This is a genomic window from Pseudoxanthomonas sp. P4_B2 (genome assembly GCF_056402315.1).
Genome location: NZ_JBFUHQ010000001.1, coordinates 229760 through 287430, shown reverse-complemented (window position 1 = coordinate 287430; position 57671 = coordinate 229760). Strand labels below are relative to the sequence as shown.

Below are 57671 nucleotides of genomic sequence, written 5' to 3'. Positions count from 1 at the left end.
GCGTCCACAAGGCTGATTTCGGTCCGTATTTGAACCCGGACGCCAGCTGAACAAAGCCGTTTCAGCGCAATAGCCTGTCCTATAACGCCGACTGAACCCGTTATGATGCGCCCGCCGATGCGTTTGTATGGGCTAGGGGGAGCCAGAGCGAAACGACAATAATCCTATTGTCGTTGTTGTGCGCGCGGCTTAGGAGAATCCCCCGTGCAGCACCTGACTTCCGCATCAACCCGGGCCTTGCACCCGGCAGTCCGCCGCAAGCGCCTGATCGCCGCTTCCCTTGTCGGCAGCGCCTTCCTCATCACCGTCACCGCTTCCAGTGCAGCCGGCCTGCTCGGTGATCGCTGGGAGAAGCGATCGCAGGACGCCTGGCAGGAATCCGTCGCAGTCACCCATCGCGTGCAGACTTTCGCCCGCGCTTATTCTGAAACGTTGCTGCCGGTCCGGCTGATGGCCCTCTTCCGCGCACGCGCGCGGACCGGCTCCTCAACGCCGAACCAACCCGTCGCGTCCATACCCACGACGACGACTGCACCGGCAACTCCCGTCATGAGTGGCGGAAGCACTGGTCCGCAGATGGCCAACTCTTCGCTGCCCCGCCTGATTCAGCTGCCCTCCGTGCGCCGCTATGTGAATCTCAATTCCGCTGCGTATACGCGCTTCAAAGGCTGGGTGGACTCAGCCGTGAACGGCAGCCCCGGATACGCCTTCGCCGCGAGCGAAGCGGCGATGATGTATCAGCTTTCGCCTGAGACTAAATACTGCACATTGGCCGTGAACATGGTCGAGAGGCAGGTTGCCGATGCCGAGGCCGCCATCGCGGCCGGCAGCAATCCGGAAGTCGCCGGAGATTCCTATCTCGAAGTCGGCCCGATGATCTCGGACCTGTCGATGACGCTGGTTACCTGTTCGGCGTTCATCACCGGCGCGCAGCGGACGCGCTGGTCGGCGTATGCGGAGCAGTCGGTATGGAATATCTGGAACTACGGCAGCGCGCGCTGGGGTAGCCGTTCGGCGCCTTGGACGGGCTGGTCGGTGGACAACCCCGGCAACAATTACCACTACAGTTTCCTCGAGGCGACCATGTACTGGGCGCTTGCGACCAGCAATCCCACCTGGATGGCCGAACTGCGCAATCGCCGCCTGCCTGCGCTGCAGGCGTATTTCGCCAGGCTGCCGGGTGGCGGCAGCAGCGAAGGCACCGGTTACGGGACCGCGCAGATGCGCCTGTTCTCGCTGTACCACCTGTGGCGCGACGCCACCGGCTCGGACCTGGCCAACACCAGCACGCATGCGACCGACAGCATCTACTACTGGATCAACGCCACTGTGCCGACCATGGACCGGTTCGCGCCCATCGGCGACCAGTCGCGCAATTCCATCCCCGAGCTGTACGACTACCATCGCCGGCTGGTTTTGGAAGCGAGACAGACCGCCAACGGCGATGCCGCGCAGCGCGCCGCCACGTGGTGGTTGAGCAACATCATGATGAAGAACAGCAGCGGCGTGGTGCTGCCAGGCACCCAGATGAATTCGGGCTTCAACTTCCGCTACGACCTGCTGCCGGCCGGCACCGTCGCCACCCCTCCCTCCAATCTGGTCTATCACGCCACGGGCGTCGGGCATCTGTTCGCCCGCACGGGTTGGGACACCAACGCGATGTGGGTAGCGATCGTGGCCGGTCCGTATAACGAGAGCCATGCGCACCAGGACCAAGGGTCGTTTACTCTGTTCTCGCGCGACTGGCTGGCCGTCACCGCCAACATCTGGAGCCACAGCGGCATCAATCAGGGAACCGATGTGCACAACTTGGTGCGCTTCGTTCGCAACGGCGCCGTGGCGCGCCAGTGCGAATCGACCACCAAGATCTCCACCATGACGGTAACTCCGGGTGCGAGCGGCGGCGACTTCACCGCCAACGCCAACCTGACGCCTGCCTTCTGCGACAACACGGCGGTGACTTCGTGGGGACGCCAGTTCACTTTCGCCGCCCGCAAGCTGACTGTACGCGACACCTTCGCGATAACCGCTGGCACCACGGCCACGTTCCAGGTCAATACGCCGGTGCTGCCGACCCTGGTCAATAGCCGCGAGGCAACCGCGGGACGCCTGCGGGTGCGCGTGCTGGAACCAGCCAACGCCACCATCAACAGCAACTTCAGCACGGGCAAATATGTCGAGGACGGCGCGCGCTACCGTATCGACGTGACCGGCGGCACCGCCGGTTATCTGGTGGAACTTTCCGAGATCTGAGCCTGCCGCGCGACGGGAAGCTCGCTAGCCAGTCTCTATTGAAAGAAACAAGGATGCCGCCTGCTCACTACAGTCGGCATTTTCGTTTCGAGGCTAGGCAAATCGGGACCGGTCAAACCGCCGCCAGACCGCGCTTCGAAAGCGCGTGCTTGACGTAGTGGAACATGTACCAGGCTGCCTGCCAGAGAGTGAGATGCTCGGACTCGCGATAGACCCGCCACTGCCACCGCGCGGCCCGCAGTTTGTTGGAAGAAACCGAACCGTTGCGCACTAGGTAATAGGCTAGCGGACCTTCATGACGCACGCGCACGGCATGGCCCGCACGGCGAACGCGATCCAGCCAGAATACGTAGTCTTCGTGGCCCATGCGCACGAAAGGCACATCGCCCAGACGGCGATCGTAGACTCCTGTGAGGTTGCCGATGTGGTTGCTCTTCAGCATGTCGCCATAAGCGATCTCAGCAGGAGGCTCTACGCAAGACAGCAGATGGCCGTCTTCGGCGACGCGCTGGTAACCGGCGTAGGAAACCAGCGCGCCGCTTTCCTGCATTTGCGCCAGCTGTAATTCGAGTTTGCGCGGGTCCCACCAATCGTCGCTATCCAGAAAGGCCACATGGCTGCCCGATGCCGCACGCAATCCCGCGTTGCGGGCTTCGGCCACGCCCGCGTTCGCCGGTTGGCTGACGATTTTCACGCGCCGATCCTTGCCGGCGTATTCGCGCATGATCCGCTCCGATCCATCGCGCGAACAATCATCGACCAAGACGAGTTCGAGGTTGGTCAGCGTCTGTCGCAGCACCGACTCCACCGATTTCCGCAACGTCGGTTCCGCATTGAATACGGGCATGATCACGCTCACCAGCAGTTCTGCGGGGCGGTCGGCGCCGTCGGCGGATTGCAGGGAGGTGGCCGTGGTCATGCGGCGACTCGCGCGGAGTTTTGTTCGGAGTTTCGTGCGGAGCCCGCCCACGAGGACTTCGGAGGCGGCAGAATGAAGTCGCGATAGGCGTTCGGGTCGCCCTCTTTGCCAGCCTCGGCCGCCTTTATGATGTTGTAGACCTCGCGCGCGCTGACGTAATGCAGCACGTAGCGCTCGCCATCGTTGTACGCGCGCTCCAGATGCGCATGCATGGCATCGGTCGCAGGCCCCAGCAACGTGTCCATGTCGGTTTCCTGGGTGCCGTGGGTATGCACTTTCACGAATACCCATTCCGGCTTGCCTTCGACATGCACGCCGGTGCGCACCCAGTCGTCGACGCGCTGCGGGGTCGGCGGACAGCCGCGGCGTACGTCGGCGTTCTCTATGCGCGGGATCACACCGGCCTTGCGTTCTCGCCAGTTCAAACCGAGAGGTCCCTGTACGATCATAAGATCGCCGGTCGCGCTGCCGCCCACATGCACCGCCACGCCGTCGTCATGCGATTTCGGATGCTGCGGATCATCGGTGGCGTAATAGATGGAATTGATGGTGCGGGTCTGGGTATCGCTGGGAGCGGATGGCAATGTGAAGTCCGCGTAGCACCCCAGCTCCCGCAGCAGGATGAGTTCGTTGTTGAGGCCGCACCAGCGTCCATCGCCGCGCGAGTTGTCCAGGCACCAGTTGCCATGGATGAAGCCGAAGCTCAGCTCGCCGGTCGCCGGATCGCGCGACAACGCGCCGTGGCGCTCGTGCAGCGTCTTGCAGAAGCGGCTGATGCTTTCGCGGAAGTTCGCTTCGGTATCGTTGTCGTGATGCAGGTGGATTTCCAGCTCGCCGTAACCGTCGGCGCAAAGCGCGGCGATCTTGTCGAGGTGTTCCTCGGCGTATTCCTCCTCCGGATAGAAGAAGCTGTGCTGCGGAGGGCGGCCATCGGCGTCGCGATGCGCCGAGGCGAGCGTCCGGTAATCCCGGCACCAGCGATCCACGCGCGCGCGCTGGGTTTCGAGATCCGCGCCATGCCACATCGGCTCGAAGTGATCGACGAAACAGAACATCACATGCACCGGCCGGTCGGCCACTCGCGGGATAGGACGACGCAGATAGCTGCCGATCCAGATTTCCATGTTGCGCGCGCGCAGCAGACGCCAGACCACGAAAGCCGCGGTGACGCCGGCCAAGACGGCCGCTATCGCCACCCATTGCAGAATGCCCAAGATTCCCCCTTACCTGTCGCAGTGCGGCTACTGTCGTTACATGACAATCCAACGGCATAAGCGCTCCGCGCAGGCCAGTCCCGAGTCTCAAACCGGTTTTCGGTAATCGGCGGGTCAGACTTCCGCGGGCAACGCTTCCAGGGCAAAACCTTGCGCCTTCCACTCCGGAATCAGGAGGGTAAGCATCTCCAGCGAAAGCGTGCTGTCGTCGTGCATCAGCAGGATATCCCCCGGCCGTACCGGATGCCGACGGATGATCTCGATCAGCTCGACCGCCGGGCGGCGACTGTAATCCAGGCTGTCATAAGACCAGTAAGTCGCACGGCGGCGTCGACGGAAGAAGTTGGCCAGCATGCGCGGCGGCATCACCCCGCGCGGCGGCCGGAAACTGTGTCGCGGCTGACCGTCGATACCGCTCAGCAGCGCATCGGTGCGGGTGACTTCATCGAGTTGCGCGGACAACGATAACTTGTCGAAATGGGGATGGGTGAACGAATGGTTGCCCAGCGTGTGTCCTTCCCCGGCGATGCGGCGCGCCAGTTCCGGGTTCGCTTCGATCTGGCGGCCGATCAGGAAAAAACTGGCTTTTGCTTCATGCCTCGCCAGCAGATCGAGCAGCGGAGCGGTGTGCTCGGGATGCGGACCATCGTCGAAGGTCAGATACAGGCTGCGACGCGCACGCGAACCCGTCGTGGTCACCAGCGAGCTGGGCAACCAGCGGAGGATCCTGAGTTTTCTGGGCCGGGGCGTCATGTGGTTGGTAATGGCAAAGGTTGCAGTGGGAGCGTGCAGGGTCCGAGCAGAGGATATGGACTACACGGAAGAAGACGCGGGCGGGCGGGCGATTTACGGTTCATACCTCGCTCCCTGGGCGCCAAGCCTGATCGCGATAGAGCGCCTCGTAGCGGGCGGCCATCGTCCGGAACGAACCTTCGTGGGTGACCCATTCGCGCCCTGCCCGACCCATGGCCTTCGCACGATCAGGCGACAACAGCATCTCGACCACGGCCGCGGCGAGCGCATCCGCATCCCGGGCCGGTACCAGCAGACCGTTGACTCGATCACGCACGATTTCGCCGTTGCCGCCCACGTCGGTGGCCACTATGGGCAGTTCGGCGGCGCAGGCTTCAAGCAGCGCAATGGAATACCCCTCGCTGATCGAGGACAAAGCGAATACGTCCAGTCCCTGCAGCAGCTGCGGCACATCCCCGCGATCGCCCAGAAACCGGGTCGCTTCGGCGACTCCTTCGGCCGCGGCGATCGCCTCCAATTCCAACCGCAGCCCGCCATCGCCGACCAGCACCAGCGCCGCGTTGGGCACGCTGAGACGTACTTGCCGGAAAGCGCGGATCAGATTGGCCTGGTCCTTCACCGGCTCAAGCCGGCCCACCGTTCCGACGAGCTGGCTTTCCGGCGGAAGCGCCAACTCGCTCCTTAACCATGCGCGTACCGCATGATCCGCGGCCCGGAATCCTTCGGTGCGTATGCCGTTTGGAATGGCCAGCAACGCCGAACGAGGCGAAACCCCGCTGTTCTGCAGGTGCCGGCGCGCGGTTTCGCACACCGCTACCGCATAATCCGTCCTCGACATGGAACGGCGATAAAGCCATTCGCGCCGGCTACGCGGATTGCTTTCGCCCATGCCGTGTCGGGTATTGATCACCCGCTGCAGCGGCAATCCCAACGACGCCAGCACCGCGTGATAATGGGCCGCGGCATTATGGGTATGCAATACACCGCCGCCCCGCAACAAATCCCGCGCGCGTCGCAGCGCCCGGAAGTCGGCGCCTTTGCGTTTGTTGCAGGTTTCGACGCTGACGCCACTGGCGGACAGTTCGTCGGCCAGCGGGCCGCGGTCGAACAGGCAGACCAATCGGCACTCGTGGCCCGCTTCGCGCTGTGCGCCGATCAGGTCGATCACCGCCCGTTCCAGGCCACCGCGCTCCATGTTTTCGACGAAGTGGGTGATGCTCAGGCGCGCCGTTCCGTTCATGACAGCTCCGAGATGGTGACCCGCAGCTTGCCGGTCTGCGTCAATGGAATTTCATCGACGAACTCGAAGTTGAGAGCGACGCTATCGCCCACCACCTTGAGCAGTTCGCGACGCACCAAGTCGATGGCGGAGGGTTCGAAATCGCGGTCCCGCACGATGCGGATCTCGAACGTGTCCAGCTGCTTCTGTACCACTTGATAACGCTTGATGCCCGTCGCGTACAGGAAAGCGTAGACGATGTACTCGCCGGGGACGAAACGTCCGTCACGGGTACGCAGCGCATCCAGCTTGCGCCCGTCCACACTGGCAAGCAGCGGCAGGCCGCGCCCGCAAGCGCAGGCCTGTGCGCCTGCGGTAGCGAGATCGCCATTGGCATAACGCAAGAGCGGCATACCGTAGTTGTGCAGATCGGTAACGATGATGTCGCGCGGACCCGAATCGTCCTGGCTCTCGCCGTTGACGGCACCCAGCTCTACCTTCAGGTGGTCGGCGTTGACGTGTAGACCGCCGCGATGCTCGCATTCGGCGGCGATCAGCATGAATTCGCGGCAGCCGTAGGTGTTATAGGCAGGACAACTGAACGCCTGCTCGATGATCCGGCGCTGGCTTTCATGCAGGGTTTCCGCCGCGCCCAGGATCCGTTGCGGCCGATGAATGCGCCTGCCGTTGGCGATCAGCCATTCGGCCATCTTCACGATCGGTGCCACATAGGACACGATGGTTTCGGGACGGAAGCGATCCATGGCGTCGGCATACTCGGCCATGCGCGCTTCGCTCATCTCGAAAGCGTTGAGCATGTATCGGTTGAAACCCGCATGGTAGAGGCGATCCTTCCGCTTCTGCGCGCCGATCGACGTACCCCACAGATATAGCGTGCGCTGCCCAAGACGCGCGCCGGCCCAGCCGTAGCCCCGCCACATGATGGAAAGGCGCCGTTCGTAACTCTCGCGGGTGTAGCCGAAACGCAAAGGCTCGCCGGTGGACCCGCCGGTGGTCTTGTAGAGCATTCCGTCGCGATAGGCAGGGGCGATGAGCTTGTCGAAATTCGCACGGATTTCCGGCTTGTTGAGCACAGGCAGGCGCGCATAATCGGCGGGGCTGGCGATGTCCGCCGGCGCGGCGATACCCAGCGTTTGCCATTGCTCACGGTAGTAAGGCACCTGCTCCCAGCAATGCCGGATCAGATCCTGCAGCTTGCGCCATTGCAGCGCTTCGGTTTCCTCGAGCGTACGCCACTGGCCGCGCTCGTATTCGCGCAGGTAATCCAGCGTCTTGCGGCGACGCAACCCCGATTCGTATATCGGGAACAGCACGCGTCGGAACAGGGGTTCGTAGAAGCCGCTCATGGCATGCTTTCCCCCGGCGCCCGGTCGTGGGCCCTCTCCAGCAGCCATGTCCCCATGCGCCGTTTCCCCGGAACGAAACGTTGATACAGCTGCTGCAGATGCTCTATGTCGCCGCGGCTCCAGCAGCCGAGCAGCATTGTCGACGCCAGATATGCCGCCCCCAATAGCAGCCCTCCAAACACGACCTGGGCCCAAGGCAGCAGTTGTCCACGCAGCGGCAACGCGACCAGGGCCGCGATCGCGGCCGCCAACGCGATACGCGACATGCGTCCCCAATCCGGCGTGGCGTGGCTGACACGGATCGCCAAGGCCATCATCGCCGCGGCGTTGATCAACGCCACCAAACCATAGGCGGCGACCGCCCCGGTCAGCCCGAAGTGCATGATCAGCACCGCATCGAGCAACACCTTGAGCAGGGCGCAGCCGATCACCAGCATGAGGATGCTGCGTTGGCGGTCGGCGCTGACCAGCAGACTGGATCCGCCCTGGGTCATGGTGGTGATGGCCGCGCCCGCAAGGCATACCGCGAACACCGGGCCTGCCGCCAGATAGGCGTTGCCGTAGAGCAGATGGATCACCGCGCCGGAAAATACTGCGCCGAAGGCGATCAACGGCATCGCCAGCAATGCCAAGTAACCGGTGCTTGCGACGAACCGTCGACCCGCGACCTCGCGCCCATGACTCAGCGCATTGGCCATCATCGGCAGCAGCAACGCTCCGAACACGCCGGGCACTAGCGCAGCCGCGCCGATCGCGAGCTGGTAGGCGACCTTGAACTGGCCCGCGTCGTGGCTGTCGGCGTACAGGGTGAGGAACAACACCTCCACTTCGCTGGCGGCCAAAAAACCGACCGACACCGTGAGCGCTGTCCATCCCATGTGCCGGCGTATCCTGGACATCAGGACGTCGGGAATCTTGATGCCGGGGACCCGGTCCGGCACCAGCGGTTTGATCTGGCGAAAAGAAACGCCGTAGAACACCAGACCCGAAATCACGAACACCGCCAGCAGCCATTCCACGCTGGCGTCGAAGAACATGGCCGCGATCACCAGGCCCAGATTAATCGGCGTCGATACCAACGAGACGATGGCGGTGGCGCGGAAATTCTCGAAACCCTTGGCCACGCCGATGTTGAACATGTAGGACGCGCGCAGCGCCACCGATACCACCAGGAATCCCAACAGCATCAAGTGGTTCATGCCCGGCGCGACGTGATCGCCGGCGAACAGGAACACCGCCGCGCCTGCCAGCAGAACGAACAGCAGAAAAATGCGTTGCGCGCGACGCAGGTAATCCAACAGGGTCGGAATCATCTCGGCCTGGCCGGAACCGCGCAGTTCGGCCACGAACTTGATCGCCGCGCTGGCGGTGCCCGAATTGGTCGTGGCCACGCCCAGCGCCACCAGCCAGATGACCAGGCTGTAGGCGCCGTACTCGTCCGGACCCAGATGGCGGGCGATGATGATCGACGTAAGCATGCCGAGCACGTACTCGGTGTACAGGCCCACCGAGGAGAAGAACGTGTTGCGAAGGGTGTGGGCGCGCGTGTTCATACCGTAGCCAGCAGCACCTTCACCATGATGTAGAGTCCGATTACCCATAGCACCGCGTAGACGGGCCAGCGCACCAGGTCCTTGTCCAGGCTGAACACCGGAAGGCTGGAATAGGTTTCGCGCAGGCGCACGTAGTTGGCCACGATCAACGCCACCAGCAGATAAAGGATGATCACGTAACTGCGGCTCAGGAAGAATGCCGAGACGAAGTAACCGACCAATGACAGCAACAGGGTCAGGGTCAACGCCCGGTCGTCGCGCCAGCCGGCCACCACGACGTCGTCGGGCACTTCGGCCGGCACGTCGTCCATCACCTCGTCGCCGCGCTTGAGCACCGACAGCGTCATCCGGAAGCTGTAGCCGGCGATGGCCAGCCAGATGGTGAAGCCGATGATCCCCATCTCAGCCAGCACCAGCACGAAGGAATTGTGCGCCGTCAGCGGGTTGACGTCCGTGTAGCCGCCAGCGCCCACGCCGAACAACGGGTCGCTGATGAACATCTGGATGCCTTCGTACCAGGAATCGATGCGCCCCGCCGCGGACGCCTCGGAAGAATCGAGTTCCTGCATGCGCGAAGGCATGGCCATCATCCCGCTCAGTGCGCCGACGGCCAGCACGCCCGCAGTCACTAGCCCGCGCTTCTGCCAGACGTACACCCCCAGAATCGCCACCATTGCCAGCAGCGTTCCGCGCGAATTGGTGAGGAAGATGCCGTAGATCAGCAGCCCCGCGCCAGTCCACCAGAACAGCCGGCGCAATCCTAGCAAGCCGCCTCGGCTGCCCAGATAAAAGGCCATCGGCAGGCACATCACGAACAGCATGCCCAGATCGTTAGGGTCGTTGAAGATGCCCACATACTGGATGCGGGTCTCCTGCGACATCTCGACGCCGGTCCAGCCGATGCCGGTCACCGACTGTTCGATGCCATGCACGGCCAGCACCGCGCCGCAGGCGGCGAATACGGCCATGGTGATGCGCAGACGGTTGCGCGTATCGGCTGCGTTGGACAGCAGCACGAACGCCAGGATCACCGGTGCGAACAGCGCGAACACGAATAGCGCCCCTCCGGTCCAGCCATTGACCACCTTGGAAATCATCGCCACCAGCAAAAACACCGGCAACAGCAAGTATTGCGGCGCCGCGAACGACTTGCGCGCGGAGAACAGCCAGAACACTGCGGCCAGGATCAGCGCGATCGGCTGCCAGGGCGGACCCGGCGAGTCGACTACCGCCGGATAATCCTGGGGCCGGATAATCACCAGGACCAGGTACACCATCATGAAGAAGAACATTTTCCCCTGTAGCTCCGATCAACCTGTTCGCAAACGCGACGAATAACTGAACACCTCGGGCAAAGCGACCATGGCGCTGAACCACGCGCCATCCATTTCGCTTTCCACCGGTAGCCTGCGCATGCAGTACCGCGAACCCGGCTCGACAGCGCTGGTGCCCGCCATGTAGCTGCAGGCCATGCGGAAACCCGCGGAGCGCACGACTTCGACCGTTTCGGTGTCGAAGGCATCCGGTCCTCCTACCGGATAGGAAAGCACATGCACCGGAGCCCCAAGTTCGCGCTCGAGCGTGCGCTTGGACCCGTTCACCTCGTCGTTCATTTGATCCTTGGGCAGTTTGGCCAGCATGCGGTGACCCACGCCATGCGAACCGATCTCCATGCCGCCTTCGTGCATTTCCCGCAACTGCTCCCAGCTCATGGGCCGGCAGTCCGGATGACCGGCATCGCGCGGGATGGCCCACTCCCGCTCCAACCGCGAGATGAGCGCTTCCTGGCCGGCATCGTTCAAGCCTTTCAACTGATCCAGCAACTGGGCGGCCAGCGCACGCCGCTCGGCGAGCGTATCGGGTATGTCCCAATCGACGCCCAGCTCGGGTGCGAGCAACTTCGGCGCCGTCGTGGTGCAGGTCATGTGCACCAGCCAATCGTAGGCATAAGGCATGCCCGAATCGATGTGGCCAGTGGAAACGAAGAACATGGCCGACATACCGAGCTCGCGGAGAATGGGGTACGCGATCCGATAATTGTCGTCGTAACCGTCATCGAAGGTCACCAGGATCGCACCCTTGGGTAAACGGCGATTGGCGTCGATACAGGACAGCACCTGGTCGAAGCGCATCGGGTGGAAATCGCGCTTGATCGACCGCATTTGTTCGCGGAATTGTTCGCCCGTGGCGCTTATCAGCTCGGTGTCGAAACTGAACCCGTCCGGGTCCGCCGACTCCAACACGCGATGATAGGCCAGTATGCGCAGATCGTGCCGCAACGCCGACCGCAGCTGCCGCAACATGGGTAACAGGCCCGCCGCATGGCTTCGACGGGCCAGTATCTGGCGCCTTCCGGCGCGCGACGATAAGGTCATAGAGCTCCCCTGTTCTGCGTCACCGGAATGGACAACCCGGTTTGTGTGTGAGCGATCGACTTATCCCCGAGCCCTGGACCGCCCCGCGCACCCCTGCGCGCTCAACCTCATTTGCCCCAGATTGCACCTGCGCCCACAACCCTGTCCACTGTAGGATAACCGTGGGGAACATGGACAAAGGTTCGCATGTATGGCGGAAGATACCGACTTCGTTGCGCTTTACGATGAGTTGGGGCTGGATGCCGAGTGCAGTATGGCCGACTTCAAACGCGCCTATCGTCGACGCGTTGCCCAGTTGCATCCCGATCATCCTGACAATTCCTCCGATATTTCCCGGTTACAACGCTTGAACCGTCTGTATGCGGCCGCGATCGAATTCCAGCGCGCCCACGGACGTCTGCCCGGCGCGGTCCGGGTTACTCCCATCGAAATGCCCGACCGCGCGTCGTTCGCGTCCAACGACGCACCGATGCACGATTCCCCTCCATTGTCCGGATCGCCTTCCTATTGGCGTTATGTCTTGTTGGTAGCGTTGCTAGGACTGGTGCTCTATGGACTTTCCATCCAAGAACCCGCCACCACCCTGTCCGCTGCCGTGGAGCCGACCGATGCGCCAAAGCAGGATCTGCAACGGCCGGTGTTGGAAAAGCTGCTGGCCCTCGGCATGGACGGCAAACAGGTAAGGCGGATACAGGGCGAGCCATTCAACTCCCATGAGCAACGTTGGGAATACGGCCCTTCCTGGATCCTGTTCGATTGCGGAAAGGTGGTGGATTGGTACAGCTCGCCCTTGCATCCATTGCGGGTGCGGAGCGCCAGCCCCACCGACAGTGCGCAACCCCCGTCCGGGACGCTGCGCAAATGTTGAAATACAGGGGAAAAAACGATGTTCGCTGGCACCGCCAGACTGCTGAAAAAAGCGCAGAGACGTCTGTGGATGAAGTACGCCCTGCGTGGTGTCGGCGGCAGCGACAACCACTCCCGGCTGGACCTCGCCTATAACGTCGAGGATCCCTGGAATATGGACTCGGAACTGGAGCAGTCCCGCTTCCAGGCCACCAACCGCATCATCGAAAAGAATTTCGGCCATGTCGGCTCGTTGCTCGAAATCGGCTGCGGCGAAGGCCACCAGACCGAATACCTCGTGCACCTGAGCGACGAACAATATGGCATCGACGTCAGCGCGCACGCGATCGAGCGCGCGCGCCTGCGCCTTCCCTCCGCGCATTTCGCCGCGACCGACCTATTCAATTTGCCTTGGGAAAACCAGCCACAACGGTTCGATCTGGTCACCGCCTGCGAGGTGCTCTACTACCTCAGCGATCCAGCCGCGACCCTGCAACGCATGCGCCAGTTGGGGCGCTGCGGCCTAGTGACGTTCTTCGCGCCTGCCAGCGGCCGCATCGGTCCGCATCTGGACGCCATACCGGGCCTACACAAAGACTGGATTTACCACGGCGGCACGTCCTGGCTGGTGGGCTGGTGGTGCGATGAGTGAACGCGATGAGTGGATGCGATGAGTGAACTGGGCACGCCGCTGCGGGGAGTGGGCATCGTCTACTTCGGCAACGACTGGAATGCCGAGAACCGCACCAGCAGCCATCACGTGGCCGAGCGGCTGGCACGGGTCTTACCCGTGCTGTACGTCGATTCGCCCGGCATGCGCGCGCCCAGCGCCAACGGACGCGACTTCAAGCGCGCACTGCGCAAGTTGCGCGCGGCGCTGCAAGTTCCGGAACTGATACGCGAAGGATTCTGGCGCTGCACCGTGCCGCAGCTGCCGTTCCGGCGCATCCCCGGGGTGGAAGCCTTCAACCGACGCTTCAGCCGCTGGGCCGTGCGGCGGGCGCTGCATCATGCGGGAATCACGCGTCGCATCTCCTGGTTTGTGGTGCCGCATCCCGGCTTTCTGGCCGGGCAGCTGGACGAAGAGCTGTGCGTGTTCTATTGCATCGACGATTACGCCGCGCACCCGGGCGTGGACATGGTCCTGATCGCGCAGCGCGACGAAGCCCTCAGCCGGTGCGCAGACTTACTGTTCGTGGCGCCGCCCGCGTTGCTGGAAAGCAAGCGCGCGCTGAATCCTTCCACCTTGTTCGCGCCGCATGGCGTGGACGCGGCGTTGTTCGGGCGCGCACAAGACGACGACACTGAAGTACCCGCCATCGCGCGCGACCTTCCCCATCCCGTGATCGGCTACATAGGCTCGATACACGAATGGATAGATCTGGAATTGATCGCTTGGTTGGCCACGCAGCGTCCGCAGTGGTCGTTCCTGCTGGTCGGGCACGCCGCGGTCGATGTGAGCGAACTCCGCGCCCTGCCCAACGTGCATTTCACCGGCGCGCAGCCGTACCAGGATTTGCCCGGTTGGGCCAAGGCATTCGACGCCGCCATCATTCCCTATCGCCTCAACCGGCAGGTCGCCAACGCCAATCCGCTGAAATTGCGCGAATACCTGGCTACCGGCAAACCCGTAGTCAGCGTGCGCAATGCGGAGATCGAAAAGTTCGCCGAGTGGGTCAGCATCGCCGACGACCGCGATGGCTTCCTGGCGGCGCTCGATAGCGCGCTGACCAACGACACTCCACAAGCGGCTGCACAGCGCATCGCATCGGTAGCCGACCAGACCTGGGACCACCGGGTCGAGGGGGTGCTGGATGCCGTCGCTCAAAAACTGGCCGCCAAACACTCGCTATCGAATAAATTTCCCCCTTCTAGTTTCAACCCGGTACTCCATGAGCATTGATCCTTCCCAAAAGCTGCGCGTCGCCCTCGTCGGCGCCGGCTACGTCGCTGGCCACCACCTCTCCGCACTGAAAGCCCTGGACTTCGTCGAGGTGGTGGGCATCTGCGACACCAACCTGGAGGCGGCAAGCGCGCTGGCGGCACGCCATGGCGTGCCGCTGGTGGCCGCTTCGCTGGCCGAGCTGGCGCCCGCCAAGCCGCAGGCGGTGCACGTACTCACGCCTCCGTCCTCGCACGCCTCCATCACCCTGGCGGCGCTGGCGATGGGCTGCCATGTGCTGGTCGAAAAGCCGATGGCCGATTCGGTCGCCGATTGCGAAACGATGATCGACAAAGCGCGCGAGAAGAACCTAGTACTCGGCGTGAATCATTCCGACCTCTACGACCCGGTTTTGCTGCAGGCGCTGGATGCCGCGCGCAAGGGTTCGATCGGCGAACTGGTGTCGGTGGATATCGTGCGCAATTCCGAATATCCCGCCTATGCCGGTGGCCCGTTGCCCGGCTCCGTCACCCAGGGCTCGTACCCGTTCCGCGATCTGGGCGTGCACGGGCTGTACACCATCGAAGCTTTCCTGGGTCCGGTCACCGACCTGCAAGTGCAATATCAAGCGCGCGGCACCGATCCCAACCTGCATTTCGACGAGTGGCAGGCGCAGGCGCGCACCAGCAAGGGCGTTGGACGATTGCTGCTGTCGTGGAATGCGCGCCCGATGGAAAACCGCGTTTTCGTACGCGGCACGCGCGGCACCATCGAGGTCGATCGCTTTCTGCAGACCTGCCGCATCCATCGAGTGCTGCCGGGCCCCAAGTTCATCGGCATCATGGTCAATGCCTGGATAAGCGCGATGAAGGACGTGTTCCGGATTCCCTGGAACGTGGTCCGCTTCGCCACCGGCATGCTCAAGCCTTCGCCCGGCATCCAACGCGGCGCGCAGGAATTCGCGAAAGCCGCGCGCGACCATGCGCCGCCGCCGTTCGGCGGTGAAGACGCCCTGCGTATCGCCAAACTGCTGGAACCGGTGTGCGCCGAACCGGACCGCTTGCGCCTACAAGGCCTGGAAGACCGATACACCGCCCTGGCCCCAGTGGACGCCTTGGTGACCGGCGCCGCGGGCTTCCTGGGACGCAAGCTGGTCGCGCGATTGCGCGAACAGGGACAGCGCGTGCGCGTGCTGGTTCGCCGGCCCATTGCGGCCTATGCCAGCGACGACGGTGTGCAGATGGTGGTGGGAGACTTGGGCGACCCGCGCATGGTGGCTCATGTCGTGGCCGGTGCGCCGATCGTGTACCACGTGGGCGCGGCGATGCGCGGCAGCGCGCGCGACTTCGAAGCCGGCACCACTTGGGGAACCCGCAATATCGTGGAGGCCTGCCTCGTCAGCCGTCCGCAGCGCTTGGTCTACGTGAGTTCGATGAGTGTGTTCGATCATGCCGGACGCGATCCGCAAGGGGTGATGACCGAAGCTTCCGCGCTCGAACCGCGTCCCGGGCTGCGAGGCGCTTACACCCAGACCAAGCTCGCGGCCGAGCGGCTCATGCAGAACGCGATTCGCGAGCACGGATTGCAGGCGGTGATCCTGCGCCCCGGCCAGATCTTCGGCCCCGGTGCGGAGCGGGTGACGCCGAACGGCGTGATCGCGCTGGCGGGGCGCTGGGTTGCGATTGGCAGCGGCGCGCAGACCATTCCGGTGGTTTATCTGGACGACGTGGTCGATGCCCTGCAGCAGGCGGCGGTCGCAGCCAAAGCGGTCGGTGGCGTATTCAACGTGGTCGACACGCAGCCGGTCACCCAGCAGGAATACCTGGACCATTGCCGCCGGAAATTGGGCAGCGAACTCAAGCTGGTGCGCGTGCCCACCTGGATCTTCATGGGGCTGGGTTTTGGCGTGGAACTGCTGGGCAAGCTGCTGCGCCGCGAGGTTCCGCTAACGCGGTACCGCGTGCGATCGCTGCGGCCACTGGCCAATTTCGATACCCATGCGGCGCGTGAGACGCTGGAATGGTCGCCCCGGATCGGGGCAAGGAGAGGAATGGATGCCACTTTCGGCTGACCCGTACGCGCCCTGACCATGCGCACGCAATCGCTTGCGGATTCCGTGAGCCCCTCTTACCAGGTTCGCCTGGAACCTTTGCCTCCTCTGGAAGAACTGGGCGCGCGCTGGCAGGAACTGGAACGGCGTTCGCGCTGTAGCTTCTTCATCAGCTGGCGCTGGATCGGCCCTTGGCTGGCGCTGATCTCTCCTTTGCGCTATGCCCGCCTGTTGAGCGTGTCGCAAGGCACGCGAACGATCGCTTTGGGAATTTTCACTCAGCGCAGACGCTTCTTTGGTCTGGGCCCGTTGCACCTGCGCCTGCACGAAGTGGGCGACAAGGTGCTGGACAGCCTGACCATCGAATACAACGGCCTGATCTGCGAAGACGGACACGAACGCGAAGCGCTTGCGGCCGTACTGGACCACCTGGCCCACAACGACAAACGTTGGTTGACGCTGTACCTGCCCGGCATGGCGGCTGACGACGTCCCCTTCGAAAGAGTCCGCTCTCTCGGCATGGCCATGCGCTCGCGCAAACGCGCCGCGCATTACATCGACCTGGCCGAACTGCGCGACGGCGGCAACGACTATCTGCCGACGGTACTCAGCAGCAAGGCGCGCGGCGCGGTTCGCAGGACCGCGCGCAAACTGCAGGCCGGCTTCGGCGAGCTGTGCGTCACCATCGCCGCCACCATTGAGGAGAAAATCGCTTTCTTCCAGGCGATGGTGCAGCTGCACGAGTCCCACTGGAGCGAGGAAGAACAGGATCGCGGCGCGTTCGGCAACCCGCGCATCTTACGCTTCCACGAACATCTTATCGCCCAATCCAGCGACGCCGAAGGCGCGCAACTGATCCGCGTAAACGCTGGCGACCATGTCGTGGGTTACGTCTACAACCTGGCTTGGCGCGACACCTTGTACTTCTACCAGGCCGGCATCGACTACAGGCGTTTCGGCGACTCCGGTAGTCCCGGGCTGTTGCTGCTGACCCGCACCGTGGAGCACGCGTTGGCCAGCGGCATGGCGCGTTTCGAATTGATGGCCGGCGACTCCGCGTACAAACGCACTCTGGGCATGGCCGAGAACAAGATGGTCTGGCTTTCCCTGGACCGCAACGGCTGGGCCTCATCGCTGCGGCGCGCGTGGTGGCGGTTGAAGGGCGAGGCGCAGGAATCATGACCATCGCCGTGCGCTGGCTGCCGTTGCAGGACATCGATGCGGCGACGCTTTCGGCATGGACCGAACTCGGCCAGACGATGCCGCGCGCCAATCCGTTCGCCATGCCGCAGTTCGTCCTGCCGGCGGCGCGCTGGCTGACCCCCCGCACGCCGCCCCAGGTGGCCTTGATAGAACGCCAGCAGCTGGGTTCCCGCAAGCTGATCGGTGTGGGCTGCTTTACTCGGGAGCGTCCCAATCTGTTCGTGCCTGTGTCGCACCTGACAAGTTATCGCACCCTGCATACCTTCCGCTCGGGCCTGTTGTACGCACCAGGCGAATCCGAGTCCGTGGCCCAGTCCCTACTGGCCGATCTGCATGGCAAGAGCAAACAGCTCCATGCGATCGGCTTCCACAATCTGCTGGCGGAGTGCCCGGTTTTAGCCTCCCTGCGCGGACTGCTGGACGACGGACGCGGTGGCTGGTTCGAACAGCACCGATTCCAGCGGCCGGTGCTGCGGCTGCATCCGCCAACACAGGAGCATGCGCTGGGCGTAATCGTGATGGACCGCGATCTGCGGCGGCGCAAGCGACGCCTGGAGGAACGCGGCACTGCCGCTTTCCGGATCACTCTGGCTGACACGAACGTGGCCGATGCCATGGAAACCCATCTGCAACTGGAACACGCGGGGTGGAAGGGAACCGCGGGCACTTCATTGCTGGCCTCTCCTTCGCAGGCCGGATTCTTCCGTGAAATGATCCAGCGCTTCGATCAGATCCAGGGCGCGGTATTCGCCGAAACCCTGTGCGATGGCAAGGTCATCGCCTCCACCAGCAATCTGCTGCTGGGCGATACCCTGAACGGCTTCAAGACCGGCTGGCATCCGAATTTCGCCGCCTGCAGTCCCGGCCGCTTGAACGAAGTCTTCCTGTCCGCAGCGGTTCCTTCTGCGTGGCCACAAGTCGCCGTCTTCGACAGCCAGGCGCAGGAAGACTCCTATCTTTCGGAGTTGCTGCCGCACCGCGACACCATGATCACCGGTACGCTGGCGGTGACCCGCCTGGGTCGACGTGCGATGCGCACTGCGCGCTTGATCCGCCCTGTGGCCTACCGGCTGGACAGAGATCGCTGAAACCAAACGATCTGTGAGCGCGGCGTAGTTCTGCTTCAAAAAAATTCCCCGTGAGGCGCGGCAAGCGGGGCGGGATAAACCCCGAAGGGGCGGCGCACAGGGATGTGCGCCGTTTCCGGAGGCGCAGGAAGCGCCTTACGGAAATTCCCGGTCTGCTTGCGGACCCGGCGGTTCCATCGCCGGGCGCGCCGTAGGGCGGCTTTCTTTTGGTTACTTTTCTTTGCCGTTCAAAGAAAAGTGACTCGCGCAAAGCGCGAAAGGTAAAGACCAAAGCAAGATCAAGGTCAAAAGCACCCCTCCTCAATCCTCCCCTGCGCTGCGCGCAAGGGAGGAGGCAGAAGCGGAGCAGCGCAAGATCGAGAGCAAGATCAAGATGGATCCCAGCTTTCGCTGGGATGACGGCGGTTCGGAGGTTTGCTAGGCGATATGCGCCCGGTGCCATTCCTGTTCTTCCGGGCTGAGCCACAACACCCGACGCTCGGGCCGGATCGCACCAGGTTTCGGTATGCACGCAGGCGGACGACTGCGGATCAGCAGGCGCTTGCCCAACGCAAGCGAACGCACCGTGGCCAATCGCTCGAAACCCAACGCCCTGTGCGCGCGCAACGATACCCAGTTCGATGCGCTGACGTCGGACAGGTAGCGCATGGGTCGCTCATCCAATGTGCCGGCCAGGTCCATCATCGCGGTCAGCAGCCGCCGGCCGCGGCGCTCGGGTGCCACGAACGCATCGCGTGCCCATACATGGGTCGCTTCGAGATCCACCCGCCAGCACATTTCGTCGAAGTAGCGCGGGCAGGCGTGCGCGACCCAGAACCAGGCCACCAGCCCCTGTTCTTCCTCCACCGCGAACAGCCGCAGGCCGTGACCGAAACGGGCGAGGATACGGTTCATGTCGCCGCGCCGACCGTAACGCCGGTCTTCCCGAGAAATGCGTTCGGCATCTTCCACGCGTAACTCGATGAAACGTTGGTCGGGCATCAGCGCCGCTTCGCGCACGAAACCGGGGTCGCGACCCAACAGAACGATGGCGTTGAACTCGATCATGCGTGCTCAATCATGCCTGCTCAATCATTGAGGGCCTTGGCGGGTTTGAAATTGGCCGATACCTGCTGCAGTTCCGACTTCCCCGACGCGCTCAGCAGGCGCAGCACATCCTGCAGCAGGCCGCGGCCGAATGCATACATATAAGCCACGTACACCGCGATACCCATCGCGATTTCGCACGCGAGCAGGACCATCTCCCTTCCTTGCAGATGCGGGGCAAGCTGCCAGCGCAGTGACAGCACGCCCACGACCATCGCCACACAAGCCGCCAGCACACGAAGCAGCGGTCCGCCCAGCCTCCGCAACGACAGTCCATGCCGGTGGCAGGCCGATGCCGAAAGCACGAACTGCACGATCAACGCGATTCCCACCGCGAACGAAGCCGCCACCACGCCCCAACGCGACAGAAACATCAGTGCCGCCACCAGCGTCGCGATCGAGATCGCTTCGATGCGCACCAGGGCGAAATTCCGCCCCAGCGCGGCGAGAAACGAGGCCAGCATGAAACTGCCCGCCCCCAGCACCGAAGTCACCGCCATCACGCTGAGCAAAGGCGCCACTTGCGCCCACGCTGGCGGCAGCAGCGCCTCGACCAGGGTCTGTGCGCAACTGGCCAGGCCGAACGCCATCGGACACAGCACCACGGCGGTGAGCGCAAGCGCACGTACGATCATGGGGGCGCGCTGCGCCGGCTGCGCACGCACGATGGCCGGCATCAATACGTTGCCCACATGCCCGCCCACGAACAACGCTGGCAGGTGCGCAAGGCTGAAAGCCAGGCTGTAGGTGCCGGCGGCCTCCGCGCCCAGCGCGCGCATCATCAGCGGCTTGTCCCAGTAGCGCGCGCCCTCGCTCAAGGTGATCTCGGCGGTCACCGGCGCGCCAAAACGGAAAATGTGCCTCAATCGTTGCGCGGTGACCGGCGCCGGACCCAACCAACTGCGCAGTCCGGTACCCGCAATCAGAATCGCGGTGATCACGCAGGATTGCACTATGAAAGCGACGATCATCGACTGCCCACCCAACGCCGTGGCACTGACCAGAACAATGGCGACCAGCGCGTAGACGATATCTCCCACTCCGGTAGCGATCGCGATGCGCCTGAAACGCAGTTCGCGGGCCAGCAGCTTGTCCGGAATGGCGCCCACCCGGCGGATCGCCATGCCCAGCAGCGCGCCCGGCAGGTAGTTGGCCAGTTGCGGAGCGGAAAGCAGGTGGGAAATGGCAGGTGTAGCCAACCACAGCCCCGCCAGGACCAGCACGCCGAACGACAGGTACACCAGCGAGGCGGCGAAGATCGCCGGCCGGCCCTGACCGCCGTGCACGATCACGTACTGACCGCAGCCCCAAGCCGATATCCAGTTTCCGGTCAGGGCGATGATGGTGGCCACCGCCACCTCGCCCACTATGTCGGGGCTCAGATGCCGCGCGACAATCAAGGTGGCCACCAGTCCCAACGCACGACCCAGCAAGCCGGCGCCGATGCTCCAGGCGGCAGAGGAAACGATCTGGTGATTGTCGCTCAACCACCTTCCCCGCGAAGGAGTGCGCATGTTTCCGATCGGGTCCCGCGCAGCGCGTGAATCATGCCGATTTCAGTTGCAGACCGTTCGTCCGCCACCACGAGCGGATCTTCCGCATCGCGGGCCGTTCCACGACGAAGGTCAACGCACTGGCCAGCGTCAGCACGATGGCCAGCGTCAGCAGGCACGCCAGGACACTCGGCACGCCCCGCCGCTCCAGATCGTGGATCAAGGCGAAACCTATCGCCTGGTGCAGCAAATACAACGAGTAGGAAATGCTGCCCAGGAAGACAAAAAACGCGCCGCGCAGCCATGAAAGCAGGTTGTTCACGAACAACAGGAAAATTCCGCAACAGGCGAGCCCCACCCACAGGAATACAAGGGGGTTGGCGACGGCTATCGCCACCAGGCACAAACCCATCATCGCGTAGTTCAACCGGTTTTCCTGCGGCCGCGTATGCAGACGGTAGAACAGGATGCCCAGTGCGAAGAACGGTATGTGCCGCAGGATCAGCAACTCGCGGGCCAGATAGGAGAAGTGCATGCGGTGCTGCACCACTTCGCCGTAGCCCATCGCCAGCCCCAGCCACAGCAGAATGATCACGTGGATGCGTTTGAGCTGGCCCAGCGCGAACCACAGCAGCATCTGCGCATAGAAGAACAGTTCCACCTGCAGGGTCCAATACGAGCCGTCCAGATGTTCGCCTCCGAGGATCTGCTGCACCATCGTCAGGTTGAGCAGAAGATCGCGCAACGACAGGCGCTGCTCCGGCATGCCCAGCAGGTAGACGAAGATGGCGGTGAGGGCCATCGCGGCCCAGTAGGCGGGATACAGACGGGAGAAACGCGAGACCACGAAATCCATCGCGGTGCGCGTGCGCTCCAGGGTCATGAAGATCACGAAACCGCTGATCAGGAAGAACAGGTTCACGCCATAGTTGCCCGGCGGAAAGCCGAACCCGAGCGGCGTCGTATGACCGTATTGCTGCCCATATTGCGTTGTGTAATGGAAGGCCACGACGGCCAGCGCTGCGATTCCCCGCAAGGCATCCAGCTCAACCACACGAGAGGACGGTGACGCTTCTTTATGCATCTTGGCCCTCCTACTAAGGATCACTGTATGGCAGTGAAAACGCAGTCTGGCGGATTTCTCGGCCAACGCCCGTCTCCGCTTCCCGCTGTGCGGACCGCTCGCCCATGCGTCTGCTGATCGTCACTTCGCAGTTCCCCATCGCCGGCGAACCGAACCGCGGCCGCCCTGTGTATCAGACCATTCGCGAACTCTCGCGTCTGGCCACGGTGCGCGTGGTCAGTCCAGTCGCCAGCTACCCGCGTTGGGCGCAACCGCGCAGCTACCTGTTCCGTACCTCCGACGATACGCACACGGTGGAAGGCTGCGATGTGCAATACGTGCGCTATCCGGCCCTGCCTGCATTGACGCGTCCGTTCAACGGCGGGTCTTGCGCGCGCGCCCTGCATGCTCCCCTCAAGGCTTTCGCTCCGGATCTGGTGCTGTCCTACTGGCTTTACCCCGACGCGTACGGCGCGATGCAGGCTGCGCGCAAAGCAGGCCTGCCGCTGGTGGCCGGCGCGCGTGGCTCCGACCTGCGCGTCCGCGATGCGATCAGCCGCGGACTGACGCGGCCCGTGGTACGCGCCGCGCAACGCCTGCTGGTGGTCAGCGAAGATCTGGGACGGGTGGCCGTCGAAAACTACGGTGCCGAGCCGGCGCGCATCCGCACCATTCCCAACGGCTGCGACGCTTCACTCTTCCACCCCGCCGATCGCGACGCCGCGCGTGCCCAGTTAGGTATCGCCGCGACCGATGCCGAAGTGGTGACCTATGTCGGCCGGTTGGTAGCCGAAAAAGGCCTGCGCGAATTATTGGAGGCCTATCGCACGCTTTCCGTCGTGCGCCCGCGCCTGCGTCTGGTGCTGGTTGGCGAAGGGCCGATGCGCGAAGAAATCGCATCGCGCCTGGCGGGCGATCCTTCGCTGCAAGTGACGCTGGCGGGAGCGCAACCGCCCGCGGAAGTCGCGCGCTGGATGGCCGCCTCCAACCTGGTGACCTTACCCAGCTATTCCGAAGGCCATCCCAATGTATTGGTGGAAGCCCTGGCCTGCGGCCGACCCGTAGTCGCCACGCCGGTGGGCGGCATTCCCGAGGTAGTCGATGCCGATTCCGGAATTCTGGTGCCGGCGCGCGATGCCGCTGCGCTGGCCGCCGGCCTGGCGCAGGCGCTGGATCGCCGCTGGGACGAAGCCGCATTGGCACGCAAGTTCTCGCGCAACTGGCGTCAGGTCGCCGAAGACACGCTTGAGGCTTGTGAGCAGGCCCTGCACGAATCGCGAACCAGCCTTCCCGTCAGTGCCGCGCACGCCCGCTGAGCGCGCCTACACTGTCGTCGACCAAGGAGCACCAGAACCGATGTGCGGAATTGCAGGTTTCAGCGGACCGGATGTCACGGCCGAGGCGGCACGCCCGGCGCTGGAACGCATGATCCATACCCTGGCCCATCGCGGGCCCGACGGCTATGGCTTTCACGCCGAACCGGGAATCGGCCTGGCGCACGCGCGCCTGTCCATCATCGACCTGGCAACGGGCGACCAGCCCATCCACAACCCGCGCCGCGATGTGTGGACGGTGTTCAACGGAGAGATCTTCAACTACATCGAACTGCGCCAGTCGCTGGAAGCCTCGGGGCACCGTTTCTACACGCAGTCCGATACCGAAGTGATCGTGCACCTGTACGACCGCTACGGCGACGATTTCGTGCAACACCTCAACGGCCAGTTCGCCATCGCCCTATGGGACGCGCAACGCCAGCGCCTGGTGTTGGCGCGCGACCGCGCTGGTATTCGGCCGCTGTTCCATGCACGCAGCGGCGGCCGGGTCTGGTTCGCTTCGGAAGTCAAAGCGCTGCTGGCCGTGCTGCCCGAATGCGCCACGCTGGATCCGCTGGGCCTGGCGCAGACCTTGACCTATTGGTCGGCGGTCGATCCCGGCACGCTCTACCAAGGCGTGCACAGCCTGCCGCCCGGCTGCCTGCTCAGCATCGAACGCGACGGGCGCGAGACGATGACGCAGTACTGGGACTGGACGTTCCCCAGCGCCGCCGAGACCTCGCCTTCGCGTTACCCGAAAAGCATTGAAGCGGCCACTGCCGAACTGCGCGAACTGCTGGTGGATGCGATACGCCTGCAACTACGCGCCGATGTGCCGGTGGGCGCGTACCTGAGCGGCGGGCTGGATTCGTCCGGCATCGTGGCCATGATCCGCGGCTTCACACAGACACCGGTGCGCACGTTCTCGGTCGCGTTCGAAGATGGCGAGTTCGACGAAAGCGAACACCAGATGGCCATGGTGCGGCACCTGGGCACCGACCACACCACGCTGCATTGCACGCGCCGCGATATCGGCGACGCTTTTCCGCGCCTGATCCGGCATACCGAAACGCCCGTGCTGCGCACTGCCCCGGTGCCGCTGATGCTGCTGGCCGGCAGCGTACGCGAGCAAGGCTACAAGGTGGTGCTGACCGGCGAAGGCGCGGACGAAGTATTCGGCGGCTACGATCTGTTCAAAGAAGCTAAGATCCGCCGCTTCTGGGCGCGCCAGCCGGATTCACGCCTGCGTCCGCTGCTGCTGCAGCGTCTTTACGGCTATCTGGAAAATTCGCCGGTGCGCAATCCGGCGTTCGCGCAATCGTTCTTCGGCCAGGGCATGGAACACCTGCAACGCCCGATCTTCGCGCATACGCCGCGCTGGGCCACCTCGCAGCGCGCGCTTTCGTTCCTTTCGCCGGAATTGCGCGCCGGCATCGGCGACTGGAATCCGCTGGACGCTTACGAGCGCACGCTGCCTGCGGAAATCTCGTCGTGGAGCGGCCTGGCGCGCGACCAGTACGTGGAAGCGAAATCGCTGCTGGCCGGTTATCTGCTGTCTTCGCAGGGCGACCGCGTGGCCATGGCCAGTTCCATCGAGGGGCGCGTGCCTTATCTGGATCATCGGGTCATCGAATTCGCCAATAGGCTTCCGCCCAGTTTCAAGATACGTGGCATGACGGAAAAATACATTCTGCGCCGCGCCTTGGCCGACCTGCTGCCAGAGGAAATCTTGCAACGGACCAAGCAGCCTTATCGTTCGCCCGACAGTCAGAGTTTCTTCTTCGACGGGCAGCCGCTGGATTATGTGGCCGAGCTAATGGGCACCGACAGCATTCGCGCCGCCGGCTATTTCGATCCGGTATCGGTAGGCAGGTTGGTGGAGAAGTGCCGGCAGGGACGCGCCACCGGTTTCGCCGACAACCAGGCTTTCGTGGGCATCCTGTCCACGATGCTGGTACATCGTCAGACCGCCGAGGCGCGCCAGCAGGCGGCAAGCGCGCGATCGACCTCCGTCGACGCCGCGCTCGCATGATCAAGAGGCGACCACGCAATATGCACCCGGCATTGGGGGACTGAGATGCACTGGCGAATCAAGGGGCTGATCCAGAAGGCGCTGGGCCCGCTGCCCGGCGGCGAGGCGCTGCACTACCGGCTGCAACGCCGTTTCGGCGGGCTGCAGAATTTCCACAGGGAACTGACGGTCAAGGTGGAGGACTGGCAGATCATGGTCCGGCATTTGCGCGATGCGGGCGTGGTCATTTCCAGCAGCCATTTCTTCGAGATCGGCACGGGCTGGTATCCGACGTTTCCGTTCGCTCTATATCTGGCCGGTGCGCGGCGCATCACCACCTACGATCTCAACCGGCATTTGCAGGGTGATCTGGTGCGGGCGGCGGTGAAGGAGCTGGGCGGTTTCCTCGATGTCATCGCTGAGGACAGCGGCAGCGACTTTTCCGAAGTGCAGACGCGCTATCAGATGCTGGCGACGGCTGTGGATGCGGGTGCGGATCTGAGCGAGGCCACCGGCGGCAGGATTCTGTATTCGGCGCCTGCCGATGCGACCGCCACGGCGCTGGCCGATGGCGAGGTGGACGTGGTGTTCTCCAACAGCGTGCTGGAACACGTGCCGCCGGAGGCGATCACGGCGATGTATCGCGAGTCGATGCGCATCCTGTCGCCGGGAGGAATCATGTTCCATTCGGTCAACTGCGGCGATCACTATTCGTACGTGGACGGCAAGATCCACCAGCTCAACTATCTGCGGTATTCGGATCGGGCGTGGAAGCTGTGGAACAATGCTTTCCTGTATCAGAACCGGATGCGGGCGCATGAGTTCGTGGAGGGCGCGGCTGCACTGGGATTCGCGATAGAGCTGGATACTTCGACTGCGCGTGCTAATCGCATGGAGCAATTGGCGGCAATGAAGGTGGATTCACGATTCGCACAGCTGACGCCGGAGAAGTTGTGCATTACCAGCGTGGATTTTATTGCTCGTAAACCAGCGTAAGGTGAGCCTTGGCCCACCACTGCCATGCATCAGATAGCGATAGCGTCGGAATGAAGAGCGATGGGCTGAAGCCCACCCTACGGCTCTTATTTGAGAATGAAGAACAAGGGAACGTCATGATCCCCTTGCTGCAGGCGGCCGCTGGGATTCTGGCGATAGCCTTCCCAGTCTTTGAAGGCTCTGAGGAATCCGATCAGGTCACTCACCCTGCCATCTGCCACCCGGACAGGCACATCGGGACGCCACTCGTCCGCAAAAAAAATGCAGTAACGGTCAACGCTGGGCAAACTCGAGTTCATGTCTAACAAGAACTGGAAGAACCTCGGCTCTGGTCCGCCTCGGATATATCCTGCAAGTTCTTCAGCCAACAGTGAGTCCGCTCTGTTTCCTTCGCCACGAATGAGCCCGACTTCCCAATCGAAGTCTTGAGCAATTTTCGCGATGCTCTCCTGAAGCTCTGCCCAGAATGCTCCTATGCCGAATTCGATCTCATAACCGTTTTGAGACGCAGCTTCATCAAGGACCAGACGGCTGTCGGATATCAATGCAGCAGGAATCCCGATACCTACTTGATAAGTCATCGCCCACCCCTCGTCCGTATGTGCGTGCCTGTTTGTGCTTCTCTCGCACGATACAACTCTTTGACGTCACGATTAGTGGGACTCCTGTCGCCGCCTCCCTTACCGGAACTTCCATAGCGCACTGCGCCATCAGGCGCAACGTTCCGCACATTTTGAGGGGTAACCGTCGCACCAGTTGCACCGTGGCCGCTTGCTCGATACCTGGCAATGTCTTGTCCTCCGCGCCCTACGGTTGGGTTACCACCTTTGACTGCTCCTCCAACATATCCTTGAAAGGTTCTCTCGCCGGCGGCTGCACGATAGCCACGAGACTCAAGTCCCCGAGCGCCCCGTGGCGAGACCAGCATCATCGCAGCATTGAGGCCATCCTCTGTAGTGACGTTTTGCCGCATGCCATCGATTGCAGTGTTTTGAAGCTCTTGGTTTCCTGTTGCGACACCAACGACATAGGCAGCATCTGCGGCGATCGCCTGGGCCGGCGTATTAAAACTGCCTTTAATGTCACTCCATGCGCGGTCAACAAATTCATCCACTGAGTGGACGGGCCCTTCGTTGTTTCCAAACGACTGACGCCCATCGGGATCAGTAAACCGATACGGGCTGTTGTTGGCATACCAATAGCGATTGAAGTTGCCACCAGTACCGCCATCGGCGGTGACCGGATCAACGCTGAGGAACCTTCCGATGCCGGGGTCGTAATAGCGCTGCTGCATATAAGTCAGCCCCGTGGCGCTATCCATCACGTGACCGGTATAACCGATGCCATCGTACGCCGGCTTGTTGATCGCCGCGCCATAGGGCTCCCATAGTGTCCGGTCGATAACCGTGGCGCTCTGATCCGTTACCGCCACGGGGCTACCCAGCGGATCTGTGTGCTGATATTTAGTGACAACAGCACCAGTCGACAGAGTTTTCTCCCTTACAGCCACCAGACTGCCCGCCAGATACAAGTTATAAAGAATCACACCCTTACGATAGTCCTCTTGGTAAGGGATCTGCCCCGACTGCGTGTACTGTGAAAAGATGCTGTTGGTGGCGGGCTCCCAAGCCATGACCCGCCGGCCCATTCCATCGTATCGGTAGTACTCCTTTCCGGAGACCTCCCTGAGACGGTTGCCGTAGTCGAAAGCGTAGTTCTGTCCATTCCGGTTTCGGACATTGCCTTGCTCATCGTAACCCAGCCCGACCACCGTTGCCGACGTGCTCGCATCTTTGATGTTCGCGAGTTGATTGCGAACGTCGTAAACGTACTGATGATTGACAGTGGTCGATCCGTTGAAATGCGATTTTGCAACAATGTTATCCAGTGCGTCGTAACCGAACGTATCCACCTGCTGCCAGTGCAAATGCGCCGACGTTAGGCGATCAAGTCCGTCGTACACCAGGTCTCTGTTGCCAGAATAGGCATTGGGCGGCGCATTGACGTCACGAATCGCGGTGGTGTTGCCGTTGGGGTCGTAAGAAAAAGTGAAGTCGATGATGCCACTGTCAGTCGCCCGAGCAGGAAGCTGCCGCGTGTTCTGCTGCATCGAGTGCTGGACTCCATTGCCATACGTGAACTGCTTTACTGCGCCATTCGGATAGTACTGAACGCCGGCAGCGTACACATTTCCCGCTATATCTGAAACAGAGGTGGCCTGCCCCAGGGCGTTAGGTGCATACAGGACCTTGGAAGCCCCATCAGGAAATGTTTGGGACTTAAGCGAACCGTTAGCGTCGTAGTCATATACAAGAGGCCAGGTATACCAATTGAGTTGACCGACAGTCTCGCCAGTCAACAGTCTGCGTTTGTTATAGGAATATGTATTTCCTACCTGTTCTCCGGTGTTAACACTCATGTTGTTATTGAAGGTAAGAATCGTGGCAGGAAAACCGTCAGGCGTGTAAGTCCATGTCTGGTTGCCCATCCCGTCAGGAAACAGCAGCTGCGTGAGGCGATTACGCGTATCGTAATAACGCGTGACTTTCCTACCCGAATCGCGACCGGCGATGGTGTCGCAGCCGCCCCTACTGGTCAGCCCTGTACCCGCAGCGCTCCATTGCAAATTTCCTGCACCGTCGTAATCCATGATGGTAGCGCCAGTTTCAGGTTCAACTGTCTTACACAGTTGTCTGTACTGGTCATACACGTAGAACCTAGATTGCATCAACGTGCCGTCGTTGCTTCTTTGTCTAAGCTCTTCTGGCGCACCCAGCTGCGGGTGCCGGTAGACTTCAATTACTTTTCCTTCGGGCTGCACACTCCAGCGCAGCAGGTCGTAACTGGGGATGTCGTAAGCCTGATATCCATTCGTCGTCTGTTGATTGCGTGGATTAGTAACTCGAGTTTGGAACCCGGGGAGATATTCCGTTGTGGTGGTCAGTTGTCCGAGTTCAGAATCCTGCTTGACGGCCGTTACCCGATCCAGAGCGTCGTAGTCGGTGCGTACGCCTTGGGCCGCGGTCTGAAAGTCGCTGACGTTGTTAGCCGGATAGGATTGAAATGCAAGGCGTCCACCAACGTCATAATGCTTGACACTTTGCGACAAAGTGGAAGCTACATCGCCTGCGTCATAGTGCTCCTCCATGACAGGACGCCACAACGCATCGTAATAAGTGAAACTCCAGTTATTCCCGGTCCGCTTCCAGCTGCGCCAATGTCCTGCTGGCAGGCCATAAGCGCCTATTGGCCGTTGTTCGAATGTGATCGTGGTGGTGTTCCAAACCGTGCTGTCATCCGTGGGATAAACGATGCTGGCCAGGCGGCCCATGGCATCGTAGCCATAGCCGGTGGAAAAAACGTTCTCGTCGGTGACGGCAGTAATCCAGCCACTGTCGTTGACTACGGCTGATTTAGTGGTGTTGTCGGCATACTGGATATTGCGTGGGACACCGCGGTACCAGTTGGTCAAGGTGGTGAGATTGTTGTTGCCGTCCTTGACCGTGACCACGGTGCCATCGGCGTTGTAGGCCAGGGTCTGCTGCAGCTTGCCAAAGCTATAGCTTTGCAAAGGCAAGGCAGTGTCGGTGTCGAAGACCGTGCGTGAAGTCTCGATGCCATTGGTAGTGCTGCGACTGATCTGCCCCAGTATCCACTTGCCCAAGTGGTCGTGGTATTCGGTGCCGTCGGTCTTACTGTAGTTGGATGCCATGCCGCCGGACCACTTCGCCACCGAAAGAGGACGAGCGAAACTGTCGAAGCTATTGGTCTGGCTATTGAACGTCGCTCCATCCTGAGTGATGGTCGTCGTTTTAATCGGCCGGATCTTGGACGTTGACCCATCGTCCGCCGCGAGGTTGTAGCCATAGACCTCCGGGAACGGCATCGACTGGGCTTCGGCTTGCGTGATGTAGACGTTCTGCTCACTGCGGACGATCGCTTCCGATCCGTTGCGCCTGTTAGTTCCGAGTAAAAGACCGTCATTACCCTCATAAAGGGTGCCGAACCGGTACTCCATGATTGCGCCGTCTGGACCCGTGACCCTGACCTTCTTGTCCGCCTGGCAGGTAGTGCAAGGCAGAGGCTGGCTCATGGCCATCTCGACCCGTCCCTCATTGGCGATTTCATAGGAGTACAACCAGGTCATACTCGGCACACCCGGGCCAGTGATCTGCTTCGAGGTCAGTGAGAGCACATCGAAGTAGTCAGGGGTAGCGAGTTCATAACGGCTGAACTCGATTCCTTCGGGATCGGAGTAGACGAGGTAACAGGAATGCGTCGGCACGCCGGTCCTGCGGTGCCGCATTGCCTGGAAATCGAACCGCCCTTGCGCGCCTGACGGATGGGTCATGGTGATCCAGCCTGAGGCGGCGCCCTCAGGCGGCTCCGTGCAGCCTGGATCGGACGCGTCAATGCCAGCCCAGAACGGCGAGGTGATCCGCCCCGGCGCGTTCAACGTGTCGTACGCCCAAGCGGATCCATCCGGCAGCCCCACGCGCGACAAGGTTCCCGCGTTGTACTCGTACGTCCAGGTGCGTCCATTTGCGGTCGCCGAGGCGATAACGCTGCCGCTCCAGGTCAGCGAGATTGAGCGGCCGTCGCTGCTGGTGATGGATTGCAGCTTCCCACCGCTCCAGTTGTAGTTGACGCTATTGCCATGTCTGTCGACAATGCTGCTGACCAACAGGTACACATCGGTGCGGTCCGCATCCGCGTAATTGCCGTAACTCACTGGCTTGCCGATGGTGCCGCCGTTGCGAGTGATGCCCACATCGAACGTCATCGTCGTACCGTCTGTCGTGACGACGATGAATCCTTCGCCCGGGAAGCCATTGGCCGTCGTCGCCTTGCAGCGAATGCGGTGAAAATCCTTAGTGCCGAGCCGATAGGTGTATCCATCGCTCGGCGCCTGCATTTTCGGGAACAGGCCGCCGTGGTTGTCGATTCGCAGGATGTCCTGGTCGCCCTGGCCCGGCAGATGGAGCTTGGCGCCAGACCAGTAATCCTTGGTCTTGATTTCGCCCCAATCGGGCGGCGGAGCGAACCAGGAACAGCGGCCGGAGGGCGCACTGAAGCTGCCCCAATTGTCGAGGTAGGATCCCTTGATGTAGGGCACGTCCAAATCCCAGCTGCCAAAGCCTCCGAACTTCTGCGTGAATTCGGCCAGAGATTCGATGCGTAGGCTTCGGCTCAATCCGACACCCAGCTTGTTGTTGCCGGGAATCTCGATATCGGTCGCGCTAAATTCCGTCGAGCCGTTGTAGAGACTGATCTGTTCACCGAACAGCTCCATCGTCAGGGGCGACACCGTCGACGCGCTGGTGATCCGCTTTGAGTATTCCTCAAATGGCAAGGTGCGCGACTGCACGCCGAACGATGAAACCATCAGGGACGCAAACAATGCGCCCATTACGATAGGTTTCCCGGCCGATATCCCCGCCGACCAAATTCTGGCGATTCCCCTGTGCCCCATTTTTCCCTTCCCTTTTCGGCCTGAGCCGGATTCCCTGATGAGGCCAACCCCAACGGCATAGCGCCGCAACTCTTTATATCTGCCCTGGCGATAACATTCGTCGAGGGGAACCCTACCCCTGTCTTCCCGTCCAGCGCATCCTGACTTGCCCAGGCAATAGGCTAGTCATCATCATGATGATGATGACTCCAAACCACCTGTCCTCAGCAGCCACATGCAGCGAACCCCAGCTGCTGTATAGCCCCAGCCGATGTCGAATTCAAGCGAATCGCAATATCGAGAGATTTATCACACTTGTGCGTGCGCGATCTCGACCATTCCCGTCAATAGCGATGTGCGCTAACGAACCGCCGGCGTAATCCGCAACAACTTGCCATCCGCCTCATCCGTCAGCACATAAAGCGCTCCCTCCGGCCCCTGCCGCACATCGCGAATGCGCTGCTTCAGCGTGTCGAGCAACCGCTCTTCATGCATCACTTTATCGCCGTCCAATTCCAGACGAATCAGTTCGCTTTGCGCCAGCGAACCTAGAAACAAATTGCCCTTCCATTGCGGAAACAGATCGCCCGTATAGAACGCCATGCCGCTGAGTCCCGGCGATACCGCCCACACATGATGCGGTTGCTCCATGCCCGGCGCCGATTTGCCGACCGATCCCGGCACCGGCTCGCCGCTGTAATCCTTCCCGTGGGTGATGACCGGCCAGCCATAGTTGCGTCCGGCTTGCGGAATGTTGAGTTCGTCGCCGCCCATTGGGCCATGTTCGCTGGTCCATATCTGCCGCGTCGCCGGATGCAGCGCGGCGCCTTGCATGTTGCGGTGACCGTACGACCAGATTTCCGGTCTTGCGCCGGCACGCTTGACGAAAGGATTGTCGTCGGGGATGCGCCCGTCCGGCCATATCCGCACCAGCTTGCCCTGTAGCTTGTCCAACTCCTGCGCTGCAGCGGCAGCTACACGGTTGTCGCCCTGAGTGACGAACAGATGCCCGGCATCGTCGAAGACCAAGCGCGAACCCACATGAGTGCCGTGCGAAAGTTTCGGTTCCTGGCGATAGACCACTTGCGTGTCCTGCAACGCGCCGCCTTGCAACCGGCCCCGCACCACCGCGGTGCCGGCCTTGTTGCCGCGCAGATTGGGTTCGGCATAGGACAGATAAACCAGATTGTCGCTGGCGAAAGTCGGCGAGACGGCCACGTCCAGCAGGCCGGCCTGACCATCGACGAAGAAGTCCGGCAGTCCCGTGATTGGTGCCGACACCTGCCCCGCCTGGGACATGCTGGTCAGAGAAATGCGGCGCAGGCGGCCCGGCCTTTCGGTGACCAGCATGTCGCCACTCGGCAGGAAGGCCAGCCCCCAGGGATGCTCGAGGCCGGCGACCAGTTCGGTCACCGCATAGCGGCCCTTTTCGGACTCGTACGCAGTAGGTGCGGCTTGCACCGTGCGCGGCTGCGCGGCGGGGGAAACGGGCTCCTTGTCGCCGCAAGCCGACAGGCCGAGCAGCAGGAGGACAGCCAGAATGCGCATGGCAACGACTCCGTGGAAACGCAGGTGATGTCCGGATGTTAGCACCGGCTCCCAACGGCGGGGCGGCGCCGGAATCCCGCGTTAGCGGCCCGCGCACTGGCCGGTAACAGGCCAAAGCCGCGTTCATGTTGATAGCACCAAGGGAGATTGGGGGATCCGCATGCAACAGAAACAACAGATCAAGAAATTCATACTGGAGAATTTCCTGTTCTCGGACGATGAATCGGCACTGGGCGATCAGGACTCGCTGATCCGCGGGGGCATCATCGATTCGACGGGCATCCACGAGCTGATCTTCTTCCTGGAAGACGAGTTCAAACTGACCATCGTGCCGGATGAAATGATCCCGGCGAATTTCGATTCGATCCAAACCGTCGACGAATTCGTCCGCCGCAAACTCGCCGTTTGACCGGCAGGCCCTGCGTGAACGGACTACCAGGCCGCGTCGCCCTCATTGCAGGCCAGACACCGCAGCGCATCGCTATGGTGGATGGCGCGCGCAGAATCGACTACGGCCAATTCTGGCGGCAGGCGCAGGCGTTCGCCGTGCATCTGCACGAGCAAGGACTGGCCAAGGGCCAACGCCTGGCGTTACTGTTGCCCAACCGGATTGAGGCCGCGGTGGCCTGCTACGGAGGCTGGCTGGCCGGCGCCATCGTGGTGCCATTGAACGTGCAAGCGCGCGCGCGCGACTTCGCGCCCTGGTTGCAGCATAGCGGCGCCAGTCATGTGGTCTATGAGCAAGGCCATCGCGATGCGGAATTGGCGCTGGAGGAGATCGGATACAGCGGGGGGCGCACGGCGCTTGCGGAGAGCGAGCCGTTATGTCCGCTGCCGACCGAGAACGACGCGCTCGAACCTCAGCATATCCACGACGGCGATACGGCGCTGATCCTCTACACCTCCGGCACCACCGGCGCACCGAAAGGCGTAATGCTCAGCCACGCCAATCTGGCTGCGAACGCGGAAGCGGTGGTGAACTATCTGGAGCTGGGACCGGAAGACCGCGTACTCAGCGTGCTCCCGTTCTATTACGCCTATGGCGCCTCGGTACTGCACACCCATCTCATTAGCGGCGCCTGCGTGGTGCTGGCGCCCAACCTGCTGTTCCCGCACCTGGTGCTGCAAGCGCTTGCGCAGGAACGCGCCACCGGTTTTTCCGGCGTGCCTTCGACCTATGCGCTCCTGCTCCAGCACACCGCTTTGGGCGACTACGATTTCTCTTCCCTGCGTTACCTGACCCAGGCGGGCGGAGCGATGTCGCCGCAGCTCACCCATCGTCTGCGCGCTGCACTGCCCACTCCGCGATTGTTCGTGATGTACGGGCAGACCGAGGCGACTTCGCGCATCAGCTGGCTGCCGCCGGAAAAGCTGGACGAAAAACTGGGCTCGGTGGGTATTCCCGTGCAAGGCCTGCACTGGAAGATCCTGCATGAAGACGGCAGCCCGGCCGACGCCGACGACAGCGGCGAAGTGTGGGTGCAAGGCCCCAACGTGATGCAGGGATACTGGGAAAATGCGGCCGCCACCGCCAGCGTGCTCGCCGAAGGCTGGCTGCGCACCGGCGACGTCGGTTACCTGGACGGGGACGGCTACCTGTTCCTACATGGCCGCCGCAGCGACATGATCAAGACCGGCGCGCACCGGGTGCACCCGACCGACGTGGAAGAAGTCATCGCCGAAATGCCGGGCGTAACCGAAGTGGCCGTGGTCGGTGTGGACGACGAAATCCTGGGCCAAGTCATCAAGGCTTTCGTCGTCGCCAGCGACCTGCCGCCGCGCGCCGAAGAACGGATCAAGGCGCATTGCCGCGCCCGGCTGGCTCCCTACAAGATCCCCAAACACGTCGCCTTCGTCGACGCCCTGCCGCGCACCGCTTCCGGCAAGGTCCGGCGCGTCCAACTGATGGAACTACAGAGCACAACATGACCACTCTCGACGCCACTACGCTCGATATCGACTACGAAGCCGAAGCCGACCGCATCGCTGCGAAACTGCGCGAAGTGACCGCGCGACAACTGCATCGCCGCGGTTTGGTCGTGGCCATCTCCGGCGGCATCGACAGTTCGGTCAGCGCCGCCCTAGCGGTACGCGCGCTGGGGTCTGAGCGCGTCTTCACCTTGATTCTGCCCGAACAGGACTCTTCCGACGACAGCGCCGCACGCGCCCATATCCTGGCCAAGCATCTTGGCGTGCGCACCGAGACGGTCGATATCGCGCCCGCCCTGGCCGCGATCGGCTGCTACACGGCGCGCGACGCGGCGGTGCGGCACGCATTGCCGGAATACGGGGAAGGCTGGAAGTTCAAGATCGTGATCGATGGCGGAACCGAAGGCCGCATCAACCGCTTCCGCCTGATCGCGCAGTCTCCCGAGGGCGCGATGGTCGAACGCGAGCTGCCGCTGCAGGACTACCTGACGATCGTGGCTGCCACCAATTTCAAGCAGCGCATCCGCAAGACCCTGGAATACTTCCACGCCGATCGCCTGAACTACGGCGTGGTGGGTACGCCCAACCGGGTGGAATACGACCAGGGTTTCTTCGTCAAGAACGGCGATGGTTCCGCTGACGTCAAGCCCATCGCGCACTTATACAAATCGCAGGTGTACGGCATGGCCCGCCACCTGGGTCTGCCCGAGCGCGTCTGCGCCGCCATTCCCACCACCGACACCTACAGCCTCAGTCAGGGTCAGGACGAGTTCTACTTCGCCCTGCCCTATCAGCAAATGGATGTCGCCCTGTGGGCGCTCAACCATGAGGTACCCGCAAGCGGTCTGGCCGCTGCGCTCAAGATCAGCGAAACGCAAGCGCAGGCGGTGTATGAGGACATTCGCAACAAACGCCGCACGACCCGTTACCTGCATCAGGCTCCGGTACTGATGAGTCCGGTCATCGAGCTCGACTAGGCGCGATGAATTCCCTGTCGCCGCCGCCGCAATATGTCACCCGCGATGGCGATGCCTTGCGCGATCGCGATACTGTTCTGTCGATCTGGCACGGCAACCTGGGACAGGAAGATCGCATCGCGGCGAAGTACGAATGGTTCTACCTGGGCTGCCCGTACGGACGGCCAGTGCTGCAGCTGTTGCAGTACACCCCCGACGGTACCGATATCGGTACAGCCTGTGCAGGTCGGCGCCGCCTGCTGTGGCAAGGCAAGGAAATACGCGCCGGCGTGCTGGTGGATCTTACGGTGGTGCCGGCGCACCGCTCGCTGGGCCCGGCCCTCATCCTGCAGCAGGGATTGATCCAGGCCGGCCGGCAACAGCTGGACCTGCTGTACGGCTTCCCCAACCCAAAAGCAGCAGCGGTATTCAAGCGTATCGGTTACCAAAGGTTCGCCGACATCGTGCGTCATGCGCACGTGTTGCGCCATGCCAAGTACCTGCGCAGCAGACTTCCCGGCTGGCTTGCTTATCCCTTGGGCGCGTTGGCGGACCTGGTGTTTTCGGCGAAGGACCGGCTCAAGCGCGCTTTCGGGCCAAGGCTGAATTACGCATGGTCAGGCCGGGCGGATGCCGCGATGGACGCTTTGTGGCGGAATTCCGAAAAAGGCGATGGCTTGCTCGCCATTCGGGACAGCGCGCATTGCAAATGGCGATTCGACGATTCCCCGCTAATGCGGACGCGCTATCTATCGCTCACTGCGCCCGGCGATGCGGGCCTGCAGGCTTGGTTCGCTACACAGGTGGAAGGCAACACTTTGCATGTGCGCGATTTCTGGTCCAACGAAGGCCATGGCCGCATGAGCGAACCTCATCTGCTGGCGATGTTATGCGCCGCGCGCGAGGCCGGCCACGCTTCCGTGTCCATGGAAATCGCATCCGACGCATCGCGTATCGACAGCTGGAAGCGTTGCGGCTTCGTCGAACGCGGCCGCCGACCTGTCTTCGGCCGCTGGAGCCGTGAGGAAAAACCGGATCTGCAGACGATGGATCTGTTCCTGACATCCGCGGATGAAGACGAGTAGTCCGACGAATTTCCGCGCCGGGGAATTCCGCGCGATGCGTATAGGCGCCGCTATCGCTCGCGCGTCAGGCCAGGCGCCTCGTCTCTCTGCGGAACAGATAAAGCGCCAGCCAGTCGGGACGAAACCTGCCCTTCGTATCGACCACCGTGTCGGTTTCGTAGCCCGTCCGCCCCAACAACCAGCTTGGTTGCGGCGCGACCGGATTGAGCACCGGCACGCTAGTGAATACCAGTTCGTAGCCGGCACGGCGGGCGCGCTCGGCGATCTCCGGCGTATGGGCGCCATGCGGAAACGACATCGATTCGGCGGTGGGAGCGGACTGACCGAGATGGCGGGCGAGCTCTTCGCGCGCACCTCCCAATTCCGCATCCACATCCGCCGCCGCCGTCATCGGCGTGTGGGTCTTGCCATGCAGGCCAAGCGCGATTCCGCCTGCCTGCAACCGATGCAGTTCGCTCGCGTCCACCATATGCCGGAGGCCGTCATCGAGCGCAGGCAGATAAGGAGCCAATATTTCGCTCCGCTGCTCCGCGTCGAGCTTTTCGAGACGGGCGATGGCTTTGCGCAGCGACGCCATCGACTCGTCTTCCGGCGTCCAGGCTTCGGCCAGCATAGGCGCCATCGCAAGCGCCAATTCATCAACGCGCAAGAGCCCGCGACGCCAGGCCGAGATCAGGCGCTCTTGGAAGAAGGGTTGTTGCGTTCCCACCGCATCGGCCACCACGAACATCAGGCCCGGCAGACCCGCGCGTCGCAGCTCCGGCAACGCATAGTCGGCATTGTCGGACCAACCGTCGTCGAACGTGATCAACAGCGCATGCGAGGGCAAGGCCGCGCCCGAACGACGCGCGTCCACCACCTGTTGCAGCGAAACGACGTTGTAATGCCGTTTGAAGAACGCCAGCGACTCGGAAAGATGCGCGATGGACAAGGTGTAATCGGGATCGCAGGTCCGCCAGCGCGGATCTTCCGGACTCAACGTGCGGTGGAACATCACCACGGTTAGACTGCCGGCATTGCGCAGGCGGTGGTAGAGGCCCAGCAGACCGCTGGCGTAAAGCAGTTTCTTGGAGAGATCCTTCATGGCGCCAGCGATCGAAGTTTCCGCGATTATACCCACATACAACCGGCGCGAGCTGGTGGTCCGCGCGATAGATTCGGTGCTTTCCCAGACCTGGGGCGTCGATGAAATCGTGGTGGTGGACGACGGCTCCACGGATGGCACGGAAGCGCATCTGCGCGAACGCTACGGCGACCGCATCCGCTACGTTTGGCAGACCAACGCAGGAGTCTCGGCGGCGCGCAATCACGGCATGTCCATCGCGCAGGGCCGGTATTTCGCGTTGCTGGACAGCGACGACGAATGGCTGCCCGAGAAGACCGCGCGGCAACTCGAGTGGATGGAAGCGCATCCGGATTTCGGCATGGTGCTTTGCGATGTGGAGCGCGTGGATAGCGACCACCGCTTGATCGACGTGTTCCGTCGCCGCGACACGATTCCCGAAGACGGCTGGATTCTGCGTTGGATCATCCATAACCCCGCCCTCGCCCCCGCTTCGGCCTTGCTGCGTCGGGAAGTCGTTGCCGATGTGGGCGGTTTCGATACCGGCCTGCGCACCGCCGAGGACATCGATTTCCATTTGCGCGTGGCGCAACGCTGGCGGATCGGCGTAGTGGAAGCTTCGCTGGTTCGCGCCATGCGTGGCCATGACGGCTTGTCCGCCGAGTCCACTACTTACGACGATTACGTGCGCGTTGTGGAGCGCGCCGTCGAGAACGCCAAAGGAGTGGTCGATGAAACAGAGTTGCGTCGCGCGCTAGCCGCCACCTACGCGCGTAACGCGCGCGGAATGCTGATCCGCAAGCGCTGGCGGGATGGATGGAGCCTGGCGATACGGGCATGGCGTCTGACACCGGATCGCGCCTTGCGCGGCGATCTGCTGAGGCTGGTTCCTTTCGGCTTGCGTCGCGCCGTTCGCGGCCTGCTTCCAGGCTGAAGTAAACGCCCTGCGCCTGCTGCCGCCGATCAGCGCGCGCCGCGCCCGAACATCACTACTTCCACCGTTTGCAGCAGGATCATCAGGTCGAATACCAAGCCATGGTTCTTGACGTAGAACAGGTCGAACTTCAGTTTTTCCTCCGCATCCTGCACGGACGCGCCGTACGGATAGCGCAATTGCGCCCAGCCGGTGAGGCCTGGCTTCACGCAATGGCGTACGCCGTAGTAGCGGATTTCATCGGACAACAGGTTGACGAAATGCGGACGCTCCGGCCGCGGTCCGACGAAGCTCATGTCGCCGCGCAGCACCGCGAACAACTGCGGCAATTCGTCTAGGCGGGTCAAGCGGATGAATTTCCCCACTCGTGTGCTGCGGTCGTCGTCTTTGCTGGCCCAACGCGCCACGCCATCCTTTTCCGCATCCGCGCGCATGCTGCGGAACTTGGTCAGAGTGAAATTCTGGCCGCGTTGGCCGACACGCGTCTGGCTATAGAGAATCGGGCCTTCGGATTCCAGGCGCACCGCCAGCGCGACCAGCAGCATCACCGGCCACGCCATCAACAACAATACGCTGGCGGCGATCAGGTCGAAGAACCGTTTGCTTAATCTGCGCGGCGTGGAATAGTCGAAGCCGCCGGAGAATACGAGCCAAGACGGATCCACCACGTTGAGCTGCACCATGCCCGCTTCGCGCTCGAAAAAAGTGGAGATGTCGATGACCGATATGCCGCGCTGCACGCAGGTGAGCATGTCTTCCATGGGAAGCCCACCGCGGCGTTCGTCGGGGGCGATCACTAGCTCATCGATCTGCAGGCGTTCGGCCAACTCGTGCAAGCCGTTTTCAGGCATCTCCTGCAGATCCTTGCTGACCAAGACCGCTTGACCCGGCACCGCTACGAAGCCGACCACGACGAACGAACGGCGGTCCGATTGTCGACGCATGCGGCTGTTGATCAACTCCGCGTTCTTACCCGCGCCAAATACCAGGATCCGCTGGCGCAGTGCGTCGGCGCGAATCACATGCACCGAGATCACTCGTACCAAGATCACACCTGCCAACCCCATCGCCAGCGACATGGCCAACACGCCACGGCCGATGTAGGTCAGGGGAAGCAGGTAGTACAGGACCACCAGAGCGATGCCGCCGAAAGCGAACGACAGCGTCGCCCGCAACATGAAGTCCAGCCGATTGTGGCGGACATGCACCTGGTACATGCCGAACGCGGCCATCGCGCCGGTGATGAAAAGCGCCACCAGCACCGCGCGCAAAGGCGCCTGCTGGGAAAAAATGATGTGGCTTTCCGGATCGCCGTGGAAGCGGATCCAGGCCGCGATCATGACCGCCAGGATCAAGGCCAGCATTTCGGCTAGCCATAGGAACCGCACGGCGCGTGCCTTGCGGCTTGCGTTGGCGGATTTCATCGGTCGCTTCCCACGGCTGGCGCGCAGGACCTTTCCTGGCGACGAGGCAGGCGTTTATCACCCGGAGCCCTGCCGCTTCCACGTAATGTCATCGAACGACGCATCTCTTTCCCCTGTGGCGTACCGTCCAGCGCCGGCAATCCCGACCCTCCTACATGAGGCCGCCAATCCAGCGCTCACCCACCTGTGGGTGGGCTATCCAGTACAACGCCACGGAAGCAGCGATCCGGCCACAGCTTGAGTCTGCTTACTGGCGGGCCCCACCAGGGAAGTCCTATCGGCCTGTCCAAAACGAATCCAGCCGCTTCGAAGCGGCTGGATTCGTCATCTAGAGGCGGCGGCAGCGCGCCTGCCTGGCCGTCGCTAGTCCACCACAAAGCGCCGGTAACGCCTGGCCGGAGATTGACGCCAGATCGGTCTTCCTTGATCGCCACGAAGGGCAGGCGCCTGTGGTTCCGAGGACGATGATTGCGCCGGCGAGGACGATTGGGCCGGCACGGCAGAGGAGGCCTGCCCTCTAGGTGGAATCAACGGCTGCGAGCCATTGACGCGGATGGGGGTAGATCCACTCGACTCGAACTGTTCCAGAGCGCCTATATCGATGACTCCCCCCAACGCGAGACGCGGCTTTTCCGCGCCGATCGCCATTTTTTCCCGCAGTGGCGGGTCGGAGGCGGCCAGTACCAGCGGGGTCGGGAAAGGAAACGCGGCAGGGGTCACCGGCGCATTGTTGCCGGCATTGATTAGCGGGCTTCCTGCCGCCGGCCGCAGCGAGCGCTGGGCGAAATTGGTCAACAGCGGATCGGCGCCACGCAAGGTTCCCGTCCACTCCGTGGGCACCAGGCTGGCCGAGGTCTGCACCCAGTTATTGCTGCCGGCGACCTTGCGGCCTCCCGACCACGGCTCCCGGCTTTGCGGGCCGCAGGTTGGCACCGAGACGTCGCTGGCCGGATTTTCCCGCACGATCGCGGGAGATCCGGACGGCTGGTAGACCACGTTGTTGTGCATCTCCAACGATCCCTGGCCAAGCTGCACCAGCACCGCATTAGCCGCGCCGGCGCGATCGAAAAGAATCGTGTTGTTGGCCAGTCGGGTTCTGCCCTGATTGCGGCCTTCCAGATCTCCGCCGATGCGCACTGCGTTGCCGGAACGACTGCTGGAATTGTGGATGATCACGTTGCCCACCACATCCGCATCCTCTCGCCGAAGGTCGGCAGTCCATGCGGGCTTCTGCGTTTCGCAATCGGGTCCTATCAACTCGATCTCGTGCAGGTTGGAGCCCTCGATCCAGTTGTAATAGATCTCGGCCCTTTGATGGCGTACGCGCACTAGCACGCCGCCTGTGGCGTCATGCACATAGTTGTAGCGCATGCGAAACACGGTATCGGGGAAGGCCACCTCGTCCGACTGCATGTAGATCGCATGACGGGTATCGCCCTGGCCGGAATTGGCTATTTCGCTGTATTCCAGGGTGAACGCGCCCGAATTCTGATCGGCCGCCAATATTCCGTGCGAGGGGCAGTCGTGGATATAGGCATCGCGGACGGTCACGTTGTGCGCTTCGCTGAACACACAGGTGGTCGTACCACCCCGAACCTCGAAGCCTTCGAACACGATGTGGTTCGATTGTTCGAATTTGATCGTGTGCGTGCCGCCCTGCAATACCGGACGCGTAGTACCGGCGGTACGGCGCCAGCGGATGATGACCGGATTGGCTTCCGTACCGCCATCGTCATCGCCCACCACGATCCCGCCGGAATAGGTGGCGCTACCGTCCACCTCGACGATATCGCCTGCAGCCAGGTTGTTGCTGGTGAATACAGCTGACAGTTGCGTGTACTGGCGGCCCGATCCCGCGGGTCCTACGGTGTAGGTTGCGGCCGAAGCGGCAGCAGGAATCATCGCCAGCAGACCTGCCAGACACAAAAACCTTCTCAAACATTGCATTTGCTTTTAACCCCCAGCGCCATGGCGCCGTTGATCCCCTGCCCTTTCATTGTCCACATTTCAGCGTGAACACGTCGCTAAAAAACACCGGCAAAAACGCCGCCCGGGCGGACCTGGCGCACATTCCCAACACCAAGGCTCCTCAATAGCCGCAAAAATAGCCGCAAATCGAGGCATTGGCGGATACGACGACGGTCAAGCGGTCGATCGACCAACCTCTCCGAAATCCCGCTATCGACACCGATGATTGACGGCTTAATTCAGTTCGTGCAAAATTCCGCTTCTAATGCGCCCGTAGCTCAGTTGGATAGAGTACCTGGCTACGAACCAGGCGGTCGGGAGTTCGAATCTCTCCGGGCGCACCATTAAAAACAAAAAAGCCAGCGGGCAACCTCGCTGGCTTTTTTGTTGGCCTGCGCGGAACCCGGGCCGGCCAGTTCCGTATCCGCATCTCGGGGCATCGTTTCCCGACGTTGCCGACCGCGAGCCGCAGGCACAAAAAAACCCTGAAAATCAGGGCTTTTTTGCTAGTGGCGGAGAGTGAGGGATTCGAACCCTCGATAAGGCTTTTGACCCTATACTCCCTTAGCAGGGGAGCCCCTTCAGCCGCTCGGGCAACTCTCCGGGATTTCGAAGCGAACAGCAGTGCGTCGCCTCAGCCGTTTAGGATACCGGCTGACTGCGATGACGGCAAACGAAATCGTCAGCTCGAAGAGCTGGTTTCTGCGGGTTGCGCGGGCGCGTTAGCTTCTTCACCGCGTTGGATGCGCTGATAAATTTCTTCACGGTGCACAGCCACATCCTTGGGCGCAGTGATACCAATGCGCACCTGATTGCCCTTGACGCCCAGCACGGTCACGGTGACCGAATCGCCGATCATCAAGGTTTCGCCAACTCGGCGAGTCAAAATCAACATTACTTTGTCTCCTTAGTCCGGCAAGAGTAGTGCCGGGAGGACGTTTTAGCCTTAACGGAGGCATAAACGCTTCCTGATACATTCATAAACGTGAAACATGGTAACGGCCGGCCAGTCCGGCCCGCAAGCTCATGTTTCATGGATTCAGGGCCGTATCCGTTGGGCTACCCATGCCGGAACGTCTGCTAGTGCCGAGGCAAGGGCGGGCCCGTCCTCGCCACCACCCTGGGCGAGATCCGGGCGGCCGCCGCCCTTGCCCCCGGTCTGACTAGCGATATGCGCCAGCAGTTCCCCTGCCTTGACCCGGCCTGTTGCGGAGCCATTCACGCCCGCCACCAGCGAAGCCTTGCCTTGGGCCGTACCCGCTAGGACGATGACCGCATCGCCCAGTTGTTGCTTGAGCCGGTCCATGGCTTCTCGCAGTGCCTTGGCATCGAATCCTTCCAGCCTTGCGGCCAGCACGCGAACGCCTTCGATCTCCACCGCCGAGCCCGCCAGATCCGCGGTGGCGCCGGAGGCTGCCTTGGCCTTCAGGCCTTCCAGCTCACGCTCCAGCTTTTTCTGACGCTCGGTCAGCTGCCGTACCTTGTCGACCACCTCGCCTGCACTGCCGCCCAGCAGGGCCGCCGCTTCCTGCAGGCGTTGCTCTTCCGCGGAAACCAGATCGAGTGCGCCCTGCCCGGTCACCGCTTCGATACGACGCACGCCCGACGACACGCCGCCCTCGCTTCCGATCTTGAACAGGCCGATATCGCCCGTCCGGCCGACATGCGTGCCGCCGCAGAGTTCGGTCGAATAACTGCCCATCTTCAGCACCCGCACGTGCTCGCCGTACTTCTCGCCGAACAAGGCCATGGCGCCGAAATCCAGGGCTTCCTGCATGCCCATGTTGTGCACCTCGGCCGCGTGGTTGGCGCGGATCTCCGCATTGACGCGGCGTTCGATCTCGGCCAATTCGGCCGCGGTCACCGGTTGGAAATGCGAGAAGTCGAAGCGCAGCCTGTCCGGCGCCACCAGCGAGCCTTTCTGCTGCACATGGGTGCCCAGCAACTCCCGCAGAGCTGCGTGCAGCAGATGCGTGGCGGAATGATTGAGGATGACTGCCGCGCGGCGCGGCGCATCCACCGAACCCAGCACATGGTCGCCGACCTTCAGGCTGCCGGCCGCAACCCTGCCGACATGGCCATGGAACTGACCAGCGTATTTCAGCGTGTCGCCCACTTCGAACTTGACGCCCTGCTCGGCCAGCACCCCGGTGTCGCCGACCTGGCCGCCGGATTCGGCGTAGAAAGGCGTGCGATCGAGGATCACCACGGCCTCCTCGCCAGAGCTGACGGAATCGACCGGGCGTCCTTCCTTAAGCAGCGCAGCCACTACCAGGCCGCCGGCATCCAATGCTTCGTAGCCCAGGAATTCGGTCGGCTTCAACTTCGCCACAAGCTCTGCAGGCAAACCCGAACCGGAAGAGAACTTGCCTGCTGCGCGCGCGGTATCGCGTTGCTGTTCCATCGCCGCATCGAAGCCCTGCATATCGACCGACAGCCCGCGCTCGCGCGCGATGTCGGCGGTCAAGTCGACCGGGAAACCGTAGGTGTCATACAGGCGGAAAGCGTCGGCGCCCGGAATCACTTCCTTGGCGCGCGAAGCCACGTCATCGAAGATCCGCATGCCCGAATCCAAGGTCTCGGCGAAACGCTCTTCCTCGGCCTTCAACGCACGCTCCACTAGATCCCGCGCCGCCGACAGCTCCGGATAGGCCTCGCCCATCAATGCGATCAGCGTCGGCACCATCTTGTTGAAGAACGGCTGGCGCACGCCCAGCATCCAGCCGTGGCGCAGCGCGCGGCGAATGATCCGGCGCAGCACGTAGCCGCGGCCTTCGTTGGAGGGCAGCACGCCGTCGACGATCAGGAACGAGCAAGCGCGGATGTGGTCGGCAATCACACGCAGCGACTTGTTCTCCAGATCCACAGTGCCAGTCAACTCCGAAGCCTTGCCGATCAGCGCCTGGAAGATGTCGATTTCGTAGTTGGTGTGGACGTGCTGCAGGATCGCGGCCAGGCGCTCCATGCCCATCCCGGTATCCACGCAAGGCGCCGGGAGCGCTACCAGCGTGCCATCAGGTTGGCGGTCGAACTGCATGAACACCAGGTTCCAGATCTCGATGAAACGGTCGCCGTCCTCGTCCGGCGAGCCCGGCGGGCCGCCGGCGATATGTTCGCCATGGTCGTAGAAGATTTCGGTGCAGGGACCGCACGGACCGGTGTCGGCCATCTGCCAGAAATTATCGGAAGCGTAAGGCGCACCCTTGTTGTCCCCGATGCGGACGATGCGTTCGGCGGGGAGGCCGACCATCTTGTTCCACAGCTCATAGGCCTCGTCATCGGTGTGGTAGACCGTGACCAGCAGGCGTTCCTTGGGCAGTTTCCAGACCTCGGTCAGCAGCTCCCAGGCCCAGGCAATCGCGTCCTTCTTGAAATAGTCGCCGAAGGACCAGTTGCCCAGCATCTCGAAGAAAGTGTGGTGACGAGCGGTATAGCCGACCTGATCCAGGTCGTTGTGTTTGCCGCCGGCGCGCAGACAGCGCTGTACATCGGCTGCGCGCACGTAGCTGCGCTTCTCCGCTCCCAGGAACACATCCTTGAACTGGACCATGCCCGAGTTGGTGAACAGCAAGGTGGGATCGTTGCCAGGCACCAATGGCGCGGACGGCACGATGGTATGGCCCTTGCCACGGAAGAATTCGAGGAAATCGTTGCGGATCTGGCTGCTACTGAGCTTGGGAGTAGTCATCTGGCTGGGCATTTGGCGGGCGGGCACGTCTGAAGTGCCGCGATACCGACAAGATGCGGACGCATGCTGGAGCAGACAACCCAATCCGCAAAGGTTAACAGGCCAGAGCGGTTCAGTCCTCCGGGTCGCCATGCAAGGCCAACCTGACCGTGTCGCCATCGAAGCCGCGTCGGTACAGGAAATCGGCGGCCTTGCGACGCTGCGCCGGGTCGGCTGAAGCCAGATCCGGACCAAAACGGCGGCGGGCCAGATCCTGCGCCGCCTGACGCCAGTCACCGCCGAAGGCCTCCATGGCGGTGTCGATGATGTCGCGATCTAGCCCATGGGTACCCAATTCGGCCCGGATACGGATGGGGCCCTGTCCATGGGCGGCTCGGGTACGCACCAGCATTTCGGCAAAGCGCGCATCGCTCTGCCAGCCATCGCCTGTCAGCCTTTCAATCGCAACCGATGCGGCCTCGCTCTCGATCCCGCGCTCGGCCAGCTTGCGCGCCAGTTCCTTGCGCGAGTGTTCCCTTCGCACCAGCAGTGCCAAGGCACGCTGGGTGGGCGTCAGTTCCCGCTGCTTGCGCTTGCGGGAACTGGGGAGAGCATTGGTATCTAGAGCATCCGCATCTAGAGCAGCGGCATCTTCTTCCGACACGTCGACTCACTCCTGATCGAAAAAGCGGCGCTTCCTTGCGCCAATCCCGATCAAATTTCTGCGTCTTCGTCGACCTCGTCAGGCTTCACCTCGGTCGGCTGGAACTTGTCGCGTAATTCGCCTTCCAGACGAGTCGCGACCTGCGGATTGTCCTTCAGGTACTGACGCGAATTGTCCTTGCCCTGGCCGATGCGCTCGTCGCCATAGCTGTACCAGGCGCCCGCCTTGTCCACCAATTTGGCTTCCACGCCCATGTCGATGAGTTCGCCTTCGCGGCTGATGCCTTCGCCGTACAGGATCTCGGTGATGACCTGCTTGAACGGCGGCGCCAGCTTGTTTTTCACCACCTTGATCTTGGTCTGGTTGCCGATGATCTCGTCGCCCTTCTTGATCGCGCCGATGCGGCGGATATCCAGGCGCACGGAGGCGTAGAACTTCAGCGCGTTGCCGCCGGTGGTCACTTCCGGACTCTGGCCGGGCATCATCGCGCCGATCTTCATGCGCAGCTGATTGATGAACAACACCATGCAATTGGAACGCTTGATATTGCCGGTCAGCTTGCGCAGGGCCTGGCTCATCAACCGGGCCTGCAGGCCGGGCAGCTGGTCGCCCATTTCGCCCTCGATTTCAGCCTTTGGCGTCAGCGCCGCGACCGAGTCGATGACGACCATGTCCACCGCGTTGGAGCGCACCAGCATGTCGCAGATTTCCAGCGCTTGTTCGCCGGTATCGGGCTGCGACAGCAGCAGATCGTCCACGTTGACGCCCAGCTTGGCGGCATAGATCGGATCCAGCGCATGCTCGGCATCGATGAAAGCTGCGGTGCCGCCGCGTTTCTGACACTGCGCGATGGTCTGCAACGCCAAGGTGGTCTTGCCGGAGGATTCGGGACCGTAGATTTCCACCACGCGACCCTTGGGCAGGCCGCCGATCCCCAGAGCGATATCGAGCATCAGCGAACCGGTGGGAATGGTTTCGACGGCTTCGATGATCTGGTCGCCCATGCGCATCACCGAGCCCTTGCCGAACTGGCGTTCGATCTGGGTCAGGGCAGCGGAAAGTGCGCGCTTTTTGTTCTCGTCCATGGTGGTGTCCTTGGTGGTTTGTCGGGTTGAGGGCAATTTAGCGGCCATGGGTCGCACAGGTTGCGACGCGATTTGCCGTGATCGAAATTAACTTTGCAACGCGGACTGGGACTAGCGGACAACGGCTTGAAGACGTGTCGGAAATTTCCTGTTTGATAAAAAAACCCTTTTCAGTGGACGAATGACGGGACGGTCGAGGCATCAACGGTTAGGACGCACCAGCCCGCAGTACAAGCCTTCGATAGCGAAGTCCTGGTCGGGCATGACCTCGATCGGCGAATAGTCGGGATTGCGCGGCAGCAGACGGATGCGGTCTTTGCCGATTTTCAGGAGCTTGACGGTGATTTCGTCGTCGATGCGGGCGACCACGATCTGGCCCGAACGCGCGTCCGGGGTGCGATGCACACCGATCAGATCGCCGTCGAAGATGCCTTCGTCGCGCATCGAATCGCCCTGCACTTTCAGCAGATAGTCCGGTGCGGGAGCGAAAAAGGCGCGATCCAGCAGCACGAAATCGTCCGAACGGATATCGGCGCCGATCGGCAGGCCGGCCGCCACTCGTCCCAGCACCGGCAAACGGAGCGCGTTATCGGGAAGGACGGCTTCGGGCACAGGAATGTCGGTGTCGTCGTGGACCAGGCGAATGCCACGCGCTTGCCCGGGGACCCGGCGGATAGCGCCGGCGGCCTCAAGCGCCTCGATGTGATACTGGGCGGCCCGGACCCCACTGAAACCGAAGGCCTTGGCGATCTCGGCCTGGGAAGGCGGCACGCCATCGGCACCGATGCGCTCGGCGATCATGGCGAGAATGGCTTGCTGGGTGTCGGTCAGATTCATGGTTAGTAGTAATACTACTAACAAATCTGGAAAGCAACTAATTTGTATCCTGATCTGAGTACTCGGTCGATTGATCTCGAGCCTCCCAGTACTCCCAGGGCAATCATCAGCCCGCTAGCGCATCCAACCCACGTAGCGCCGCCGCCACCGTCTGCCTGCGCACCGCCTCGCGGTCGCCATCGAAATGGAAGACCTCGGCCCGCGCATAGCCGCCACGGCGCTTCCAGCCGATCCACACGGTGCCCACCGGCTTGCCTTCGCTGCCGCCACCCGGCCCGGCGATACCGGTGACCGCTACGGCGATGCTGGCGCCCGAATTCACCAGAGCGCCGGACACCATTTCGATCACGGTCTCCCGGCTGACCGCGCCGTGGACTTCCAACGTCTCCGCACGCACGCCCAGCAGCGCCTGCTTGGCCTCGTAGCTGTAGGCGGCCATGCCGCTATCGAACCAATCCGACGAACCGGCGATATCGGTTACCGCCTTGGCGATCCAGCCGCCGGTGCAGCTCTCCGCAGTAACCAGGCGATGGTGGGTATCGCGCAGGCGCGCGCCCAGGCTTTCTGCGAGCGCATGCAGATCGTGGTCGGTGGGGACGGACATCGATAGGTTTCGCGAAGTGACGGCGCTGCCGTTGTATCGGAAAAGCATCCCTTTGTCTGCCATAGGCGCCATGGCAAATAAAACGGCCCGCCACTTTCGTGACGGGCCGTCGGTTCCGAACCTTGCGATCAGTACTGGATGCGGAAGGTTACGCCATAGGTGCGTGGAGCGCCCAAGAAGGCGTTGTAGGTGTTGCGCGGATCGTTCGGAGTTGGGCTGGCGGTCTGCAGCGGACCGTCGAAACCCACTTGCACATACTCTTCGTCGAAGATGTTCAGGCCCCAGAACTCAAGCATCCAGCGCTTGCTCTTGGCGCCGATGCCGAAGCGTGCGTTGACGACGGTGTAGGCGTCCTGGATCTTCTCCACGTCCAGATCGGAACCTGTATTGAACTCCGAGGTGTACTTGGCGCCAACGTTGAAGCGGCCGACCAGGCTTGCACCGAAGTCCCACTCATAGGTAGCCGATGCGGTGCCCGACCACTCCGGTGCGAAGCTGGTCTTGTTGCCGGGCAACTTGTACAGCGCGCCGTCCGGCGCCACGAAATCGGGCGTGGGCCGCTCATCCCCGTAGAAGGTGTCGGCGTACATCAGACCGCCCTGCAGCATCAGACCCTTGCTCGGCTGCCACAGGATTTCGGTATCCACGCCGCGCGAGGTGACCTTGGGAATCGAGCGGACTACGAAGCTGGTGCCCAGGAAGCTGTTGAGCTGGAAGTCGTCGTAGGTCTGATGGAACAAGGTCGCGTTCAGCAGCAGGTTACCGTCCAGCCACGTGGTCTTGGCTCCTAGCTCGTAGCTGTCGACGAATTCGCCTTCGAACGAAGTGTCGTTGACGGGAATGATGCCCTGCCCGCCGCTGGACAGCCCATTGGAAGTCTGCACCCGATCGAGGTTGAAGCCGCCGCCCTTGTAGCCGCGCGCGGCCGAGACGTAGGTCATCACGTTCTCGTTCCAACGGTAGGCCGCCTTGAGCGTGCCGGACCATTCCTTCTCTTCACGCTCCTGCTGGGTCGAACGGCCGTTGTGCAGCGCGTTGGCCCAGGGCAGGCAGCTGAAGCCGATAATGTTGCCGATCAGCGCTTGCTGCTGCGCGGCCGGCAAGGAGGCGAACGGAATGCCGCGGGTGGTCAACGCGGTCGCGATACGGCCGATCGCCGCCGCACTGGGCGCGCCGGTAGGACCGAAGTACGACGCACAGGCCGGCGCGCCGTTCGGGTTGGAGTAGACCGAGTCCAGGGTTTTCTTTTCCCGGGTGTAGCGCAGACCCAGGGTCAGGTCGAGCGCCTCAGTCGCGTGCCAGGTGTTGTTGGTGAACAGCGCCAGGCTCTTGGCGTTCTGGTCGTAATGATCGAGCGCACCCAGGCCCGGCGCGAACGTGGTGCCGAAGGCCCGGCCAGTGGTCTGCGACAGGAACAGCGGCGCGGTCGGCGATGCCGCCAGGGCCGGATTGATCCGCGCCAGCAAGGCCGTGGACAGGAAGGGCTCGTACCCGATGCCGATGCTGTAGGAATCGTGGCGGGTCAGGTCTTCATCGGCGTAGAACGCACCGACCATCCAGTCGACGCTGTCGGTGGCTCCGGTCAGGCGGAATTCCTGGCTGAAGGTTTCGAACCGGGTCAGCGATTCGTTTTCGTTCGCGTTCCGGTACAGCAGGTCGGCGCCGGTGTAATCGAAGTCCAGCGCATTGATCGACTGCCAGTCGCGCTTTGCGGTGATCGAAGTCAGGGTCGCGCCGCCGAACCAGGGCGATTCCCAGTTCACTTCGGCCGACACTCCCTTGTCCTTCATGTCCTGTTCGGTGCTGCGATTGCTGTGGGCGATGCGCGCGAACGGATCGGCGACCGTCGGAATGGATCCCGCCCCTCCCACGCCATTGATGATAGCGCCGGTCGCGCCGACCACCGTCTGCACGGCCGAGCAGCAGTTCTCCTCGCGGCTGGTGAAATCGCCGATGAAATTGATGTCCAGGGTATCGGTGGGCTCGAGCAGGAGCTGGGCGCGCACCGAATGGAAATTCTGATCGCCGTCCTCGTCCAGCGTGCGCGGTCCGCGCGAGGTTTCGACATCCAGGAAACCGTCGCGCTTGCGCTTGGTGGCGTAGATGCGGAAGGCGGCATTGTCGGACAGCGCATCGTTGTAGGAAGCGGACACGCCGATGGCGCCGTAGTTACCGACGGTGATCTCGCCCTCGGCGCTCTGCGAATAGCTGGGGCGACGGGTGATGATATTGATCACGCCGGCCGAGGTGTTCTTGCCGAACACCGTGCCCTGCGGACCCTTCAGCACTTCCACTCGCTCGAGCTCGCCCAGGTCGCCGAAGCCGACGCCGTTACGAGCGCGGTAGACGCCATCGATGACCACACCGACCGAAGATTCCAGGCCGGCGTTGTCGCCTACCGTGCCGATGCCGCGGATACGCGCGGTGGTCAGGGCTTCGCTCTGGGTGCTGGTCACGGTCAGGCCCGGAACCAGGACCTGCAGATCCTTGATGTCGCGCACGCCTGTGTCTTGCAACAGCTGCTCGGGCAAGGCGGTGACCGAAATCGGCACGTCTTGCATCGCTTCTTCGCGCTTCTGCGCGGTCACCGTCATGGTGGCCAGCGTGGTGGGTTCCTCGTCGGTACCCGGCGGCGGTGTGGCCTGTTGGGCCTGCGCCTGCGATACGGCGAAAAGCGCTGTGAATACAGCGACTGCCAGCATCTTGTGCTGCGGTTTTGCAACGACCATTGTTGTCCCCTCCCAGGGTCATCGAATTGCAAGTGTGTAAAGCGGTGTTCTGTTCTGAGCCCCCAAAATCTGTGATGGCGGACGTTTCCCCACGTCACTTCCCGAACTTAACACTATCTTCACTATTCGGCATTTTGCAGTGCACCCATACCAAGCTCCACCAATCGGGATGGCCTGAGCGTCTTCAATGCATTCGCGGGCCTGCCCGCAGACCGCTAGACTTCCCTCCCCACCCCGCAGCTCCGGCCTCGACCTTGATTGTTAGCTCCCGACCGTGAGCGATCCGGCGACCCTCACCCACACCCCGCTCATGAAGCAATTCTTCGCCGCCAAGGCGGAGTATCCGGACCTGCTGCTGCTGTTCCGCATGGGCGACTTCTATGAGCTGTTCTACGACGATGCGCGCAAAGCCGCGCGTCTGTTGGACATTACCCTGACCCAGCGCGGCAGTTCGGCCGGTGCCCCTATTCCCATGGCCGGCGTACCGGTGCATGCCTACGAAGGGTATCTGGCGCGGCTGGTAGCGCTGGGCGAATCGGTGGCGATCTGCGAACAGATCGGCGATCCCGCCCTGGCCAAGGGCCTGGTGGAACGCAAAGTGGTGCGCATCGTCACCCCGGGCACGGTGACCGACGAAGCGCTGTTGAACGAGCGCCGCGATACCTTGCTGATGGCGGTTTCGCGCGGGGGCACGTCATCTAAAGGCGGTGGTTATGGACTGGCTTGGGCCGACTTGGCCGGGGGTCGTTTCCTGGTCAATGAAGTCGACAGCGCCGATGCGCTCGAGGCCGAACTCTCACGCCTGGAGCCAGCGGAGTTGCTGATTCCCGACGAGGAAGGCTGGCCCGCGTTCCTGGCCACGCGCACGGGTCTGCGCCGGCGCGCGCCTTGGCTGTTCGACGCCGACAGCGGACGCCGTCAGTTGCTGCAATTCTTCCGGCTGCATGACCTCAGTGGTTTCGGTATCGACGACCGCCCGCTGGCGACCGCCGCCGCAGGCGCCCTGCTCGGCTATGTGGAAGAAACCCAGAAGCAGCGCCTGCCGCATCTGACCGCGATCGCGGTGGAATCGGCGGGCGATGCGATCGCCATGAATGCGGCCACGCGCCGGCACCTAGAACTGGACACGCGTGTCGATGGCGACACCAAACACACCTTGTTAGGCGTACTGGATTCCACCATCAGCCCGATGGGCGGACGCCTGCTGCGGCGCTGGCTGCACCGCCCGCTGCGCGATCGCCAGGTACTGGGCGAACGCCACCAGGCCGTAGCGACGCTGATCGAAAGCCGCGCCGACGATGCGTTGCGCGAGCGCTTCCGCGCATTGGGCGATATCGAACGCATCCTCACCCGCGTGGCGCTGCGTTCGGCGCGCCCGCGCGATCTGTCGACGCTGCGCGACGGCCTGGCCATGTTGCCTGGTATCCGCGATGCGCTCGCTTCGCTCGACTCTCCCCGGCTGCTAGCGCTTTCCGCCGAACTGGGGGAACACGCCGATACCGCGCATCTGCTGGCCGCGTCCATCGCCGAACAGCCGCCGATGAAACTCAGCGACGGCGGCGTGATCGCCGCCGACTACGATGCCGAACTGGACGAATTGCGCCGCCTCAGCACCCACGCCGACCAGTTCCTGATCGATTTGGAAACGCGCGAGCGCGAAAGCAGCGGCATCAATTCGCTCAAGGTCGGCTACAACCGCGTGCATGGTTACTACATCGAAATCAGTAAGGCGCTGTCCGAACGCGCGCCGGTGCATTACACCCGCCGGCAGACTCTGAGCAACGCCGAGCGCTACATCACCGAGGAACTCAAATCCTTCGAAGACAAGGTGCTGTCGGCGCGCGAGCGTTCGCTGTCGCGGGAAAAGCTGCTGTACGAGCAATTGCTGGACGCGCTGGGCGGAGTGCTCGAGCCGCTGAAACGCTGTGCCTCGGCGCTAAGCGAACTCGACGTGCTGGCCGGCTTCAGCGAACGCGCGCAGGCCCTGGATTGGTCGCAACCCGAATTGCGCGAAGAACCGGGCCTGCGCATCGAGCGCGGCCGCCACCCGGTGGTGGAAGCGGTACGCGAGGAGCCATTCGAGCCCAACGACCTGGTGCTTGACGGGGATGCCCATGAGGACGGGCGCCGCATGCTGATCATCACCGGCCCCAACATGGGCGGCAAGAGCACCTACATGCGCCAGAACGCGCTGATCGTGCTGCTGGCGCATATCGGCAGCTTCGTGCCGGCCGCGCGTGCGCTGATAGGACCGACCGATCGCATCCTTACCCGTATCGGCGCCGGCGACGATCTGGCACGCGGACAATCCACCTTCATGGTGGAAATGGCCGAGACCAGTTACATCCTGCATCACGCTACCCCGCAATCGCTGGTGCTGATGGACGAGATCGGCCGCGGCACCTCGACCTACGACGGACTCGCGCTGGCCGATGCGGTCGCGCGCCACCTGGCGGCAATCAATCGCTGTTACACCCTGTTCGCCACGCACTATTTCGAACTCACCGCGCTGGCCGAGCCCGGCAGCGGTATCGCCAACGTGCATCTGGACGCGGTGGAGCATCACGATAAAAACGGCGGCGAATCGTTGGTGTTCATGCATGCGGTCAAGGACGGTCCTGCCGACCGCAGCTTCGGTCTGCAGGTCGCTGCATTGGCCGGCTTGCCGAAAACCACGGTGCAGCAGGCCCGCCGCCGGCTGGCCGAACTCGAGCAACGCGGCAGCGAAAGCCACGCCGCGCAGATGGCGCCGCAGGCCCTCGATCAACCGCAGCAATTTGGCTTGTTCGCACCCGCATCTTCAGTGGCACAGGAGGCGCTGGCTGCGCTGGATCCCGACGAGTTGACCCCCAAGCAAGCGCTGGAAGCGCTGTACCGGCTCAAATCGCTGCTGTAGGTCGGGGCTACGCCCCCGACGCACGGGACATCAAGCACCACGTACGTCGGAGGCGTAGTCCCGACCTACTATTGCGCATCGCACCATTGAACTACCCTATCAAAGCATTTGCAAAAAGCGATTTTCATTGATCGCTTGCATTGGCTACTCTGCTGGCTCATCGCCAACGTCAACCAGGACGTAAGCCATATGCACGCTCCGCAGGAAAAGTTGGCCACCCACTCTTCTTGCAGCGTCCGAAGGCGTCGCCGAACGCCGATTTGCAGCCAGCCCGTCACGGGCTTCGCGTATTCACCGTGTTCACATGGAACCTGCGCACCAGCGCCGGAACGTGATCGCATGAGCGATCGCATCTCGGTGTTCGCACTTCAAAAAGCATCCCAAACCAAAAACCCAACGGCCAGAGGTAAAGAACCATGTCTACCGAAGCGAAGTGCCCCTTCAATCACACATCCGGCGGCGGACGTTCGAACCGCGACTGGTGGCCGAATCAACTCGCCGTGGAGCTACTGCACCAGCACTCGTCCAAGTCCGATCCGATGGGCCAGGGTTTCGACTACGCGAAGGAATTCAACAGCGTCGACTACAAAGCGCTGAAGGACGACATCGCCAAGGTGATGACCGATTCGCAGGACTGGTGGCCCGCGGACTTCGGCCATTACGGCCCCTTGATGATCCGCATGGCCTGGCATAGCGCCGGCACCTACCGCATCGCCGACGGGCGCGGCGGCGGCGGCCGCGGCCAGCAGCGCTTCGCACCGCTCAATAGCTGGCCCGACAACGGCAACCTGGACAAAGCCCGCCGCCTGCTGTGGCCGGTGAAGCAGAAGTACGGCCGCAAGATCTCCTGGGCCGACCTGATGATCCTGGCCGGCAACGTCGCGCTGGAGACGATGGGCTTCAAGACCTTCGGTTTCGGTGGCGGGCGCGCGGATACCTGGGAACCCGACCACGACGTGTATTGGGGCCCGGAAGGCGAATGGGTGGCGACCAGCGACAAGGAGAACAGCCGCTACTCCGGCGACCGTGAGCTGGAAGGTCCGCTCGGCGCGGTGCAGATGGGCCTGATCTACGTCAACCCGGAAGGCCCGGACGGCAATCCCGACCCGATCGCCGCCGCGCGCGACATCCGCGAGACCTTCGCGCGCATGGCGATGGATGATGAAGAGACCGTTGCCTTGATCGCCGGCGGCCACAGTTTCGGCAAGACCCACGGTGCTGGCGAGACGCATCACGTCGGCAAGGAACCCGAGGGCGACGACATCACCGCGCAGGGTCTGGGCTGGCGCAGCACGCACGGCACCGGGCATGCGGGCGATGCCATCACCAGCGGCCTGGAAGTCACCTGGACCACCACGCCCACCAAGTTCAGCAATAACTTCTTCGAGAACCTGTTCGGCTTCGAGTGGGAGCTCACCAAGAGTCCTGCCGGTGCGAACCAGTGGGTCGCGAAGGACGCCGGCGAGATCATCCCCGATGCCCACGATCCGTCGAAGAAGCGTCGCCCGACCATGCTCACCACTGACCTGTCGCTGCGCCTGGATCCGGCGTACGAGAAGATCTCGCGGCGCTTCTTTGAAAATCCAGACCAGTTCGCCGACGCCTTTGCGCGTGCATGGTTCAAGCTGACCCATCGCGACATGGGGCCGCGTGCGCGCTACCTCGGGCCCGAAGTGCCCAAGGAAGAACTCATCTGGCAGGATCCGGTGCCCGCCGTCGACCATCCGCTGGTGGACGACAAGGACGTTGCCGCACTCAAGCAGAAGGTGCTCGCATCCGGTCTGAGTGTGTCGCAGTTGGTTTCGACCGCGTGGGCTTCGGCCTCGTCCTTCCGCGGCTCGGACAAACGTGGCGGCGCCAATGGCGCGCGCATCCGCCTGGCGCCGCAGAAGGACTGGGAAGCCAATGAACCCGCGCAACTTGCGAAGGTGCTGGTGACGCTCGAGGGCATCCAGAAGGAATTCAATGGCGCGCAGTCCGGTGGCAAGAAGATCTCGCTGGCCGACCTGATCGTGCTGGCGGGCGCTGCAGGCGTCGAGAAGGCGGCGAAGGATGCCGGCCATTCCGTCACCGTACCCGTCGCGCCAGGCCGCACGGACGCCACGCAAGAGCAGACCGATGTCGAGTCGTTCGCCGTGCTCGAGCC

Annotated in this window: 41 protein-coding genes and 2 tRNA genes (1 of these 43 cut by a window edge); 18 read left to right on the top strand and 25 right to left on the bottom strand. The window is 62.5% G+C overall.

The genetic code is table 11. The annotated features are described in order from the left end of the window. Positions 1–204: 204 nt before the first annotated feature. On the top strand, positions 205–2253 hold the full coding sequence (locus AC1DTQ_RS01225) for a hypothetical protein (RefSeq protein ID WP_477847335.1): 2049 nt from the start codon (positions 205–207) through the stop codon (positions 2251–2253). Positions 2254–2365: 112 nt separating this feature from the next. Here AC1DTQ_RS01225 and AC1DTQ_RS01220 read toward each other — a convergent pair whose 3' ends face one another. From AC1DTQ_RS01220 to AC1DTQ_RS01185, 8 genes are all read right to left on the bottom strand, one after another. Next, positions 2366–3172 carry a glycosyltransferase family 2 protein gene (locus AC1DTQ_RS01220; RefSeq protein ID WP_477847334.1) on the bottom strand — a complete coding sequence of 269 codons (807 nt, stop codon included), beginning with the start codon at positions 3170–3172 and terminating at the stop codon, positions 2366–2368. Next, positions 3169–4386 carry a hypothetical protein gene (locus AC1DTQ_RS01215; protein WP_477847333.1) on the bottom strand — a complete coding sequence of 406 codons (1218 nt, stop codon included), beginning with the start codon at positions 4384–4386 and terminating at the stop codon, positions 3169–3171. Before AC1DTQ_RS01215 ends, AC1DTQ_RS01220 begins: the two co-directional genes overlap by 4 nt. 114 nt (positions 4387–4500) lie before the next feature. Continuing rightward, positions 4501–5100 (bottom strand): polysaccharide deacetylase family protein, encoded by a 600-nt coding sequence (locus AC1DTQ_RS01210; RefSeq protein WP_477847332.1) that lies wholly within the window; start codon positions 5098–5100, stop codon positions 4501–4503. Positions 5101–5239: 139 nt separating this feature from the next. Then, positions 5240–6379 (bottom strand): glycosyltransferase, encoded by a 1140-nt coding sequence (locus AC1DTQ_RS01205; RefSeq protein WP_477847330.1) that lies wholly within the window; start codon positions 6377–6379, stop codon positions 5240–5242. Then, positions 6376–7725 (bottom strand): phenylacetate--CoA ligase family protein, encoded by a 1350-nt coding sequence (locus AC1DTQ_RS01200; protein WP_477847328.1) that lies wholly within the window; start codon positions 7723–7725, stop codon positions 6376–6378. Before AC1DTQ_RS01200 ends, AC1DTQ_RS01205 begins: the two co-directional genes overlap by 4 nt. Beyond that, a complete protein-coding gene (locus tag AC1DTQ_RS01195) occupies positions 7722–9278 on the bottom strand; it encodes an oligosaccharide flippase family protein (RefSeq protein ID WP_477847326.1) in 1557 nt (518 codons plus the stop codon). Before AC1DTQ_RS01195 ends, AC1DTQ_RS01200 begins: the two co-directional genes overlap by 4 nt. Continuing rightward, positions 9275–10570, bottom strand: a complete 1296-nt coding sequence (locus tag AC1DTQ_RS01190; RefSeq protein ID WP_477847324.1) for an O-antigen ligase family protein — start codon at positions 10568–10570, stop codon at positions 9275–9277. Before AC1DTQ_RS01190 ends, AC1DTQ_RS01195 begins: the two co-directional genes overlap by 4 nt. Before the next feature lie 18 nt (positions 10571–10588). Beyond that, positions 10589–11653 carry a polysaccharide deacetylase family protein gene (locus tag AC1DTQ_RS01185; protein WP_477847322.1) on the bottom strand — a complete coding sequence of 355 codons (1065 nt, stop codon included), beginning with the start codon at positions 11651–11653 and terminating at the stop codon, positions 10589–10591. 190 nt (positions 11654–11843) lie between these two features. Between AC1DTQ_RS01185 and AC1DTQ_RS01180 the strand changes: the two genes are divergently transcribed. From AC1DTQ_RS01180 to AC1DTQ_RS01155, 6 genes are read left to right on the top strand one after another with little or no spacing between them, the layout of a single operon-like run. Next, a complete protein-coding gene (locus AC1DTQ_RS01180) occupies positions 11844–12521 on the top strand; it encodes a hypothetical protein (RefSeq protein WP_477847320.1) in 678 nt (225 codons plus the stop codon). Between the two features lie 18 nt (positions 12522–12539). Then, positions 12540–13151 carry a class I SAM-dependent methyltransferase gene (locus AC1DTQ_RS01175; protein ID WP_477847319.1) on the top strand — a complete coding sequence of 204 codons (612 nt, stop codon included), beginning with the start codon at positions 12540–12542 and terminating at the stop codon, positions 13149–13151. An 18-nt stretch (positions 13152–13169) separates the two neighbouring features. Next, positions 13170–14402, top strand: coding sequence for a glycosyltransferase (locus AC1DTQ_RS01170; RefSeq protein ID WP_477847318.1), 1233 nt, complete (start codon positions 13170–13172; stop codon positions 14400–14402). Continuing rightward, positions 14392–16452 carry an NAD-dependent epimerase/dehydratase family protein gene (locus AC1DTQ_RS01165; RefSeq protein WP_477847316.1) on the top strand — a complete coding sequence of 687 codons (2061 nt, stop codon included), beginning with the start codon at positions 14392–14394 and terminating at the stop codon, positions 16450–16452. The genes AC1DTQ_RS01170 and AC1DTQ_RS01165 overlap by 11 nt, the downstream gene beginning before the upstream one ends. A 45-nt stretch (positions 16453–16497) precedes the next feature. Beyond that, the gene (locus tag AC1DTQ_RS01160; protein WP_477847315.1) at positions 16498–17613 is read left to right on the top strand and encodes a GNAT family N-acetyltransferase; all 1116 of its coding nucleotides are present in this window, start codon (positions 16498–16500) and stop codon (positions 17611–17613) included. Continuing rightward, on the top strand, positions 17610–18722 hold the full coding sequence (locus AC1DTQ_RS01155) for a GNAT family N-acetyltransferase (RefSeq protein WP_477847314.1): 1113 nt from the start codon (positions 17610–17612) through the stop codon (positions 18720–18722). Before AC1DTQ_RS01160 ends, AC1DTQ_RS01155 begins: the two co-directional genes overlap by 4 nt. A 417-nt stretch (positions 18723–19139) precedes the next feature. On the opposite strand, the gene AC1DTQ_RS01150 is transcribed toward AC1DTQ_RS01155, so the two are convergent. The 3 genes from AC1DTQ_RS01150 to AC1DTQ_RS01140 are packed head-to-tail and all read right to left on the bottom strand — an operon-like array spanning position 19140 to position 22385. Beyond that, positions 19140–19769: a GNAT family N-acetyltransferase gene (locus tag AC1DTQ_RS01150; RefSeq protein ID WP_477847313.1), complete on the bottom strand. Its 630-nt coding sequence runs from the start codon at positions 19767–19769 to the stop codon at positions 19140–19142. A 20-nt stretch (positions 19770–19789) separates the two neighbouring features. Then, the gene (locus AC1DTQ_RS01145) at positions 19790–21295 is read right to left on the bottom strand and encodes an oligosaccharide flippase family protein (RefSeq protein ID WP_477847312.1); all 1506 of its coding nucleotides are present in this window, start codon (positions 21293–21295) and stop codon (positions 19790–19792) included. 58 nt (positions 21296–21353) lie between these two features. Beyond that, positions 21354–22385 (bottom strand): acyltransferase family protein, encoded by a 1032-nt coding sequence (locus AC1DTQ_RS01140; RefSeq protein WP_477847311.1) that lies wholly within the window; start codon positions 22383–22385, stop codon positions 21354–21356. A 104-nt stretch (positions 22386–22489) separates the two neighbouring features. Here AC1DTQ_RS01140 and AC1DTQ_RS01135 point away from each other — a divergent pair, with 104 nt between their 5' ends. From AC1DTQ_RS01135 to AC1DTQ_RS01125, 3 genes are read left to right on the top strand one after another with little or no spacing between them, the layout of a single operon-like run. After that, on the top strand, positions 22490–23680 hold the full coding sequence (locus AC1DTQ_RS01135) for a glycosyltransferase (RefSeq protein ID WP_477847310.1): 1191 nt from the start codon (positions 22490–22492) through the stop codon (positions 23678–23680). 40 nt (positions 23681–23720) lie between these two features. After that, positions 23721–25709: an asparagine synthase (glutamine-hydrolyzing) gene (gene asnB / locus AC1DTQ_RS01130; RefSeq protein ID WP_477847309.1), complete on the top strand. Its 1989-nt coding sequence runs from the start codon at positions 23721–23723 to the stop codon at positions 25707–25709. Positions 25710–25754: 45 nt separating this feature from the next. After that, on the top strand, positions 25755–26684 hold the full coding sequence (locus AC1DTQ_RS01125; RefSeq protein ID WP_477847308.1) for a methyltransferase domain-containing protein: 930 nt from the start codon (positions 25755–25757) through the stop codon (positions 26682–26684). An 86-nt stretch (positions 26685–26770) separates the two neighbouring features. Here AC1DTQ_RS01125 and AC1DTQ_RS01120 read toward each other — a convergent pair whose 3' ends face one another. From AC1DTQ_RS01120 to AC1DTQ_RS01110, 3 genes are all read right to left on the bottom strand, one after another. Further along, positions 26771–27265 (bottom strand): hypothetical protein, encoded by a 495-nt coding sequence (locus AC1DTQ_RS01120; protein WP_477847307.1) that lies wholly within the window; start codon positions 27263–27265, stop codon positions 26771–26773. Then, the gene (locus AC1DTQ_RS01115; RefSeq protein WP_477847305.1) at positions 27262–32094 is read right to left on the bottom strand and encodes an RHS repeat domain-containing protein; all 4833 of its coding nucleotides are present in this window, start codon (positions 32092–32094) and stop codon (positions 27262–27264) included. The genes AC1DTQ_RS01120 and AC1DTQ_RS01115 overlap by 4 nt, the downstream gene beginning before the upstream one ends. 402 nt (positions 32095–32496) lie before the next feature. Next, complete coding sequence (locus tag AC1DTQ_RS01110; protein ID WP_477847304.1) at positions 32497–33684, bottom strand: PQQ-dependent sugar dehydrogenase; 1188 nt, start codon at positions 33682–33684, stop codon at positions 32497–32499. A gap of 160 nt (positions 33685–33844) precedes the next feature. Between AC1DTQ_RS01110 and AC1DTQ_RS01105 the strand changes: the two genes are divergently transcribed. The 4 genes from AC1DTQ_RS01105 to AC1DTQ_RS01090 are packed head-to-tail and all read left to right on the top strand — an operon-like array spanning position 33845 to position 37654. Next, the gene (locus AC1DTQ_RS01105) at positions 33845–34093 is read left to right on the top strand and encodes an acyl carrier protein (RefSeq protein WP_310090139.1); all 249 of its coding nucleotides are present in this window, start codon (positions 33845–33847) and stop codon (positions 34091–34093) included. 14 nt (positions 34094–34107) lie between these two features. Further along, positions 34108–35613: a class I adenylate-forming enzyme family protein gene (locus AC1DTQ_RS01100; RefSeq protein ID WP_477847302.1), complete on the top strand. Its 1506-nt coding sequence runs from the start codon at positions 34108–34110 to the stop codon at positions 35611–35613. Further along, the gene (gene nadE / locus AC1DTQ_RS01095) at positions 35610–36590 is read left to right on the top strand and encodes an NAD(+) synthase (protein ID WP_477847301.1); all 981 of its coding nucleotides are present in this window, start codon (positions 35610–35612) and stop codon (positions 36588–36590) included. Before AC1DTQ_RS01100 ends, nadE begins: the two co-directional genes overlap by 4 nt. 5 nt (positions 36591–36595) lie before the next feature. Then, a complete protein-coding gene (locus AC1DTQ_RS01090; protein WP_477847299.1) occupies positions 36596–37654 on the top strand; it encodes a hypothetical protein in 1059 nt (352 codons plus the stop codon). 64 nt (positions 37655–37718) lie between these two features. Here the strand turns inward: AC1DTQ_RS01090 and AC1DTQ_RS01085 are convergent, their stop codons facing one another. Continuing rightward, entirely contained in the window at positions 37719–38738 is a 1020-nt protein-coding gene (locus AC1DTQ_RS01085) for a polysaccharide deacetylase family protein (RefSeq protein WP_477847298.1), read from the bottom strand. Here AC1DTQ_RS01085 and AC1DTQ_RS01080 point away from each other — a divergent pair. Then, the gene (locus AC1DTQ_RS01080; protein WP_477847297.1) at positions 38737–39651 is read left to right on the top strand and encodes a glycosyltransferase family 2 protein; all 915 of its coding nucleotides are present in this window, start codon (positions 38737–38739) and stop codon (positions 39649–39651) included. The genes AC1DTQ_RS01085 and AC1DTQ_RS01080 overlap by 2 nt on opposite strands. A 29-nt stretch (positions 39652–39680) precedes the next feature. Here AC1DTQ_RS01080 and AC1DTQ_RS01075 read toward each other — a convergent pair whose 3' ends face one another. Next, positions 39681–41075 carry a TIGR03013 family XrtA/PEP-CTERM system glycosyltransferase gene (locus AC1DTQ_RS01075; RefSeq protein WP_477847295.1) on the bottom strand — a complete coding sequence of 465 codons (1395 nt, stop codon included), beginning with the start codon at positions 41073–41075 and terminating at the stop codon, positions 39681–39683. A 363-nt stretch (positions 41076–41438) separates the two neighbouring features. Beyond that, on the bottom strand, positions 41439–43001 hold the full coding sequence (locus AC1DTQ_RS01070; protein ID WP_477847294.1) for a right-handed parallel beta-helix repeat-containing protein: 1563 nt from the start codon (positions 42999–43001) through the stop codon (positions 41439–41441). A 309-nt stretch (positions 43002–43310) separates the two neighbouring features. On the opposite strand from AC1DTQ_RS01070, the gene AC1DTQ_RS01065 reads away from it, so the two are divergent. Beyond that, positions 43311–43387, top strand: a tRNA-Arg gene (locus tag AC1DTQ_RS01065). Positions 43388–43553: 166 nt separating this feature from the next. Here the strand turns inward: AC1DTQ_RS01065 and AC1DTQ_RS01060 are convergent. The 8 genes from AC1DTQ_RS01060 to AC1DTQ_RS01025 all read right to left on the bottom strand — a co-directional run bounded on the left by AC1DTQ_RS01060 (position 43554) and on the right by AC1DTQ_RS01025 (position 52629). Further along, positions 43554–43646 (bottom strand) — tRNA-Ser (locus AC1DTQ_RS01060). 79 nt (positions 43647–43725) lie between these two features. Beyond that, a complete protein-coding gene (csrA, locus tag AC1DTQ_RS01055) occupies positions 43726–43938 on the bottom strand; it encodes a carbon storage regulator CsrA (protein WP_477847292.1) in 213 nt (70 codons plus the stop codon). 144 nt (positions 43939–44082) lie between these two features. Continuing rightward, a complete protein-coding gene (gene alaS / locus AC1DTQ_RS01050) occupies positions 44083–46731 on the bottom strand; it encodes an alanine--tRNA ligase (protein WP_477847291.1) in 2649 nt (882 codons plus the stop codon). A gap of 112 nt (positions 46732–46843) precedes the next feature. Further along, complete coding sequence (gene recX / locus AC1DTQ_RS01045) at positions 46844–47374, bottom strand: recombination regulator RecX (protein WP_477847290.1); 531 nt, start codon at positions 47372–47374, stop codon at positions 46844–46846. A gap of 50 nt (positions 47375–47424) precedes the next feature. After that, positions 47425–48459 carry a recombinase RecA gene (recA, locus tag AC1DTQ_RS01040; protein WP_477847289.1) on the bottom strand — a complete coding sequence of 345 codons (1035 nt, stop codon included), beginning with the start codon at positions 48457–48459 and terminating at the stop codon, positions 47425–47427. A 201-nt stretch (positions 48460–48660) separates the two neighbouring features. After that, positions 48661–49296, bottom strand: a complete 636-nt coding sequence (gene lexA, locus AC1DTQ_RS01035; protein ID WP_477847288.1) for a transcriptional repressor LexA — start codon at positions 49294–49296, stop codon at positions 48661–48663. Between the two features lie 106 nt (positions 49297–49402). Continuing rightward, a complete protein-coding gene (locus AC1DTQ_RS01030) occupies positions 49403–49900 on the bottom strand; it encodes a CinA family protein (protein ID WP_477847286.1) in 498 nt (165 codons plus the stop codon). A 128-nt stretch (positions 49901–50028) separates the two neighbouring features. Next, on the bottom strand, positions 50029–52629 hold the full coding sequence (locus tag AC1DTQ_RS01025) for a TonB-dependent receptor (RefSeq protein ID WP_477847285.1): 2601 nt from the start codon (positions 52627–52629) through the stop codon (positions 50029–50031). Between the two features lie 310 nt (positions 52630–52939). Here AC1DTQ_RS01025 and mutS point away from each other — a divergent pair, with 310 nt between their 5' ends. Continuing rightward, positions 52940–55525, top strand: a complete 2586-nt coding sequence (mutS, locus tag AC1DTQ_RS01020) for a DNA mismatch repair protein MutS (RefSeq protein ID WP_477847284.1) — start codon at positions 52940–52942, stop codon at positions 55523–55525. A gap of 416 nt (positions 55526–55941) precedes the next feature. Further along, on the top strand, positions 55942–57671 hold the 5' portion of the coding sequence (gene katG / locus AC1DTQ_RS01015; protein ID WP_477847283.1) for a catalase/peroxidase HPI. The gene runs 457 nt beyond the window's last position; the window shows 1730 of its 2187 coding nt (coding positions 1–1730); the start codon lies at positions 55942–55944; its stop codon lies beyond the right edge, outside the window.

Coding starts and splice junctions, on each gene's coding strand:
- AC1DTQ_RS01190 (WP_477847324.1), bottom strand. CDS start 10,570: ATGTTCTTCTTCATGATGGTGTACCTGGTCCTGGTGATTATCCGGCCC.
- AC1DTQ_RS01170 (WP_477847318.1), top strand. CDS start 13,170: ATGAGTGAACTGGGCACGCCGCTGCGGGGAGTGGGCATCGTCTACTTC.
- AC1DTQ_RS01125 (WP_477847308.1), top strand. CDS start 25,755: ATGCACTGGCGAATCAAGGGGCTGATCCAGAAGGCGCTGGGCCCGCTG.
- AC1DTQ_RS01115 (WP_477847305.1), bottom strand. CDS start 32,094: ATGGGCGCATTGTTTGCGTCCCTGATGGTTTCATCGTTCGGCGTGCAG.
- AC1DTQ_RS01075 (WP_477847295.1), bottom strand. CDS start 41,075: ATGAAATCCGCCAACGCAAGCCGCAAGGCACGCGCCGTGCGGTTCCTA.
- AC1DTQ_RS01030 (WP_477847286.1), bottom strand. CDS start 49,900: ATGTCCGTCCCCACCGACCACGATCTGCATGCGCTCGCAGAAAGCCTG.
- AC1DTQ_RS01155 (WP_477847314.1), top strand. CDS start 17,610: ATGACCATCGCCGTGCGCTGGCTGCCGTTGCAGGACATCGATGCGGCG.
- AC1DTQ_RS01140 (WP_477847311.1), bottom strand. CDS start 22,385: ATGCATAAAGAAGCGTCACCGTCCTCTCGTGTGGTTGAGCTGGATGCC.
- AC1DTQ_RS01220 (WP_477847334.1), bottom strand. CDS start 3,172: ATGACCACGGCCACCTCCCTGCAATCCGCCGACGGCGCCGACCGCCCC.
- AC1DTQ_RS01175 (WP_477847319.1), top strand. CDS start 12,540: ATGTTCGCTGGCACCGCCAGACTGCTGAAAAAAGCGCAGAGACGTCTG.
- AC1DTQ_RS01195 (WP_477847326.1), bottom strand. CDS start 9,278: ATGAACACGCGCGCCCACACCCTTCGCAACACGTTCTTCTCCTCGGTG.
- AC1DTQ_RS01200 (WP_477847328.1), bottom strand. CDS start 7,725: ATGAGCGGCTTCTACGAACCCCTGTTCCGACGCGTGCTGTTCCCGATA.
- AC1DTQ_RS01205 (WP_477847330.1), bottom strand. CDS start 6,379: ATGAACGGAACGGCGCGCCTGAGCATCACCCACTTCGTCGAAAACATG.
- AC1DTQ_RS01025 (WP_477847285.1), bottom strand. CDS start 52,629: ATGGTCGTTGCAAAACCGCAGCACAAGATGCTGGCAGTCGCTGTATTC.
- AC1DTQ_RS01180 (WP_477847320.1), top strand. CDS start 11,844: ATGGCGGAAGATACCGACTTCGTTGCGCTTTACGATGAGTTGGGGCTG.
- lexA (WP_477847288.1), bottom strand. CDS start 49,296: ATGAATCTGACCGACACCCAGCAAGCCATTCTCGCCATGATCGCCGAG.
- asnB (WP_477847309.1), top strand. CDS start 23,721: ATGTGCGGAATTGCAGGTTTCAGCGGACCGGATGTCACGGCCGAGGCG.
- AC1DTQ_RS01090 (WP_477847299.1), top strand. CDS start 36,596: ATGAATTCCCTGTCGCCGCCGCCGCAATATGTCACCCGCGATGGCGAT.
- mutS (WP_477847284.1), top strand. CDS start 52,940: ATGAAGCAATTCTTCGCCGCCAAGGCGGAGTATCCGGACCTGCTGCTG.
- nadE (WP_477847301.1), top strand. CDS start 35,610: ATGACCACTCTCGACGCCACTACGCTCGATATCGACTACGAAGCCGAA.
- AC1DTQ_RS01165 (WP_477847316.1), top strand. CDS start 14,392: ATGAGCATTGATCCTTCCCAAAAGCTGCGCGTCGCCCTCGTCGGCGCC.
- recA (WP_477847289.1), bottom strand. CDS start 48,459: ATGGACGAGAACAAAAAGCGCGCACTTTCCGCTGCCCTGACCCAGATC.
- csrA (WP_477847292.1), bottom strand. CDS start 43,938: ATGTTGATTTTGACTCGCCGAGTTGGCGAAACCTTGATGATCGGCGAT.
- AC1DTQ_RS01150 (WP_477847313.1), bottom strand. CDS start 19,769: ATGATCGAGTTCAACGCCATCGTTCTGTTGGGTCGCGACCCCGGTTTC.
- AC1DTQ_RS01120 (WP_477847307.1), bottom strand. CDS start 27,265: ATGACTTATCAAGTAGGTATCGGGATTCCTGCTGCATTGATATCCGAC.
- AC1DTQ_RS01085 (WP_477847298.1), bottom strand. CDS start 38,738: ATGAAGGATCTCTCCAAGAAACTGCTTTACGCCAGCGGTCTGCTGGGC.
- AC1DTQ_RS01080 (WP_477847297.1), top strand. CDS start 38,737: ATGGCGCCAGCGATCGAAGTTTCCGCGATTATACCCACATACAACCGG.
- AC1DTQ_RS01185 (WP_477847322.1), bottom strand. CDS start 11,653: ATGACCTTATCGTCGCGCGCCGGAAGGCGCCAGATACTGGCCCGTCGA.
- alaS (WP_477847291.1), bottom strand. CDS start 46,731: ATGACTACTCCCAAGCTCAGTAGCAGCCAGATCCGCAACGATTTCCTC.
- AC1DTQ_RS01110 (WP_477847304.1), bottom strand. CDS start 33,684: ATGCGCATTCTGGCTGTCCTCCTGCTGCTCGGCCTGTCGGCTTGCGGC.
- AC1DTQ_RS01135 (WP_477847310.1), top strand. CDS start 22,490: ATGCGTCTGCTGATCGTCACTTCGCAGTTCCCCATCGCCGGCGAACCG.
- AC1DTQ_RS01105 (WP_310090139.1), top strand. CDS start 33,845: ATGCAACAGAAACAACAGATCAAGAAATTCATACTGGAGAATTTCCTG.